The sequence below is a fragment of the Polaromonas sp. 39-63-25 genome, from assembly GCF_002278925.1.
Lineage (GTDB): Bacteria > Pseudomonadota > Gammaproteobacteria > Burkholderiales > Burkholderiaceae_C > Polaromonas.
This window is the reverse complement of sequence record NZ_NCJH01000006.1, coordinates 453,103-510,773: the sequence shown is the minus strand read 5'-3', so window position 1 is coordinate 510,773 and position 57,671 is coordinate 453,103. Positions and strand designations below refer to the sequence as shown.

The 57,671-nt window shown below is 58.5% G+C and carries 55 protein-coding genes (2 of these 55 only partly in view); 48 read left to right on the top strand and 7 right to left on the bottom strand.

Translation table 11 applies throughout. The features are described from left to right. Nucleotides 1–178, bottom strand: partial view of a molybdopterin oxidoreductase family protein gene (locus B7X65_RS08910; protein WP_293593932.1) — the start only. It extends 1,862 nt beyond the left edge of the window; only the first 178 of its 2,040 coding nucleotides appear in the window; it begins with the start codon at nt 176–178; its stop codon lies beyond the left edge, outside the window. Between the two features lie 63 nt (nt 179–241). Between B7X65_RS08910 and B7X65_RS08905 the strand changes: the two genes are divergently transcribed. Then, nucleotides 242–1,372, top strand: a complete 1,131-nt coding sequence (locus B7X65_RS08905) for an ABC transporter substrate-binding protein (protein ID WP_293593931.1) — start codon at nt 242–244, stop codon at nt 1,370–1,372. A gap of 165 nt (nt 1,373–1,537) precedes the next feature. Further along, entirely contained in the window at nt 1,538–2,671 is a 1,134-nt protein-coding gene (locus tag B7X65_RS08900) for an ABC transporter substrate-binding protein (protein ID WP_293593930.1), read from the top strand. Between the two features lie 74 nt (nt 2,672–2,745). Here the strand turns inward: B7X65_RS08900 and argE are convergent, their stop codons facing one another. Further along, nucleotides 2,746–3,933 (bottom strand): acetylornithine deacetylase, encoded by a 1,188-nt coding sequence (argE, locus tag B7X65_RS08895; RefSeq protein ID WP_293593929.1) that lies wholly within the window; start codon nt 3,931–3,933, stop codon nt 2,746–2,748. Nucleotides 3,934–4,048: 115 nt separating this feature from the next. On the opposite strand from argE, the gene B7X65_RS08890 reads away from it, so the two are divergent. From B7X65_RS08890 to B7X65_RS08865, 6 genes are read left to right on the top strand one after another with little or no spacing between them, the layout of a single operon-like run. Then, nucleotides 4,049–4,903 carry a decaprenyl-phosphate phosphoribosyltransferase gene (locus B7X65_RS08890; RefSeq protein ID WP_293593928.1) on the top strand — a complete coding sequence of 285 codons (855 nt, stop codon included), beginning with the start codon at nt 4,049–4,051 and terminating at the stop codon, nt 4,901–4,903. Next, nucleotides 4,900–5,826, top strand: a complete 927-nt coding sequence (locus tag B7X65_RS08885; protein WP_293593927.1) for a lysylphosphatidylglycerol synthase transmembrane domain-containing protein — start codon at nt 4,900–4,902, stop codon at nt 5,824–5,826. Before B7X65_RS08890 ends, B7X65_RS08885 begins: the two co-directional genes overlap by 4 nt. A 12-nt stretch (nt 5,827–5,838) precedes the next feature. Then, nucleotides 5,839–7,395, top strand: coding sequence for a glycosyltransferase family 39 protein (locus B7X65_RS08880; RefSeq protein WP_293593926.1), 1,557 nt, complete (start codon nt 5,839–5,841; stop codon nt 7,393–7,395). After that, the gene (locus tag B7X65_RS08875; protein ID WP_293593925.1) at nt 7,374–8,045 is read left to right on the top strand and encodes an HAD family hydrolase; all 672 of its coding nucleotides are present in this window, start codon (nt 7,374–7,376) and stop codon (nt 8,043–8,045) included. Before B7X65_RS08880 ends, B7X65_RS08875 begins: the two co-directional genes overlap by 22 nt. Nucleotides 8,046–8,079: 34 nt before the next feature. Beyond that, complete coding sequence (locus B7X65_RS08870) at nt 8,080–9,276, top strand: M20 aminoacylase family protein (protein ID WP_293593924.1); 1,197 nt, start codon at nt 8,080–8,082, stop codon at nt 9,274–9,276. After that, nucleotides 9,273–10,370 carry a M14 family metallopeptidase gene (locus B7X65_RS08865; RefSeq protein ID WP_293593923.1) on the top strand — a complete coding sequence of 366 codons (1,098 nt, stop codon included), beginning with the start codon at nt 9,273–9,275 and terminating at the stop codon, nt 10,368–10,370. Before B7X65_RS08870 ends, B7X65_RS08865 begins: the two co-directional genes overlap by 4 nt. A 77-nt stretch (nt 10,371–10,447) precedes the next feature. On the opposite strand, the gene B7X65_RS08860 is transcribed toward B7X65_RS08865, so the two are convergent. The 4 genes from B7X65_RS08860 to B7X65_RS08845 form a co-directional block, all read right to left on the bottom strand. Then, a complete protein-coding gene (locus B7X65_RS08860) occupies nt 10,448–11,221 on the bottom strand; it encodes a hypothetical protein (protein ID WP_293593922.1) in 774 nt (257 codons plus the stop codon). Between the two features lie 46 nt (nt 11,222–11,267). Continuing rightward, nucleotides 11,268–11,927 (bottom strand): TetR/AcrR family transcriptional regulator, encoded by a 660-nt coding sequence (locus tag B7X65_RS08855; protein WP_293593921.1) that lies wholly within the window; start codon nt 11,925–11,927, stop codon nt 11,268–11,270. A gap of 37 nt (nt 11,928–11,964) precedes the next feature. Beyond that, nucleotides 11,965–13,269, bottom strand: coding sequence for a patatin-like phospholipase family protein (locus B7X65_RS08850; RefSeq protein WP_293593920.1), 1,305 nt, complete (start codon nt 13,267–13,269; stop codon nt 11,965–11,967). A 126-nt stretch (nt 13,270–13,395) separates the two neighbouring features. Further along, nucleotides 13,396–13,917: a phasin family protein gene (locus B7X65_RS08845; RefSeq protein WP_293593919.1), complete on the bottom strand. Its 522-nt coding sequence runs from the start codon at nt 13,915–13,917 to the stop codon at nt 13,396–13,398. A 232-nt stretch (nt 13,918–14,149) separates the two neighbouring features. Between B7X65_RS08845 and B7X65_RS08840 the strand changes: the two genes are divergently transcribed. Next, complete coding sequence (locus tag B7X65_RS08840) at nt 14,150–16,147, top strand: SDR family oxidoreductase (protein ID WP_293593918.1); 1,998 nt, start codon at nt 14,150–14,152, stop codon at nt 16,145–16,147. A gap of 38 nt (nt 16,148–16,185) precedes the next feature. Here the strand turns inward: B7X65_RS08840 and B7X65_RS08835 are convergent, their stop codons facing one another. Continuing rightward, nucleotides 16,186–16,533: an H-NS histone family protein gene (locus B7X65_RS08835; protein ID WP_293593917.1), complete on the bottom strand. Its 348-nt coding sequence runs from the start codon at nt 16,531–16,533 to the stop codon at nt 16,186–16,188. A 217-nt stretch (nt 16,534–16,750) separates the two neighbouring features. On the opposite strand from B7X65_RS08835, the gene rfbB reads away from it, so the two are divergent. From rfbB to B7X65_RS08640, 39 genes are all read left to right on the top strand, one after another. Beyond that, nucleotides 16,751–17,821, top strand: a complete 1,071-nt coding sequence (gene rfbB, locus B7X65_RS08830; RefSeq protein ID WP_293593916.1) for a dTDP-glucose 4,6-dehydratase — start codon at nt 16,751–16,753, stop codon at nt 17,819–17,821. Continuing rightward, nucleotides 17,818–18,714, top strand: coding sequence for a dTDP-4-dehydrorhamnose reductase (rfbD, locus tag B7X65_RS08825; protein ID WP_293593915.1), 897 nt, complete (start codon nt 17,818–17,820; stop codon nt 18,712–18,714). The genes rfbB and rfbD overlap by 4 nt, the downstream gene beginning before the upstream one ends. 10 nt (nt 18,715–18,724) lie before the next feature. Next, nucleotides 18,725–19,612 carry a glucose-1-phosphate thymidylyltransferase RfbA gene (rfbA, locus tag B7X65_RS08820; RefSeq protein WP_293593914.1) on the top strand — a complete coding sequence of 296 codons (888 nt, stop codon included), beginning with the start codon at nt 18,725–18,727 and terminating at the stop codon, nt 19,610–19,612. Next, nucleotides 19,609–20,142, top strand: a complete 534-nt coding sequence (rfbC, locus tag B7X65_RS08815; protein ID WP_293593913.1) for a dTDP-4-dehydrorhamnose 3,5-epimerase — start codon at nt 19,609–19,611, stop codon at nt 20,140–20,142. Before rfbA ends, rfbC begins: the two co-directional genes overlap by 4 nt. A gap of 230 nt (nt 20,143–20,372) precedes the next feature. Further along, complete coding sequence (locus tag B7X65_RS08810; protein WP_293593912.1) at nt 20,373–20,747, top strand: MarR family EPS-associated transcriptional regulator; 375 nt, start codon at nt 20,373–20,375, stop codon at nt 20,745–20,747. Then, a complete protein-coding gene (locus tag B7X65_RS08805) occupies nt 20,744–22,165 on the top strand; it encodes a mannose-1-phosphate guanylyltransferase/mannose-6-phosphate isomerase (RefSeq protein WP_293593911.1) in 1,422 nt (473 codons plus the stop codon). The genes B7X65_RS08810 and B7X65_RS08805 overlap by 4 nt, the downstream gene beginning before the upstream one ends. A gap of 3 nt (nt 22,166–22,168) precedes the next feature. Next, entirely contained in the window at nt 22,169–23,254 is a 1,086-nt protein-coding gene (gmd, locus tag B7X65_RS08800; protein WP_293593910.1) for a GDP-mannose 4,6-dehydratase, read from the top strand. A 5-nt stretch (nt 23,255–23,259) separates the two neighbouring features. After that, complete coding sequence (locus B7X65_RS08795) at nt 23,260–24,192, top strand: GDP-L-fucose synthase (protein ID WP_293593909.1); 933 nt, start codon at nt 23,260–23,262, stop codon at nt 24,190–24,192. Continuing rightward, nucleotides 24,189–25,355 carry a DegT/DnrJ/EryC1/StrS aminotransferase family protein gene (locus B7X65_RS08790; RefSeq protein WP_293593908.1) on the top strand — a complete coding sequence of 389 codons (1,167 nt, stop codon included), beginning with the start codon at nt 24,189–24,191 and terminating at the stop codon, nt 25,353–25,355. Before B7X65_RS08795 ends, B7X65_RS08790 begins: the two co-directional genes overlap by 4 nt. Before the next feature lie 3 nt (nt 25,356–25,358). Continuing rightward, nucleotides 25,359–26,132 (top strand): glucose-1-phosphate cytidylyltransferase, encoded by a 774-nt coding sequence (gene rfbF / locus B7X65_RS08785; protein ID WP_293593907.1) that lies wholly within the window; start codon nt 25,359–25,361, stop codon nt 26,130–26,132. Continuing rightward, entirely contained in the window at nt 26,129–27,217 is a 1,089-nt protein-coding gene (gene rfbG, locus B7X65_RS08780; RefSeq protein WP_293594106.1) for a CDP-glucose 4,6-dehydratase, read from the top strand. The genes rfbF and rfbG overlap by 4 nt, the downstream gene beginning before the upstream one ends. A 20-nt stretch (nt 27,218–27,237) precedes the next feature. Continuing rightward, complete coding sequence (rfbH, locus tag B7X65_RS08775; RefSeq protein ID WP_293593906.1) at nt 27,238–28,560, top strand: lipopolysaccharide biosynthesis protein RfbH; 1,323 nt, start codon at nt 27,238–27,240, stop codon at nt 28,558–28,560. Between the two features lie 6 nt (nt 28,561–28,566). After that, a complete protein-coding gene (locus B7X65_RS08770) occupies nt 28,567–29,625 on the top strand; it encodes an NAD(P)-dependent oxidoreductase (RefSeq protein WP_293593905.1) in 1,059 nt (352 codons plus the stop codon). Continuing rightward, nucleotides 29,622–30,428 carry a transketolase gene (locus B7X65_RS08765; RefSeq protein WP_293593904.1) on the top strand — a complete coding sequence of 269 codons (807 nt, stop codon included), beginning with the start codon at nt 29,622–29,624 and terminating at the stop codon, nt 30,426–30,428. Before B7X65_RS08770 ends, B7X65_RS08765 begins: the two co-directional genes overlap by 4 nt. After that, on the top strand, nt 30,425–31,378 hold the full coding sequence (locus B7X65_RS08760; RefSeq protein WP_293593903.1) for a transketolase C-terminal domain-containing protein: 954 nt from the start codon (nt 30,425–30,427) through the stop codon (nt 31,376–31,378). The genes B7X65_RS08765 and B7X65_RS08760 overlap by 4 nt, the downstream gene beginning before the upstream one ends. Continuing rightward, the gene (locus B7X65_RS08755) at nt 31,368–33,236 is read left to right on the top strand and encodes an ABC transporter ATP-binding protein (RefSeq protein WP_293593902.1); all 1,869 of its coding nucleotides are present in this window, start codon (nt 31,368–31,370) and stop codon (nt 33,234–33,236) included. Before B7X65_RS08760 ends, B7X65_RS08755 begins: the two co-directional genes overlap by 11 nt. Nucleotides 33,237–33,238: 2 nt before the next feature. Beyond that, entirely contained in the window at nt 33,239–34,171 is a 933-nt protein-coding gene (locus B7X65_RS08750) for a class I SAM-dependent methyltransferase (protein WP_293593901.1), read from the top strand. Nucleotides 34,172–34,202: 31 nt separating this feature from the next. Beyond that, the gene (locus B7X65_RS08745) at nt 34,203–34,778 is read left to right on the top strand and encodes an HAD-IIIA family hydrolase (RefSeq protein ID WP_293593900.1); all 576 of its coding nucleotides are present in this window, start codon (nt 34,203–34,205) and stop codon (nt 34,776–34,778) included. Next, nucleotides 34,775–35,491: a sugar phosphate nucleotidyltransferase gene (locus tag B7X65_RS08740; RefSeq protein WP_293593899.1), complete on the top strand. Its 717-nt coding sequence runs from the start codon at nt 34,775–34,777 to the stop codon at nt 35,489–35,491. The genes B7X65_RS08745 and B7X65_RS08740 overlap by 4 nt, the downstream gene beginning before the upstream one ends. After that, on the top strand, nt 35,488–36,876 hold the full coding sequence (locus B7X65_RS08735) for a CBS domain-containing protein (protein ID WP_293593898.1): 1,389 nt from the start codon (nt 35,488–35,490) through the stop codon (nt 36,874–36,876). Before B7X65_RS08740 ends, B7X65_RS08735 begins: the two co-directional genes overlap by 4 nt. Continuing rightward, entirely contained in the window at nt 36,873–38,765 is a 1,893-nt protein-coding gene (locus tag B7X65_RS08730) for an N-acetylneuraminate synthase family protein (protein WP_293593897.1), read from the top strand. Before B7X65_RS08735 ends, B7X65_RS08730 begins: the two co-directional genes overlap by 4 nt. A gap of 8 nt (nt 38,766–38,773) precedes the next feature. Then, nucleotides 38,774–39,379, top strand: a complete 606-nt coding sequence (locus B7X65_RS08725) for an SIS domain-containing protein (protein WP_293593896.1) — start codon at nt 38,774–38,776, stop codon at nt 39,377–39,379. Nucleotides 39,380–39,381: 2 nt separating this feature from the next. Beyond that, on the top strand, nt 39,382–40,107 hold the full coding sequence (locus B7X65_RS08720) for an acylneuraminate cytidylyltransferase family protein (protein ID WP_293593895.1): 726 nt from the start codon (nt 39,382–39,384) through the stop codon (nt 40,105–40,107). A 9-nt stretch (nt 40,108–40,116) separates the two neighbouring features. Next, a complete protein-coding gene (locus tag B7X65_RS08715) occupies nt 40,117–41,493 on the top strand; it encodes an aminotransferase class III-fold pyridoxal phosphate-dependent enzyme (protein ID WP_293601943.1) in 1,377 nt (458 codons plus the stop codon). Then, nucleotides 41,490–41,927, top strand: a complete 438-nt coding sequence (locus B7X65_RS08710) for a VOC family protein (RefSeq protein WP_293593894.1) — start codon at nt 41,490–41,492, stop codon at nt 41,925–41,927. The genes B7X65_RS08715 and B7X65_RS08710 overlap by 4 nt, the downstream gene beginning before the upstream one ends. Next, nucleotides 41,924–42,625: a class I SAM-dependent methyltransferase gene (locus B7X65_RS08705; protein ID WP_293593893.1), complete on the top strand. Its 702-nt coding sequence runs from the start codon at nt 41,924–41,926 to the stop codon at nt 42,623–42,625. Before B7X65_RS08710 ends, B7X65_RS08705 begins: the two co-directional genes overlap by 4 nt. 1 nt (nt 42,626) lies before the next feature. Then, on the top strand, nt 42,627–43,472 hold the full coding sequence (locus tag B7X65_RS08700) for a sugar phosphate isomerase/epimerase (protein ID WP_293593892.1): 846 nt from the start codon (nt 42,627–42,629) through the stop codon (nt 43,470–43,472). Next, the gene (locus B7X65_RS08695) at nt 43,462–44,214 is read left to right on the top strand and encodes an SDR family NAD(P)-dependent oxidoreductase (protein WP_293593891.1); all 753 of its coding nucleotides are present in this window, start codon (nt 43,462–43,464) and stop codon (nt 44,212–44,214) included. Before B7X65_RS08700 ends, B7X65_RS08695 begins: the two co-directional genes overlap by 11 nt. Nucleotides 44,215–44,235: 21 nt before the next feature. Further along, nucleotides 44,236–45,075, top strand: a complete 840-nt coding sequence (locus tag B7X65_RS08690) for an SDR family oxidoreductase (protein WP_293593890.1) — start codon at nt 44,236–44,238, stop codon at nt 45,073–45,075. Nucleotides 45,076–45,150: 75 nt separating this feature from the next. Beyond that, on the top strand, nt 45,151–46,233 hold the full coding sequence (locus B7X65_RS08685; protein ID WP_293593889.1) for a hypothetical protein: 1,083 nt from the start codon (nt 45,151–45,153) through the stop codon (nt 46,231–46,233). 117 nt (nt 46,234–46,350) lie between these two features. Beyond that, on the top strand, nt 46,351–48,300 hold the full coding sequence (locus tag B7X65_RS08680; RefSeq protein ID WP_293593888.1) for a radical SAM protein: 1,950 nt from the start codon (nt 46,351–46,353) through the stop codon (nt 48,298–48,300). Nucleotides 48,301–48,323: 23 nt separating this feature from the next. Continuing rightward, a complete protein-coding gene (locus B7X65_RS08675) occupies nt 48,324–48,665 on the top strand; it encodes an H-NS histone family protein (protein ID WP_293593887.1) in 342 nt (113 codons plus the stop codon). Between the two features lie 127 nt (nt 48,666–48,792). Further along, on the top strand, nt 48,793–49,947 hold the full coding sequence (locus B7X65_RS08670; protein WP_293593886.1) for a polysialyltransferase family glycosyltransferase: 1,155 nt from the start codon (nt 48,793–48,795) through the stop codon (nt 49,945–49,947). Nucleotides 49,948–50,030: 83 nt separating this feature from the next. Next, on the top strand, nt 50,031–51,461 hold the full coding sequence (locus B7X65_RS08665; protein ID WP_293593885.1) for an oligosaccharide flippase family protein: 1,431 nt from the start codon (nt 50,031–50,033) through the stop codon (nt 51,459–51,461). Next, nucleotides 51,458–52,456: a glycosyltransferase gene (locus tag B7X65_RS08660; protein WP_293593884.1), complete on the top strand. Its 999-nt coding sequence runs from the start codon at nt 51,458–51,460 to the stop codon at nt 52,454–52,456. Before B7X65_RS08665 ends, B7X65_RS08660 begins: the two co-directional genes overlap by 4 nt. Further along, a complete protein-coding gene (locus tag B7X65_RS08655; RefSeq protein WP_293593883.1) occupies nt 52,449–53,477 on the top strand; it encodes a glycosyltransferase in 1,029 nt (342 codons plus the stop codon). Before B7X65_RS08660 ends, B7X65_RS08655 begins: the two co-directional genes overlap by 8 nt. Beyond that, a complete protein-coding gene (locus B7X65_RS08650; RefSeq protein ID WP_293593882.1) occupies nt 53,474–54,514 on the top strand; it encodes a glycosyltransferase family 10 in 1,041 nt (346 codons plus the stop codon). Before B7X65_RS08655 ends, B7X65_RS08650 begins: the two co-directional genes overlap by 4 nt. A 2-nt stretch (nt 54,515–54,516) precedes the next feature. Then, nucleotides 54,517–56,007: a hypothetical protein gene (locus B7X65_RS08645; protein WP_293593881.1), complete on the top strand. Its 1,491-nt coding sequence runs from the start codon at nt 54,517–54,519 to the stop codon at nt 56,005–56,007. Then, on the top strand, nt 56,004–57,671 hold the 5' portion of the coding sequence (locus tag B7X65_RS08640; RefSeq protein WP_293593880.1) for a hypothetical protein. 120 nt of this gene lie beyond the right edge of the window; only the first 1,668 of its 1,788 coding nucleotides appear in the window; the start codon lies at nt 56,004–56,006; the stop codon falls past the right edge of the window. The genes B7X65_RS08645 and B7X65_RS08640 overlap by 4 nt, the downstream gene beginning before the upstream one ends.

Genomic DNA, 57,671 nt, shown 5'->3' with positions numbered 1-57,671 from the left:
AGAGCACGCCGCCGGTCTGGGGGTGGTCGGGGTTGCCCTGGACTTTGATCGCCACGCCATCCTCCACCGTGGTGAGCAGGGCGCAGGTGTCCGGGCAGTCATGCGGGCAGGCGCCCCGCACCTTGACGGTGTTTTTCGCGGGAGCGGCACTAGGGGAGATGCTGATGGAGGCAGACATAAATGGAACTACATTTTCTTGCTAGGAGCCGACCCTGCTTGCGTTTCAGCCAGGGCAATCAATATGAAAAAATTACACACTCTGGGACAGACCCTTATCGTAGCTGTCCTGGCGCTCGCCGGTGCAGTGGCGCACAGCCAGGACGGCGTGAGCAAGACCGGCATTGTGCTGGGCCAGTCGCTGGCGCTGACCGGCCCAGGCTCCTCGCTGGCCCAGCCTTTTCACCAGGGCGCGAAGTTGTATTTCGACAGCGTGAACGCGGCCGGCGGCATCAACGGCCGCAAGATCGAGCTCGTCACGCTGGACGACCTCGGCAACCCCGCCAACACGGCGGCCAACACGAAAAAGCTGCTGGACCAGGGTGTGCTTTCGCTGTTCGGTTTTTACGGCTCGCCGCAGGTGACCGCGGCCTACCCCCTGATCAAGGACGGCGACGTGTTGCTGTTTGCGCCCATGGCGGCGGCCGACGAGTTTCGCGGGGCGCTGTATGGCAATGTCTACTCCCTGCGTCCCGGTTATTCGGAAGAGGCCGCGGCCATTACCAAACATGCGGCCACCCTGGGCGCGCGCAAGCTGGCCATCCTGCATGCGGGTGATGGCGAATCCATGGCCGCCCTCGACTCGGCCCAGCGCACCATGACGAGCCTGGGCGCCAACCTGGTGGCCACGGCCCCCTTTGCCAGCGGCAGCCTGGCCGGCAGCGTGGACAAGGCGCTGGCCGCGCGCCCGGAGTCGGTGCTGGTGATCAGCGACGCGGCGGGTGCCGCCAACGCCGTGCGTGACCTGCGCACCAAGGGCTTTCGCGGGCCGATTTACGGTTTCTCCAACACCGGCGAAAGCCTGCTGGCCGAGCAGCTGGGCAAGACGGGGGCTGGTGTGGTGGTGGCGCGGGTGGTTCCCAAGAGCGACAGCAGCAAGGTCGCCCTGGTGCGTGACATGCAGGCCGATGCGCTTGCCGCCAAGCTGGGCAAGCCCAATGTGTACATGCTCGAAGGCTACATCGCCGCCCGCGTGTACACCGAAGCGCTGCGGCGGGCCGGCAAGGACCTGACGCGGGCCAAACTCCACAAGGCGATCGATGCCATGGACGATGTCAGCGTTGGCGGTTTTCGGGTCCACTTCGTGGACGACCGCGTGGGTTCCCGGCTGGTCGAGCTCGGGTTGATCGATTCGCAGGGGCGGGTGCGCGAATAGTGGGGCTGCCGCGACAGAAGGCTGACGAATTTCTGACGAAAAATAGCGGGTTTACCTTTTGTAGGGTTAGTTCTTAAAACTAAAGTAATAAATATTCAAAAAGAAGGCCTGTGGCGTGATGGGGGCTGCTGTGTCCCAAGCCCTGTCTTTGGCGAGAATGAAAGCATGCTTATTTCTCGCAGAAAACTCTCCCTCACCGCTGGCGCCGCCATGCTGGCCGGCTTCAACATCGCCCGGGCCCAGTCGGACAGCAAGATCATCCTCGGTCAGTCGGCTGCCTTTACCGGTCCTGCCGCACAACTGGGCATCCAGTTTTACCAGGGCGCCAAGGTCTATTTTGACCAGGTCAACGCCCAGGGCGGCGTGGGCAAGCGCCAGATTGAAATCCGCAACCTGGACGACGGTTACGAGCCGGACCGCTGCGCCGAGAACACCCGCAAGCTGATTGCCGACGACGTGTTTGCGCTGTTTGGCTACATCGGTACCCCGACCAGCCTGGCGGCCCTGCCGCTGGCGACCAAGGACAAGGTGCCTTTTATTGCCCCCTTCACCGGCGCCATGGGCCTGCGCGAGCCGTTCAACAAGTACGCCTTTCACGTCCGCGCGTCGTACAACGACGAGACCGGCCTGATCGTCAAGCAACTGACCAGCCTGGGTCTGAAGAAAATCGCGGTGTTCTACCAGAATGACGCCTACGGCAAGGCCGGTCTGGACGGCGTGACGCTGGCCCTGAACGGCCTGGGGCTCAAAACGGTGGCGCAGGCCACGGTGGAGCGTAATTCCGTCGATGTGGCCAAGGCCGTCCAGACCTTGGTCGCCGCGGCCCCCGATGCCGTGGTGCAGATCAGCGCCTACAAATCCTGTGCCGCCTTCATTCGCGCTGCGCGCAAGGCCGGTTACGGCGGCACCTTCTACAACGTGTCGTTTGTCGGCACGCAGGCGCTGGCCGACGAGCTGGGCAAGGACGGTGCGGGCGTGGTGGTGTCCCAGGTCATGCCTTCACCCTACAACGCGGCGCGCCCGATTGCGCGCGAGTTTGCCGATGCCGTCAAGGCCGCCGGTAAGGATGCCCAAGCCAATTTCTCCAGCATGGAAGGGTATGTGGCCGCCAAACTGTTTGTCGAGGGCCTCAAGCGCGCCAGCGGCAAGCTCAGTCGCGAGTCGCTGATTGCCGGCCTGGAGAGCCTGGGCAGCCAGTCGCTGGGCGGCTTTTCCGTGTCCTTCTCGCCAACCGACCATGTGGCCTCGGCCTTTGTGGAGTTGTCCATGCTGACCGGCGACGGCAGGGTGCGCACCTGAGCTGCGCCTGCCGCAGCCCCCGAAAAAAACGCCTGCTCTGCGCAGGCGTTTTTTTTTGGCTGAGCCTTTGTGGATCAGGCGATGCTGGTCGTCGCGGCCAGCCCGCGCAGAAAGGCCTCGCAGCGTGCGAGCTGTTCCAGGCTGACGAACTCGTCGGGCTGGTGCGCCTGCGTGATGCTGCCCGGCCCGCAAACCACGGTGGAAATGCCGGACTTCTTGAAGATGCCGGCCTCGGTGCCAAACGCCACCTGCGTGGTGCGTGACTCGCCGCTCAGGCGCTGCGCCAGCCGCGTCACCGCGTCGTTGGCGGAACCCAGAAAACTCGGCACTTCGCAAATCGTCTCGAAGCTGAAACCGGCCTCCGGTGCTATCTTTTTCATAGCTGGTTCCGCTTGCCGGGCATAGGCCAGCACCTCTTTTTGCATGGCAGCCGCGTCGGCCGTGGGCAGGTCCCGGAATTCGTAGCGGAACTCGGCATCACGCGGCACCACATTGTCGGCAATGCCGCCATGGAACTGGCCGACGCTGGCCGTGCTGAAAGGCACATCGAACCCCTCGTAGCGCGGCTCGTTGCGCTCGAAACCCTCGGCCATGTCGCGCAGCTTGCCCACCACCCGCGCGGCCATCTCGATGGCGTTGACCGATTGCGGCGTCAGCGACGAGTGGGCTTCCTTGCCGCGCACGCAGCACCGGTAGCGGTAGACACCTTTGTGGGCGATGGCCGGCACCATGCTGGTGGGCTCGCCCACAATGCAGGCCAGCGGCGCGATGCCGGCGTCTTTCATGTCGGCCACCAGCTCGCGCACGCCGAAACAGCCGACCTCCTCGTCGTAGCTGAGTGCCAGGTGAATTGCAAAAGGCGCCGGGCTGTTCAAAAAGGCATCCGCCTGGGCCAGCGCCAGCGCGATGAAACTTTTCATGTCGGCGCTGCCGCGCCCATAAAGCTTGCCGTCGCGAACCAGGGCCGACAGCGGGTCGACCGACCAGTCCTGACCGTCCCAGGGCACGGTGTCGGTGTGTCCCGACAGGATCACGCCGGCAGGTTTGCCTTCCCCCAGCGTGGCAAACAGGTTGGCCTTGGTTTTGTCGGCGTTCCAGGTGATGCGGCTGTCCACGCCGGATTTTTTCAGCGTGTCGCGCACGAAATGGATCAGCTCCAGGTTGGAGTTGCGGCTGACGGTGTTCATGCGCACCAGCGTCTGCGCAAGCGCCAAGGCCGGGGCGGACAGACGGGAAGGGGACAGGGTGTTGGGGAAAGTCATGCCTGATTCTGGCTTAATTGCGCCTGCGGCGGGGGCGGTTATGCTTGAACCCGACCGCGCGCACGTGGTCTATGCTTGCCCCGCCCGACTGCCCCAACCGACTTTTCTTCCGTCCATGCGTTTATTGCTTCGCCTCGTCACCTTGATGCGCCCCCACCAATGGCTGAAAAACGCCTTTGTGTTCGCCGGGCTGGTGTTCAGCGAGACCTGGGGCAACGGCCCGCTGGCGCTGGCCGTGCTCAAGGCCTTCGCCGCGTTCTGCTGTTTTTCGAGCATGGTCTACATTCTCAATGACTGGCTGGACCGCGCCAGCGATGCACGCCATCCGGTCAAGCGTTTGCGGCCGCTGGCCAGCGGTGCCGTGTCGCCCGCGCTGGCGCTGGCGCTGGCAGCGCTGCTGCTGGCCGCGGGCCTGGTCTTTGCCGCCGGCAACGCAATCTTGCTGGTGCTGCTGGGCATCTACGTTGTGCTGAACCTGGCCTATTCCTGGCGCCTCAAACATGTGCCCGTGGTCGATGTGTCCATCATTGCCTCGGGTTTCATGCTCAGGCTGCTGGCCGGCACCCTGGCGGTGGGGATTCCGCCTTCGCGCTGGATGCTGCTGGCCGGCCTGTTTGTGGCCCTGTTCCTGGGGTTTTCAAAACGCAAGGCCGAAACCTTTCACGACGAGGCCGCCAAGCGCGCCGTGCTCGATCACTACCCGCCGGCCCTGCTGGACATGTTCATGGCCGTGACCATGACGGCCAGCCTCATGACCTACGGCCTGTTTGCCACCAGCGCCGAAGCGCAGCTGCAGCACGGCAACCGGCTGGTCTACAGCGTGCCCATTGTCGTGTTTGCCATGTTGCGTTACGCCTACCAGGTGCACAGGGGGCGCGGCGAGGACGTGTCGCGCGACCTGGTGCGCGACCCCTGGATCGTGGCTGCGCTGGCAGCCTGGCTGCTGGTGTTTCTGGGGCGCCGCTTTTGAAGCCGCCGGCCCGGCCGGCGCCACGCCTGCCGCTCAAGCCGCTGCTGCTGGTTCTGGGCATGGCCGCCACGGCGTATGCGGTGGCCCTGGTCGTATTCGGCGAAGGCAGCGCCCTGGCGACCCTGCAGCGGCTGGGGTCGCTCGCGGGCCTGCAAGCGGCCGCCCTGTGCCTGTTGAACTACCTGCTGCGCGGCCTGCGCTGGCGGATGTGGATGGCCCACTACGGACGTGCGCTCGGTGTCGCGCAAGGTCTGCGCCTGTACCTGGCGGGTTACACCTTCACGCCGACGCCCGGCAACATCGGCGAGGCGGCGCGTGGCCTGATGCTGGCGCGCCGTCCGCTGGGCATGGCGCAAAGCCTGGCGATTTTTGGTGCGGAACGTCTGGCAGACCTGCTGTGCCTGCTGCTGATGTGCCTGCCGGTGGTCTGGTGGCTGGCGGCGCTGGGCGGTCCTGCGGCTAACCGCCTGGCGCTGGGCAGCGGCGTTGCCGCACTCGTTCTGCTGGTGCTTCTTTTTGTGTTCCGGCGGCGCCTGTTGCTGCGGCTGTCCTGGCTGCAGGATGCCTGGCAGTGCCTGGCGACCCGTCCCGCTGTCTGGCTGGCGCTGACCGGCGTGGCCTGGGCCGCGCAGGGCCTGGCCGTCTGGCTGCTGTGCCGTGAGGCGGGGCTGTCCATCGGCGTGCTGCAGGCCGCCGGTTTTTACGCCGTCGCCATGGTCGGCGGCGCGCTTTCCCTGTTGCCTGCAGGCCTGGGCGGCATGGAGGCGCTGTTGACCGGCCTGCTGGTGCTCCATGGCGCCGGCGCGGCACAGGCGCTGGGCATCACCGTGCTGGTGCGGGTGCTGACCCTGTGGCTGGCCGTGGCCATCGGTGCGCTGGCGCTGGTCTATAGTGCCGCCATTCGCGACATCAGTTTCAGATAATTCTTCCAGCCCATGCTTGAACGTACCGCCGCCCCGGCCGCACCCCTTCTTCCCCCTTCCCTGGTGCGCTGGCTGATCGCGGCAGGTGCGCTGTCGCTGGCTTTGCGGCTGTGGATCTCCGCCACCTTCCCGATCACCGGCGACGAGGCCTTTTTCTACTGGTGGGGCGTCTACCCCGACTGGGGGTATTACGACCATCCACCCATGGTCGGCTGGCTGATTGCCTTGGCGCGCGCGACGCTGGGCGACACGACCTGGGCGATACGCCTGCCGGTCGTGCTGCTGCCGCTGGCACTCGGCGGCCTGGTCGGGTGGGCGCTGGCGCCGCTCGACCGCGTGCGCGCAGCCTGGGCCGTGCTGTTTTTCTGGCTGGCCCCGATCAACTGGCTCAACGTGCTGATCACCACCGACACGCCGCTGATGGCCTGGTCGGTGCTGTCGGTGGCGCTGTTGCTGCGCGCTGAGCGGCGCGAGCGCATGGACGGCACGGCCTGGGGGCTGTACGCGCTGTCGGGGCTGGCGCTGGGCTGCGCCTTTCTGTCCAAGTACTTCTCGGTGGTGCTGGGCCTGACTTACTTCGTGTATTTCGCGGTCTACCGGCGCGAACGCTGGGCTGCGTTTGCGCTGCTGGTGCTGTGCGCCTTGCCCGGCCCGGCCATCAACATCGCCTACAACATGTCGCACGGCTGGTCGAACATCATGTTCAACCTCTACAACCGAAACGAAGGCGAGAGCTTCGCCTGGAACAAGCCGCTGCTCTACCTTGCCATGCTGGTCTACCTGGTCACGCCGGTGGCGGTCTGGCTGGCCTGGAAGCAGCGCGGGGCGCTGGCCGCCGCGGCGCGGCAGCAGCGGCTGCTGGCCTGCGTGGTGGTCGTGCCGCTGCTGTTTTTTGCGCTGCTGTCGCTGAAAAAAGTGGTGGGGCTGCACTGGGTGTTGTCGTTTTACCCCTTCGGTTTTGCGCTGCTGGCCTTTGCCCTGCCGCGCGACAAGCTCAAGACCTGTGCGCTGGGCATGGCTGCATTTGCGGCGCTGCATGTGCTGGTGGTGGCAGGTCTGTACGCCAGTTCGCTGGACAACTGGAAAAACACCAAGCTCTATACGCAAATCATCCGCAGCTACAAGACCGCCGAGATGCTGCAGCAGGTGGCGGCACCCGGCGTGGAGCTGATGGCCAGTGCCTACACGCCCGCGTCCATCTATGGCTACACGCTGCGCAAGTACGTGCCGGTGTTCGGCCCGGGAAATTTCCATGCACGGCAGGATGACATGCTGGTCGATTTTTCGCTGTACCAGGGGAAAACCGTGCGCATCCTGCGCATGGACGCCCCGCGCATCGAGGAGTATCAGCCTTACTTCGACAGCGTGCAGGTGCTGAGTTTTTCGCAGGACGGCGTGCCCTTTTATGCGGTCGAGGGCCGCAACTTCAACTACGCCGCCTACAAGAACGGGGTGCTCGCCACCATTTACAGCCGTTACTACAACATCCCGGCCTGGTTGCCCATGACCGGCTGCCCGTTTTGCGAGCGCCTTTGCGGCCAGGTGCGATGCACGAAACAGAAGCAATAGAAGCCGCAGGCAAGCCTGCGGTCGTCGAAGTTGCGGCTTTCGACTTCGACGGCACCCTGACCCGGCGCGATACGCTGCTTCCCTACCTGCGCCGCAGCCTGGGTTGGCCGCGGTTTCTGCTCGCTTTGCTGCGCAGCAGCCCCTGGCTGGCCGCCTACGCCTGCCGCCTCACCAGCAACCACCGGGCGAAGGCGCGTTTGCTGCAGGCCAGCCTGGGCGGGTGCAGCGCAGCGCAGATCGAGCGCTGGTCGGCCGATTTTGTGGCACAGTACCTGCCCCGGCAATGGCAGGAAGAGACGCTGGCACGGCTGCGCTGGCATCAGCAGCAGGGCCATGGCTGCGTGATCGTGAGCGCCTCGCCCGGCATTTATTTGCACGGGGTGGGTGACGTACTGCGCATGGATGCGGTGCTCTGCACCGAGCTCGAAGTCCGGGACGGCACGCTCACCGGTCGCATGGCGACGCGCAACTGCCACGGCGAGGAAAAAGTGCTACGCCTGCAGGCCTGGCTGGCGGGCCGCGGCGTCCCTGCCGCGGCGGTTATTTTGCATGCGTATGGCGATTCGCGCGGCGACGTGCCGCTGCTAAATCTGGCAGACTATGCGCACTACCAAGGTCAACCCTGGGTCCGCCCCCCAGCTGAAAAATAGCGGGTAAGGCGGGCCTGATCACCCAAAGGTTTTCATGAAAGTCATTGATTCCATCGTCACCCAGGCCGCCGGCATTGCCGCCGTGCGTCGCGATATCCACGCCCACCCGGAGCTGTGTTTTGAAGAAGTGCGCACCGCCGATGTGGTGGCGCAAAAATTGACCGAATGGGGCATTCCCATCCACCGCGGCATGGGCACCACCGGTGTGGTCGGCATCGTCAAGAACGGCACCTCCAGCCGCGCCATTGGCCTGCGCGCCGACATGGACGCGCTGCCCATGCAGGAGTTCAACACCTTTGAACATGCCAGCAAGACCCAGGGCAAGATGCACGCCTGCGGCCATGACGGCCACACCGCCATGCTGCTGGCCGCGGCGCAGCACTTTGCGAAAAACCGCAATTTCGACGGCACGGTCTACCTGATTTTCCAGCCGGCCGAGGAGGGCGGCGGCGGCGCGCGCGAGATGATCAAGGACGGCCTGTTCGACAAGTTCCCCATGGACGCGGTGTTCGGCATGCACAACTGGCCCGGCACGCAGGTCGGCAAGTTTGCCGCCAGCACCGGACCGGTGATGGCCTCGAGCAACGAGTTCAAGATCACGATTCGCGGCAAGGGCGGCCATGCTGCCTTGCCGCACAACGGCGTCGATCCGGTGCCGGTGGCCTGCGAGATGGTGCAGGCCTTCCAGACCATCATCAGCCGCAACAAGAAGCCGGTCGATGCCGGTGTGATCTCGGTCACCATGATCCATGCCGGCGAGGCCACCAACGTGATCCCCGACAGCTGCGAGCTGCAGGGCACGGTGCGCACCTTCACGCTGGAAGTGCTGGACCTGATAGAAAAACGCATGCAGCAGATCGCCGAGCACCTCTGCGCGGCGCATGACGCCCAGTGCGAATTTTCGTTTGTGCGCAACTACCCGCCCACCATCAACCATGCCAAGGAAACCGAGTTTGCGCGCAAGGTGATGGCCGAGATCGTCGGCGAGGCCAACGTGATTGCCCAGGAGCCGACCATGGGCGCGGAAGACTTTTCCTACATGCTGCAGGCCAAACCGGGCTGCTACGTCTTTATTGCCAACGGCGACGGCGCACACCGCGAGATGGGCCACGGCGGGGGGCCGTGCATGCTGCACAACCCGAGTTATGACTTCAACGACGACCTGATCCCGCTGGGGGCCACCTTCTGGGTGCGCCTGAGCGAAAGCTGGCTGGCCAAGGACGCAGCATGAGCGGAGTGACCGAAGCTTTTTCCGGCACCTATGCCGAAGCGCGCGGCAAATTCCTCGAAGCCGCCGCTGCGGCCGGCCTGCAGGCGGATTCGCACATTCACCCTGAAGCCGGGCGCGAGGGCGAAGAGCTGGCCATGGACGTGGTGCTGGACGGCCCGGCCGACGCCCGTTCGCTGCTGATCCTCACCAGCGCCTGCCATGGGGTCGAAGGTTATTGCGGCTCCGGCGTGCAGGTGTTTGCCCTGCGGGACGCCGAGTGGCGCGCCAAGGCCAGGGCGCAGGGCGTTGCGGTGCTGTACGTGCATGCGCTCAACCCCTATGGCTTTTCGCACATCCGGCGCACCACCCATGAAAACGTGGATCTGAACCGCAACTTCCATGACTTCTCGCAGACCTTGCCTGTCAACGAGGCTTACCGCGAGCTGCAGCCGCTGTTGCTGCCCGAGCAGTGGCCGCCCAACGACGACAACAAGGTGGCCACCGACCATTACATCGCCAGCCGCGGCATGGATGCCTACCAGGCAGCCATCACCCGGGGCCAGCATGAATTCCCCGAGGGCCTGTTTTTCGGCGGCACCGCGCCGACCTGGAGCAACCAGACCCTGCGCAAGGTGCTGCAGACCCATGCGCGCCAGGCCAGGCGGGTGGCATGGATTGACGTTCACACCGGACTGGGTCCCAGCGGTGTCGGCGAACGCATCTGCGCCTGTCGCGATGACAAGGAAGCGCTGGCCCGGGCACGCGCCTGGTGGGGCGGCGGTGGTGCGACACCGGTGACCTCGATTTACGACGGCTCGTCGAGTTCGGCTTTCCTGACGGGCCTGATGTGGACCTCGATCTACGACGAGTGCCCCGAGGCGGAATACACCGGCATCGCGATGGAGTACGGCACTTTGCCGCCCTTCGAGATGATGCAGGCGCTGCGTGCCGAACACTGGCTCAATGTCCACCGCGATGCGCCACCGGCACTGGCCGCGCAGATCAAGCAGCAGATGATGGATGCGTTTTACGTGGACACCGACGCCTGGAAAGAACAGATCATCAGCCAGGCACGGGAGTCGCTGTTCCAGGCGGTGGATGGGCTGAATTCATAGTCTTTTTGGGCGCGAACCCTTGATGGACGGGCGCATTCAGCTATAAAAAATATAGCGGATGCGCTTTTTTTTGTAGCTCAGTCTTCCAGTTCGGCCTTGGCCATTTCCACATCGAGCCGCTCCATCGCGTCCATCGGTGTGCTGGCAGCGGCCTGTTCGTAGAGCTTGGTGGCCTCTTTCATCCGCTTGTCGCCTTCGAGCATCACCATGCCGTTGGCGTATTCGATCATGGCGATGGCCGAGCCTGGGTTGAGCTTGAGGGACTCCTTGAACAGGGACAGGCCCACGTCCTTCTTGGCGCCGTAGGTCATGCCGCCGATCAGGGAGCCGACCTTGTCAATCACCTCGGCGTGAAAGGCGGCCAGCGCAATGTGCGCGTCGGCATGCTTGGGGCAGAGCCTGATGGCCTGCTCCAGCGCGTTCTTGACCTTGCTGCCCAGGCCCTGGGCGAGCGCCTTGGCCACGCTGATGCCCTGGCTGTAGCGCCCGAGGGCGTACGCCTGCCAGTACCAGGCGTTGGCGTTCTGGGGCTCGGCGGCCTGCTGGGCCTCGGCGCGCTGGGCGACTTCCATGAACAGCTCGAGCTTGGTCTTTTCCCTGTTCTCGAGGTAGTTGGCGTAAATGGACGTGGCCTTGTTGGCCACGGTGATGCCGGCGCCGCCTGCCTTCAGGCCCGCTTCGGCGGCCTTCTGGAAGTCGCCGTTGTGGAACAGCACCCAGGCCTGCAGCGCGGCGGCGTCCTTGGGCAGGGGCTCGCAGTCCCCCTGGTGCAGGCGGGCCCAGTTTTTCTTCAGGCTGGCGGCATCGAATGCGTAGTCGCCGGCGTGGGGGAAGGCAGTCCATTTGGCCATTGGTCGTCTCCTGAAATTTATAGTTGGCTGGCTGGAAAATCGGCGATCAGGCGGGGTTGGTGTAGGCACCCACCAGGGCCTGCAGGTGCATGCGCTGGCCCTGCTCGAGGTAGGGAATCAGCAAGTTCAGGACATGGTGCGCGCCGCGCAGCAGGGCCGCCTGGGCGTTTTCCGGCTCCAGCGCATGGCGCGGGTCGCGCACGTATTCGAAACTCAGCCAGTAGGTCAGCACCACCACCATGCTGGTGGCCGTGGCCTCGACCTCGCGCGAGTCGATGCTGACGGTGTTGGCCCGGCTCATGCTGTCGAGCATGGTTTTGACCGAGCGGGTCTTGTTTTTCAGTACCCACTGGAAGTGGGTCTCGAGCCGCCGGTTCTTGCTGAGCAGGTCGTTGAGGTCGCGGTACAGGAAGCGGTATTGCCAGATCAGCTCGAACAGCGTGTGCATGAAAAACCAGGCGTCCTCTACATCGCGCACGCTGTCGCTGGCGTTGAGCAGCTCGCTCAGGGCTCGCTCATAACGGTCGAACAGCGAGTTGATCAGCTCGTCCTTGGCGGGGTAGTGGTAATAGAGGTTGCCGGGGCTGATGCCCAGTTCGGCCGAGATCAGCGTGGTCGAGACATTGGGCTCGCCAAAACGGTTGAACAGATCAAGCGTCACTTCCAGGATGCGTTCAGCAGTTCGGCGCGGCGCTTTTTTCGCCATGGTGTCTACCTCGTATTTTGGTTCGACTCTAACCCACTCATCCGGGGGTTGGAAGTAGGGAAGTCGAGCGCCGGGCGGCGCGGGCCGCCGGTGCCTGCAGGGCGTGACTCAGGTCCTCCATGATTTCTTCCAGTGAATGGATCGCGCGGCCCAGCCGGGTGGTGGCCGGGCGTTCGCTGACCAGGTGGCGCCGTGAGTCCTCTAGCACTTCGAGGTTGAGCGAGATGCCGTGCCGTGCGAGCTTGGCCGACAGCGTGGTTTGGCGCGAGCGCAGCATGTCGCGGGTCTTCTGGTAGGCGTGCTCGGCCAGCTGGCGGCGCTGGGCATAACTGAAGGTGTTGGCCAGGAACAGCTCGGCGTCGCGGTGGTCCGGCTCGATGAGGACAATGTCGGTGTCGGGGTAGGCATGTTCGTAGTGTTTCATGCCCAGCTCCAGCCGGGAATGGATCATGGAGCGGAAGGTCTGGCTCAGCACCGCCGGCAGCCCGCCATCGACGATGCGCGGGATGGCCTGCCTTTCCCTGGGCAGGCCGCGCCGCATCACGCGTTGTGCCATCGACAGGTCGGGGGCCCGGGTGGCGTCAAACGGCACCAGCGGATTGAGGCACAACATCAGGTCAATGCCGCCGTCCATGGCCACGCCGGCGTGCAGGGTTTTCTTCAACGCGCCGTCCACGTAATAGTGGTTGTCGATCTCCACCGGCGGAAACAGCCCCGGCAGGGCCGAACTGGCCTGCACCGCTTTGGAGATCGGCACATGGTCCCAGCCGGGCTGGCCAAAAGGCGCGGCGTCGCCGCTGTCCAGGTTGGTGGCCACCAGCGTGAGCCGCGTCTTGAGCTCGCGAAAGTCGTTGGTCCGCCCTGCCTTGGAGAACAGAAGGCCCAGGCGCCTGTCCACCTCCTCGTTGGAGAACACGCCCGTCGGCAGGGCGGGGCCAAGTTTGTCGAGCGCGTTCAGCAGGGGCTTGCGCCCCACCGTGGCGCGCCACAAGGCCGTCGCCGCCAGGCCAGGCAGCATGACGCTGCGCCGCAAGAATTCGCCATAGGCCGGCACCATCAGCCAGGCCGGGTCGAACACCTCGGAAGCCTGGTGGTCGTTTTCAATGAAAGCGGCACACAGCTCGCGTGGTGTCATGCCGTTGGCCAGGCCTGCCGCGATAAAACTGCCGGCCGACACACCCACGTAGTGATCCAGCCGGGTCAGCGCAAGGCCTTCCAACGACTCACCCAAGGGTCCGCCGCCTGCCAGCGCCAGAGCGATACGCGGCTTGGCGACCGGACGTGCCGCCCTTTTTACCTTGGTGGCTGGCTGCTGCTGTCTGGGATTCCTGGCTGAAGTCATGAATTGGAAGTGTAGACCGCGGGTTCCCGAGAATTTGCTGCTATGCAGCAATCCCTCAGAGGGGCGAGGACGAAAAAAAAGGACGCATCAACGTCCTTTTTTTGAGGTGGCTCAAGGCAACAGGTGTCAGGCGGACTTGCGAGCCGGCGCGCGCTTGGCTGCTGGCTTGCGTGCCGCGGTCTTGCTGGCGGCGGGTTTTGCCGCAGCACGTGGCGCTGCCTTGGTGGCAGCCGGTTTGGCGCCCATCTTCTGCACGTTTTTGTTGAGCTCATCGATCCGTGCGATGAGGGCTTCCACGTCCTTGGCAGAGGGCACGCCCAGCTTATTCAGGGCCTTGGCGACGCGCTCTTCAAAAATGTTCTCGAGCTTGTCCCACTGGGTGCCGGCTTTCGAGGTGATGTCTGTCGCCATGGTGGCCATCTTGTTGGTGGCGGTGGAAATTTTCTCTTCGGCAACAGCCTGCGTCTTGCGCTGGATGGACAGACCTTCCTTGACCAAGGTCTCAAAGACTTTGCCGCCTTCTTCCTGAGCCTTGGAGAAAGCCCCGAGGCCGGCCAGCCAGATCTGCTGGGCCGATTCCTTCACGGCACCCGAGAGCTGGGGGCCGGACTTTTTGTCAGCGCTCATTTTTTGCAGTTTTTTGACCATGGTGGACTCCTGTCGATAGGGGATGACTGGTTGGCGCCGCCATCGGGCGACTCGCAAGACAAAATATAAGCGCTGCAGGCGTGCAGATTTAGGTGTTTGCTCCTAAAACGCCAGTGATCCGCCTCGATGGAAAAACGGTGCCAAACGGGCTGATCGCGGGTTTCTGCTGACCGGCGGGCAGCAGGGCTTGGGCAAGAATCCCTAGGTTCAGAGTTATCTTGCGGAGAACACAATGCAGTATTTCGTCACGGGAGCCACCGGTTTCATCGGTAAACGGCTGGTCAAAAAGCTTCTGGCGCGCAAGGGTGCGACGGTGTATTTCCTCATCCGCAAGGAAAGTGCCGGCAAGGTTGATGCCTTGCGTGAGTACTGGGGTGTCAGCGCCGCCAGGGCCGTCCCTGTCCATGGTGACCTCACGGCGAAGAAACTCGGCGTCTCGAGCGAAGACGTCAAAAAACTCAAAGGCCAGATTGACCATTTCTACCACCTCGCGGCTGTTTACGATCTGAGCGCCGACGAGGAAAGCCAGATTGCCGTCAATGTGGACGGTACCCGCCACACGGTCGAGTTCACCAAGGCCATCGAGGCCGGACATTTCCACCATGTGAGTTCCATCGCTGCCGCCGGCCTGTACGAAGGCGTGTTCCGTGAGGACATGTTCGAGGAGGCCGAGAACTACGAACACCCGTATTTCATGACCAAGCATGAGAGCGAAAAAATCGTGCGCAAGGAGTGCAAGGTGCCCTGGACGGTTTACCGGCCTGCCATGGTGGTCGGTGACAGCAGCACCGGCGAGATGGACAAGATCGATGGCCCCTATTATTTCTTCAAGCTGATCCAGCGCATGCGCCAGTTGCTGCCGCCCTGGATGCCCGCCGTGGGCCTGGAAGGAGGCCGCATCAACATCGTGCCGGTAGATTTTGTGGTTGATGCGCTGGACGTCATCAGCCACAAGGCCGGCATTGCAAAAAAATGCTTCCACCTGGTCGATCCAGTGGGTTACCGCGTCGGCGACGTGCTCGACATCTTCAGCCGGGCCGCGCATGCGCCCAAGATGAACCTGTTCGTCAATGCGGCCCTGCTTGGTTTCATTCCGCGCAGCGTCAAGAAAAGCCTGATGGCCCTGGCGCCGGTGCGCCGCGTGCGCAATGCCATCATGGCCGACCTGGGCCTGCCCGAGGACATGCTGACCTTCGTCAACTACCCGACGCGTTTTGACTGCCGAGAAACGCTTGCCGCGCTCAAGGGCTCGGGCGTTGAATGTCCCAACCTGAAAGACTATGCTTGGCGCGTGTGGGACTATTGGGAGCGTCACCTCGACCCCGACCTGCACATCGACCGCTCGCTCAAGGGTACCGTCAGCGGCAAAGTGGTGCTGATCACTGGGGGGTCCTCGGGCATCGGCCTGGCGGCGGCCCACAAGTTTGCCGAAGCCGGCGCCGTCACCCTCATCTGCGGCCGCGACCAGGACAAGCTCGACGAGGCCTGCAAGGAGGCCCGGGCCAAGGGCTACCACTTCATTGCCTACCCGGCCGATATTGCAGACATGGCCGACTGCGACCGCTTTGTGCAGACGCTGATCGAAAAACACGGCGGCGTTGATTTCCTCATCAACAATGCGGGTCGGTCGATTCGCCGCGCCATTGAGGCCAGTTATGACCGGTTTCATGATTTCGAGCGCACCATGCAGCTCAACTACTTCGGCTGCCTGCGGGTCACCATGGGTTTTTTGCCCGGCATGGTCGCCAGACACAAGGGCCACGTGGTCAATATCAGCTCAATCGGCGTGTTGACCAATGCACCGCGCTTTTCGGCCTACGTTGCCTCCAAATCGGCACTGGACGCCTGGACACGTTGCGCCTCCAGCGAATTCGCCGATCAGGGCATCACCTTCACCACCATCAACATGCCGCTGGTGCGCACACCGATGATCGCTCCGACCAACCTGTACAACAACGTACCGACCTTGAGCCCGGAAGAAGCTGCCGACCTGGTGGCCCAGGCCTGCATCTTCAAGCCGGTGCGCATCGCCACCCGCCTGGGCATTGCCGGTCAGGTGCTGCATGCCCTGTTGCCGCGCGTGGCGCAAATCGCCATGAACACCAGCTTTCGCATGTTTCCCGACTCGTCGGCTGCCAAGGGCGCGAATCCGGGTGACAAGCCGGTCAAGCAGACGCTGTCACCGGAAGCCGTGGCGCTGCAGCAGATGATGCGTGGCATTCATTTTTAATTGATAGCCTGTCAAGGCGATTTTATTCGGCGATTTGACTATTTAATCAGGTAGTCCTGTTTGCTGTGTCCGGCCGCCAGTTGGGCTGTGAGCCAGGCTGGTGTTTTGCCGCGCCCTGTCCAGGTTTTGCCGCTGGCCGGGTCCTGATATTTCGGCGCGACGCTCATACGCTTGTCGCCCATTGCCCGTTCCTTGCGGACGGGCAATTTTTTTCCGGAAAAACCCAAGTCGGTGGCCGTCAACTGGAATGTTTTAATCAGTTCTTTGGCCGATGTAATGGCTTGCGCACGCTCAGTATTTTTTTGTTCTGCCAGTTTTTCACGCAATTCGTTGACCTTTGCTTCAGCTTGATTGATTTGCTGTTGCAGTTCGGATGATATGGACATAGTGAATTGATCTTTCTGTGTAAAATTATTATTCGAATAAACGCTAGAAAATCATTATATTTGAATGAAGTTTGGAGTGGGTTTCGATAAACAGCTATTCCAAATTGTCCGTGACCGGATTATTTCAGGACACTTGGCGAAAAAATGCAGCCGCCTCCGCCAGCATAAAATATAAGCCGTTGCCTGGCGATGGCATTCAAACTGCTGAGGAAAATTCATGATTATGGTTACAGGTGGTGCCGGCTTTATCGGCGCCAATTTTGTCCTTGACTGGTTGGCCGGGCGCGGCGAGCCGGTTATCAATCTGGACAAGCTCACCTACGCCGGCAACATGGAAACCTTGGCTGGATTGCAGGACGATCCGCGGCATGTTTTCATCAAGGGCGACATTGGCGACAGCGCGCTTGTGGGTGAGTTGCTGGCCCGGCACCAGCCGCGCGCCATCATCAATTTTGCAGCCGAATCCCATGTCGACCGGTCCATTTCAAGCCCGGAAGATTTCATCCAGACCAACATCGTCGGCACTTTCCGGTTGCTGGAGGCGGTCCGGGCCTACTGGGGTGGTTTGGGTGCTGAAGCCAAGGCCGGCTTTCGCTTCCTGCATGTTTCGACCGACGAGGTGTACGGCTCACTCGCGTCCACGGAGGCCGCTTTTACGGAAACGCACCGGTATGAGCCCAACAGCCCCTATTCAGCCAGCAAGGCCGCCAGCGACCATCTCGTGCGTGCCTACCACCACACCTATGGTTTGCCGGTGCTCACCACCAACTGCAGCAACAACTACGGTCCCTACCATTTCCCCGAAAAGCTGATTCCCCTGATGATTGTCAACGCGCTGGCCGGCAAACCCCTGCCGGTCTATGGCGACGGCATGCAGGTGCGCGACTGGCTTTATGTGAAAGACCATTGCAGCGCGATCCGCCGCGTGCTCGAAGCCGGCAAGCCGGGCGAGGTCTACAACGTGGGCGGCTGGAACGAAAAGCCTAACATCGCTATTGTGAACATCGTCTGCGACCTGCTCGACGAACTTCGGCCGCGCTCCGATGGGAAACATTACCGCGAGCAGATCAGCTATATCAAGGACCGCCCGGGTCATGACCGCCGCTACGCCATCGACGCCGGGAAAATCCAGCGCGAGTTGGGCTGGAAGCCTGCGGAAACCTTTGAAACCGGCATACGCAAGACAGTGCAGTGGTACCTGGCCCATGCGGAGTGGGTGGCGCATGTTCAAAGCGGGGCTTACAGGGACTGGGTGGACACTCATTACGCCGGCGTAACCACTGCATGAAAATCCTGCTTCTTGGAAAAAGCGGCCAGGTGGGCTGGGAGTTGCAGCGCAGCCTGGCGCCTTTGGGCGAACTTCTCGCGCTGGACCGGCACAGCACGGACCTGTGTGGCGATCTCGCCAATCTGGCCGGAATCAGTGCCTCAGTGCGCCAGATGCGGCCGGATGTCATCGTCAATGCAGCGGCCTATACCGCTGTTGACAAAGCCGAAAGCGATGCTGCGACCGCACATACAGTGAACGCAGAAGCACCTGGCGTGCTCGCCGAAGCCGCCAGCGCCGTTGGCGCGTGGTTGGTTCATTATTCGACCGATTATGTTTTCGATGGCAGCGGCAGCCAACCCTGGAGAGAAGGCGACCCGACCGGCCCGCTCAATGTGTATGGTCAATCCAAGCTCGAGGGCGAGCAGCGTATTGCAGCCCAATGCGCGCAGCACCTCATTTTGCGCACCAGCTGGGTCTATGCTGCGCGGGGTGGCAACTTCGCAAAAACCATGCTGCGCCTGGCAAAAGAGCGTGATCGCCTGACGGTGATCGACGACCAGTTCGGTGCACCGACCGGTGCAGAGTTGTTGGCTGACGTCACGGCTCACATGGTGCGTAGCGCACTGCCCGGTGCCGCAGGGCGTTTTGCCGGCATTTACCATGTGGCCGCTGCCGGTGAAACCTCCTGGCATGGCTATGCGCGCTTCGTGCTCGAGTGTGCATCCAGGGCCGGCCTGGCCCTCAAGGCATCCTCTTCTACCGTGGACCCGGTCCCGACGGCAGCCTTCCCCACGCCGGCCGTGCGTCCCCATAACTCCCGCCTGAACGCCGCTAAACTGCAGGACAGCTTTGGCCTGTACCTTCCCGCATGGCAGCAAGGTGTTGCCCGGATGCTCACCGAAATTACCTGACACCCCATTCATGACACAACGCAAAGGCATTGTCCTCGCCGGCGGCTCCGGCACCCGCCTGCACCCGGCCACCCTTGCCATCAGCAAGCAGTTGCTGCCGGTCTACGACAAGCCCATGGTGTATTACCCGCTGAGCACGCTGATGATCGCGGGCATCCGCGAGGTGCTCATCATCAGCACGCCGCAGGATACACCGCGCTTCGAACAACTTCTGGGTGATGGTTCGCAATGGGGCATGAAGCTTCACTACGCTATGCAACCGAGTCCCGACGGGCTGGCCCAGGCCTTCATCATCGGCGAGGAATTTCTGGCGGGCGCACCCAGCGCGCTGGTGCTCGGCGACAATATTTTCTACGGGCACGACCTGTACAAATTGCTATTAGATGCTGAGACCCAGCAAGCGGGCGCGACGGTGTTTGCCTACCATGTGCAGGATCCCGAGCGTTATGGGGTCGTGGCCTTCGACGCGGCCGGCAAGGCCAGCAGCATTGAAGAAAAGCCGGTTGTTCCCAAGAGCAACTATGCCGTGACCGGCCTCTATTTCTACGATGCCCAGGTCGTCGAGATCGCCAAATCGATCAAGCCGAGCGTCCGCGGTGAACTCGAAATCACGGCCGTCAACCTGGCCTACCTGGAGCGCGGTCAATTGACGGTGCAAATCATGCAACGTGGCTACGCCTGGCTGGACACCGGAACCCATGACAGTCTGCTCGACGCCGGTCAGTTCATCGCGACACTGGAGCATCGTCAGGGTCTGAAAATCGCTTGCCCTGAGGAAATTGCCTGGCGCAATGGTTTTATCGGTGATGCCCAGCTCGAGAAGCTGGCGCAGCCACTCGCCAAGAACGGCTACGGGCAATACCTGCTGCGCCTGCTGAAGGAGCGCGGCCAGTCATGAAGGTGACTTCTACCGTTATTCCTGATGTCCTGATCATCGAACCCCGGGTATTCGGCGACCCGCGCGGTTTCTTTTTTGAAAGCTTCAACCAGCGCGAATTCAATGCCGCGACTGGCACCGATTTCAGCTTCGTGCAGGACAACCACAGCCGGTCGGCGAAAGGCGTGCTGCGCGGCCTGCATTACCAAGTGACCCAGCCGCAGGGCAAGCTGGTGCGCGTGGTGCGCGGCGCCGTCTTCGACGTGGCCGTCGACATCCGCCCCGCATCGCCGACGTTTGGACAATGGGCCGGGTTGGAATTGAATGAAGACGATCACAGGCAGTTGTGGATGCCACCTGGCTTTGCTCACGGTTTTCTGGTGCTTGGTGAGAGTGCTGACGTCCTGTACAAGACGACAGAGTACTACTCGCCAACTGATGAAGCCTGTCTTGCATGGGATGATCCCGGCATTGGCATTCAGTGGCCTCTACGATCGCCCCCCATTCTTTCTGCCAAAGATCGCCAAGGCCGAAAGCTCAAACCAGTCTGATTTCCTGCGACTGGCGATAGCAATTCGTCTGCATGGGTGTGCGCAGGAACTCCTCGACGCGTTTGATCTGTATCCGGCGGTTGCACCGATTCATTCGGACTTTAAGTCTCTCAACTGCACCATGTTGGCCACGCCGGTTCCAGCATGGTAACATCCGTGTTCATCGACTGAACAGCAAGAAATTTTGCCATCGGACTGTCGAATACGGTCGTTGAAAGAGCTTCAGAATCATGTCCGAGTCAAAGCGATTGCTGCCTTCCCCGCTCCAGGAAGAAAATCATCTCAAGGTTTTGCGTCTGCTTGAGGGCAATCCGCACATGAATCAGCGCGACCTGGCTGACGCACTCGGGGTGAGTCTTGGGAAAACTAATTACTGCTTGAAGGCTTTGTTGGACAAGGGCTTCATCAAGATGCAGCGCTTTCGTAAAAGCCAGCGAAAGTTGGCTTATGCCTACCTGTTGACGCCTGTGGGAATTGCTGAGAAAGCAGGTCTGACGGCCCGGTTTTTGGAGAGAAAGGTCGCTGAATACGAAGGTCTCAAAGTCGAAATTGAAGCTCTTAAGTTTGAAGTTAACGAAGCACAAGAAAAATCAGGCCTGACATGACCAACCTAACAATCACCCCCGTCATTCTTTGTGGCGGCTCGGGTACGAGGCTGTGGCCACTCTCGCGCAAGAGTTTTCCCAAGCAGTTCGTTCCTCTGATTGACAACAAAAGCCTGCTTCAGCTGACGCTGGAGCGTGTAGCGCAAGCCGGTAGCGACGGCACAGCAGCCCCCGAGGTGATCTGCGTTGCCGCCGAAGAGCACCGGTTTCTGGTCAGCGAGGCCATGCAGGCGGCAAAAGTCAAAGGGCAAGTCATTCTGGAGCCGGTTGCGCGCAATACGGCTGCCGCGATGGCGCTGGCGGCGCTGACGGCCGCGCCGCAGGACCTGCTGCTGTTTTGCCCCTCGGATCACCACATTCCTGATTCCCAGGCTTTCATGGCCATGGTTCAGCAAGGCGTCGTGGCGGCCCGTCAGGGCGCCGTCGTGACCTTTGGCGTCGTGCCGAGCTTTCCCAGCACGGCTTATGGCTATATTGAACAGGGCGCTGCCAGCGGCGATGGCAGCTTTGGCGTGGCCCGTTTTATTGAAAAACCTGCCGCCGATCGGGCGCAAGCTTTGATTTTGCAAGGTAATGTGCTCTGGAATGCGGGGATTTTTCTGGCTCAGGCCGGCACCTTGATCGAAGCACTGCAGCAGCATGCAGGCGATATATTGCAAAGTTGCCGGCTGGCCATGGCACAAGCCAGGCCGGACCAGCAATTTGTTCGGCCTGAGCCTGAGGTTTTCGCCGCTTGCCGCTCCGACAGCATCGACTACGCCGTTCTGGAACATCATAAAAACGTGGCGGTGGTGCCGTTTTCCGGGGCCTGGAGCGACGTGGGCAGCTGGAATGCCGTGGCGGATTTAACGCCAGCTGACGACCAGGGCAACCGCATTGACGGCTTGGGCTTGGCTGTCCAGAGCCAGCGAACATATATTCACGCGCCACACCGCACCGTCGTCGCGCTAGGCACGCGGGACCTGCTGATCATAGACACGCCCGATGCGCTGCTGGTGGCAGCCAGCAGCCATGCCGAGCAGGTCAAGCACGTGGTGGCACGGCTGGAGACGCAAAAAAGCCCGGAAGCCAGCATGCATCGCAAGGTGGCGCGCCCTTGGGGTTGGTATGACAGCATTGACCGCGGCCAGCGCTTTCAGGTCAAACGCATTGCTGTCAAGCCTGGCGCATCGCTGAGCCTGCAAAAGCACCACCACCGCGCAGAGCACTGGATTGTGGTTTCCGGCACCGCGCTGGTGACCAAAGGCAGTGAGACTTTCCTCCTCACGGAGAATCAGTCAACTTACATTCCAATTGGTGAAACCCACCGCCTGGAAAACCCCGGCAAGACCGACCTCGAGATGATCGAAGTCCAGTCCGGCAGCTATCTTGGCGAAGACGACATCGTTCGATTCACAGACAACTACGGCAGGGCCTAAAGAATGAAAAAAGCACTTATCACCGGCGTCACCGGACAAGACGGATCCTATCTCGCTGAATTTTTGCTCAGCAAAGGCTACATCGTGCACGGCATCAAGCGCCGCACGTCGCTGTTCAACACCGACCGCATCGACCATCTGTTCCAGGACCCGCATGAACCCAACCAGCGCTTCGTTCTGCATCACGGAGACATGACGGATTCGTCCAGCCTGACACGCATCATCCAGCAGACGCAGCCCGACGAAATTTACAACTTGGCGGCGCAGAGCCATGTGGCTGTGAGCTTTGAGGAGCCCGAGTACACCGCCAACAGCGACGGCCTGGGTGCACTGCGCATCCTGGAGGCCATGCGTATTCTGGGCCTGGAAAAAACAACTCGCTTCTACCAGGCTTCGACCTCGGAGCTGTACGGTCTCGTTCAGGAAATTCCGCAGAAGGAAACGACGCCCTTCTATCCGCGCAGCCCCTATGCCGTTGCCAAGCTCTATGCCTACTGGATCACAGTCAACTACCGCGAAGCCTATGGCATGTATGCTTGCAACGGGATTTTGTTCAACCACGAAAGCCCGGTTCGCGGTGAAACCTTTGTCACCCGCAAAATCACCCGGGCGCTGGCCCGTATCAAACTTGGCATCCAGGACTGCTTGTACCTGGGCAACCTGGACTCCAAGCGCGACTGGGGTCATGCCAAGGATTACGTCGAGATGCAATGGCTGATGCTGCAGCAGGACAAACCCGAAGACTTCGTGATTGCCACCGGTGTGCAGTACACCGTGCGTGAGTTTGTCGATGCCGCAGCCAAAGAGCTGGGCCTGCAGATTCGCTGGGAAGGCAGCAATGAGGCGGAAAAAGGCTTTGACGCCAGCAGCGGCAAATGCATCGTGGCTGTCGATCCGCGCTACTTTCGTCCCACCGAAGTTGAGACCCTGTTGGGCGATGCCACCAAGGCGCGCGAGAAGCTGGGCTGGGTGCCCAAAATCAGTTTTGCGGAACTGGTTGCCGAGATGGCCCAGTCCGACATGACGGAGGCAGAGTTTGACCTGAAGGTCAAGCATAGCGGTCACAAAGCCCTGCGCAACCAGGGCTGAGCACGGTGGCAAAACCTCGCATTTTGCTCACAGGCGGCCGCGGCATGGTGGGCCAGAACATTCTGGAGCACCCCGACGCCGGTAAATGGGAATTCGTTGCACCGACGAGCCAGCAGCTGGACCTGACGGATTTCAGGGCCACCCGGCAGTTCGTGGCCGACCTGCGCCCCGATGCGGTCATACACTCAGCGGGCAGGGTCGGTGGCATCCAGGCCAACATCGCTCACCCGGTGGACTTTCTGGTGACCAACGTGGACCTGGGGCGCAACGTCATCCTTGCTGCGCGCGAAGCGGGCGTCAGCAAGCTGCTCAATCTGGCAAGCTCGTGCATGTACCCGCGCAACGCACCCAACCCCCTAGGCGAGGACTTGGTTCTCAAGGGGGAGCTGGAGCCCACCAACGAGGGTTACGCACTCGCCAAGATCTTTGCCACGCGTCTTTGCGAATACATCCATCGCGAAACGCCGAGCCTGCATTACAAAACGCTGATTCCCTGCAACCTGTATGGGCGGCACGACAAGTTTTCACCACAGCATTCGCACCTGATCCCCGCCATCATCCACAAGGTGCATCAAGCCAAGGTCCAGAATCTGGCAGAGGTGGAGATCTGGGGTGACGGCTCGGCGCGCCGCGAGTTCATGTATGCGGGCGACTTGGCCGACGCCGTGCTTCGCGCCATGGAAGACTTCGACCAGTTGCCGGATCTGATCAACATCGGCCTGGGCCACGACTACAGCATCAATGAATACTACGTTGCTGCGGCGCAAGTCATTGGCTGGCAGGGGAAATTTGTGCACGACACCACCAAACCCGTCGGCATGAAGCAGAAACTGGTCGACATTGGCAGGCAACGCGCCTGGGGATGGATGCCGGCCACCGCCCTGAATGAGGGCATAGAAAAAGCGTATCACTACTACCTGCAGGACAAGCACGCATGAGCTTCAAATATCCCCTAGCCACCGCCACGTGGGACCAGGCTGAATACGATGCGCTCCAGCGCGTCATCACATCGGGCATGTTCACGATGGGCCCGAAGGTATTCGAATTCGAAAAGCAGTTTGCGAGCTACCTGGGCGCCAAACACTGCGTGATGGTGAATTCGGGCTCGTCGGCCAATCTGCTGATGGTGGCCGCGTTGTTCTATTCGAAAAACCCCGACTTGGCGCTCAAGCCGGGCGACGAAGTCATCGTGCCTGCCGTTTCATGGAGCACGACCTATTACCCGCTCCATCAGTACGGTTTGAAGATCAAGTTCGTCGACATCGACCTCGAAACGCTGAACTTCGATCTGGACGCGCTCGAAAAAGCCGTGACCAACAAGACCCGCCTGATCATGGCAGTGAACTTGCTGGGCAACCCCAACGACTTCGACCGCATCAAGTCCATCATTGGCGACAAGAAAATCACGCTGATTGAAGACAACTGCGAGTCCCTGGGCGCGCAGTTCAAGGGCAAGCAGGCCGGCACTTTTGGCGTGATGGGCAGCTATAGCTCGTTCTTCTCGCATCACATTTCCACCATGGAAGGTGGACTCATCAGTACCGATGACGAAGAGCTGCACCACATCCTGCTGTCGCTGCGCGCCCACGGCTGGACCCGCAACCTGCCCAAGTTCAACCATGTCTGCGGTGAAAAGAGCGATGACCCCTTCAAGGAGTCTTTCCGCTTCGTGCTGCCCGGCTACAACGTCAGGCCGCTCGAAATGTCGGGCGCCCTCGGCATCGAGCAGATCAAGAAACTGCCTTCGCTGGTGGCAGAGCGCCGAAAAAATGCGGCCATGCTGCAGACAGTCATGCAAGACCACCCGGCGGTTTTGATCCAGAAAGAAATTGGCGCAAGCAGCTGGTTCGGCTTCAGCCTAGTGATACGTCCCGGCGTGAGCCTGACTCGCGATGCGCTGTTGAGCAAGCTCAACGCGCTTGGCTTTGAAGTACGTCCGATTGTGGCGGGCAACTTTGCCAAGAATGAAGTGGTGAAGTACTTCAATTCGGAAATTTCCGGCGTACTCACGAATGCCGAGCATATCGACAGCAACGGGCTCTTCGTCGGTAACCACCACTATTCCATTGAGGATGCGGTCAGGCAACTGAAAGGCATTTGAACCATGAAGGCAGTCATTCTTGCAGGAGGTTTGGGTACTCGCATATCTGAAGAAACCTATGCCAAGCCCAAGCCCATGATCGAGGTAGGTGGCAAGCCCATTCTGTGGCACATCATGAAGATCTATTCAGCCCATGGCGTCAACGATTTCGTGATCTGCTGCGGCTACAAGGGCTACCTGATCAAGGAATATTTCGCGAACTACTTTCTGCACATGTCCGACGTCACCTTCGATATGAGCAAAAACAGCATGGAAGTGCATCAGCGAAGCGCTGAGCCCTGGCGTGTCACGCTCATTGACACGGGCGAGGAAACCATGACGGGCGGACGGCTCAAGCGTGTGGCATCCTATGTCCAGGACGAAGAGGCCTTCTGCTTTACCTATGGTGATGGCGTGAGCGACGTGAACATCACCGAACTTGTTGCTTTTCACCAATCCCAGAAGGTCAAGGCAACGCTGACCGCCACGCTGCCGCCCGGGCGCTTCGGCGCGCTCGACTTCGATGGTCACAAGGTGCGCAGTTTCAAGGAAAAGCCCAAGGGCGACGGCGCCATGATCAACGGCGGCTTTTTTGTCTTGTCGCCAGAGGTGCTCAAGTACATTGACGATGACAGCAGCGTCTGGGAGCGCACGCCGCTGGAAACACTGGCCGATGAAGGCCAGCTGGCCGCCTACCAGCATGGAGGTTTCTGGCAACCCATGGACACGCTGCGCGACAAGACTCACCTGGAAGAACTCTGGGCCTCGGGCAAGGCACCGTGGAAGGTCTGGAAATGACACCCGCATTCTGGCAGGGCAAACGCGTCTTCATGACTGGCCACACCGGCTTCAAGGGCAGCTGGCTGTCGCTCTGGTTGCAACAGTTGGGCGCCTCTGTCACCGGCTATGCCCTGAGTCCGCCGACATCACCCAGCTTGTTTGTGCAAGCCCGGGTAGCCGAAGGCATGCAATCTGTGCACGGGGACATTCGCAATCTGCCGGACCTGATCAAAGCCATGCGTGCTGCGCAGCCTGAAATTGTCATCCACATGGCCGCGCAGTCGCTGGTGCGGGAATCCTACGCCGAACCGGTCGCGACCTATGCCACCAATGTCATGGGCACAGTACACCTGTTGGAAGCCGTACGCCAGACAGCAGGCGTAAAAGCAGTGGTCAACGTGACCACAGACAAATGCTACGAGAACAAGGAATGGGTCTGGGGTTACCGTGAAAATGAGCCCATGGGCGGCTACGACCCCTACAGCAACAGCAAAGGCTGCGCCGAGCTGGTGAGCGCGGCCTACCGGTCTTCTTTTTTTAGTTCCCACACCCATGCGCAGCACGGCGTTGCGCTGGCAACGGCTCGCGCGGGCAACGTGATCGGCGGCGGCGACTGGGCCAAGGACCGACTGATTCCCGACATTCTGGCGGCGTTTGAAAAAGCCCAGCCTGTGGTGATACGTAACCCGCATGCAACCCGACCATGGCAACATGTGCTGGAGCCGTTGCGCGGGTATTTGACGCTGGCCGAAAAGCTCTACACGGCAGGCCCGGCGTTTGCCGAGGGCTGGAATTTCGGACCGCACAGCGACGACGCACGACCGGTGGAGTGGATTGTCAGGAGACTCGCGGATCAGTGGCCTGATGGCGCTAGCTGGCAAATCGATGCTGGCGAGCACCCACACGAGGCCAACTATCTCAAACTCGATATCTCCAAAGCCGCCCACCGGCTCAACTGGCATCCAGTCATGCGACTTGAGCAGGCACTGGGCCTGATCGTTGACTGGGCCCAGGCGAGACAGGCCGGCGCTGATCTGCGCGCGCTCACGCAAGGACAGATCCAGGCCTACCAGGCACAAGCATTGATTTCCAACCCCACTTGACCCCCGCGGATTTTCAAATTATGCAGAACGCACAAACCCAAGCCCTTCGCGACCAGATTTCCGCGCTGGTGGAACAGTACGCCGCTCTTGCGCTGGCGCCCGAGCCTTTTTTCCCCGGCGTTACTGCGGTCCCGCCTTCGGGCAAGCTGCTGGATGGCGCAGAGCTCAAAAATATGGTCGAGGCCTCGCTCGACGGCTGGCTCACCACCGGCCGCTTCAACACCGAGTTCGAGAAGAAGCTCGCCGCTTTCATCGGCGTCAAGCACCTGATCACCGTCAATTCGGGCTCGTCGGCCAACCTTGTGGCGTTCAGCACACTGACGTCGCCCAAGCTCGGTGACAGGGCGATCAAGCCCGGCGATGAAGTCATTGGTGTGGCCGCCGGTTTTCCAACCACCGTCAATCCCATCTTGCAGTTTGGCGCCGTGCCGGTGTTTGTTGATGTGGACCGCCTCACCCACAACATCGACGCCAGCAAGATCGAAGCAGCCATTGGCCCCAAGACCAAGGCCATCATGCTGGCGCACTCGCTGGGCAACCCTTTCAACCTCGATGTCGTCGCGGCCCTGTGCAAGAAGCACAAGCTGTGGCTGGTGGAAGACTGCTGCGACGCGCTGGGCACAACCTACCGCGGTCAGATGGTCGGCACTTTTGGCGATATCGCCACCCTGAGTTTTTACCCGGCCCACCACATCACGATGGGTGAAGGGGGCGCGGTCTTTACCAACCACGACGAACTCAAAACCATTGCTGAAAGCTTCCGCGACTGGGGGCGCGACTGCTACTGCCCACCCGGCAAGGACAACACCTGTGGCAAGCGCTTTGGCTGGAAGCTAGGCGACCTGCCCGAAGGTTACGATCACAAGTACACCTACAGCCACCTGGGCTACAACCTCAAAATCACCGACATGCAGGCCGCCTGCGGGCTGGCCCAACTGGACAAGGCAGCGCAATTCATCCAGGCCCGCAAGGACAACTTTGCATTCCTGAAAAAGCGCCTGAAAGACTGCGAAGAATTTGTCAACCTGCCCGAGGCGACCGAACATTCCGATCCCTCATGGTTCGGCTTTCCGATCACCTTGAAAGAAAACTGTCCGGTCACGCGGCTTGATCTGCTGACTTATCTGGACCAGAACAAGGTAGGAACGCGGTTGCTGTTTGCCGGCAATCTGACCCGCCAGCCCTACATGGCAGGAGCAAAGTACCGCATCAGCGGTGATCTCGCCAATACCGACAATGTGATGAACAACACCTTCTGGATTGGTGTCCAACCTTCGCTGACACCGGCTATGATGGAATTCGCAGCGCGCAAGATCGAGACCTATCTCGGCGTGAACTTCTGATTTGTCATGCGTGCTGTCTTGCCCCACGACGATCTTGACCTGGTGTTATCGCTGACACCGGAGTTCTGGTCGCGCTTTGGCGGAGCGAGGCTGTTCATGACCGGCGGTACCGGCTTCATCGGCACCTGGCTGCTGCAGGCCATGCAGCGCGCCAACGACAGGCTCGGCAGCAAAATTGAACTTGTCGTACTGACTCGTGAGCCAGAGCGTGCCCGGCAGCAGGCTCCCCAGGTCTTCAGCAGGGCAGACACCTCTCTGCTGGCTGGCGACGTCAGCACCTTTGCCGACCCTGTAGGGAAGCTGGACCTCTGCATCCACGCCGCCACTGACGTGGGCGACCTGCTCAAGGCTGGCAACCCCATCAAGGTGTTTGACTCGATTGTGCTGGGAACGCGGCGCGTGCTCGATCTGGCTCATGCAAGTGGCGTCTCGCGCTTCCTGCTGACTTCAAGCGGCGCCGTGTATGGGCCGCAGCCAGCCAGCCTGGAGCGCGTGCCCGAAACTTATAACGGGGCGCCTGACCCACTGCAGTCAAACGCCGCCTATGGCAACGGAAAACGTGCGGCCGAGTGGCTGGCAGCGGCTCATGCGGCCCAGGCTTCACAAGCCGGATTCGAGTCGTGCATAGCACGCATCTTCGCGCTCATCGGGCCCGGCTTGCCGCTCAACGGACCTTTTGCGGCCGGCAACTTCATGCGTGACGCGCTAGCCGGGCAATCCATCAATGTGCAGGGAGACGGACGCCCGCTACGCTCTTACCTTTACATGGCCGATCTCTGCATCTGGCTCTTGCGCCTCCTTGGTTCTGGCGCATCGGGTCAGGCTTACAACGTCGGCTCGGAAAATGCAGTATCGATTGCAGCACTGGCCCGGCAAGTCGCTGATGCGGCGGGTACGGATGCCGCCATCAAGGTGCAGACGACAGCCGCGCAAGATGCGCCGACACCGCGTTATGTACCCGACACCTTCAAGGCAAGGCATGAGCTGGGCCTGGCCGAGTACACAGCGCTCCATACCGCCCTGCTTAAAACCATCCACTGGAGTCGTTCGGCGACGGCACTATGAACAAGTACAACGCAAATCAAATCCGCAAAGCCATTCTCGATATGGCTTACTCCGGCGCCACCGTTCATATCGGCTGTGCGTTTTCCATCGTGGAGCTGCTGGCCGTGTTGTATCGCAAGCACCTGCAGCTCGATCCCGCCAACCCGGCTATGGCGACCCGCGACTACATGGTGCTCAGCAAGGGCCACGGTGTCATGGCCCAGTACGCCTGCCTGCATGAGCTGGGCTGGCTCACGGACGACGACATTGGCAACTATTTCAAGGACGGAACCCGCCTGAAAGGCCTGGCCGACGCCCATGTGCCCGGTGTGGAAGCGACCACTGGCTCGCTGGGGCACGGCTTGTCGGTCGCCGCAGGTCTGGCGCTGGCGGCCAAACTGAATAAGACGGAGCAGACCTGCTATGCGCTGGTCGGCGACGGCGAACTCAATGAAGGGGCCATCTGGGAAGCAGCCCTGTTTGCCGCGCACTTCAAGCTGGACAACCTCGTGGTGATTGTCGACAAGAATGGTTTTCAGGCCATGGGCACGACCGACGACGTCATCGCGCTGGGAAACATCGAGGAAAAATTCAGGGCTTTCGGCTTTGATGCGGTCACTATCGACGGGCATGACGAAGCAGCCATCGACGCGGCCTATAGCAACATGAAGGCCGCCCGCAACGGCAAGCCCAAGGCAATTGTGGCTACTAGCGTCAAAGGCAAAGGTGTCTCGTTCATGGAACACAACAACATCTGGCACTACACACGCCTTACACCCGAAACCTACGCAGCCGCCATCACCGAGCTGGGGTACACAGCATGAGAAACGCATTTTCCGACGCACTGGTAGCCGCTGCGCTGTCCGACCCCAAAGTGTTGCTGCTCACGGGCGACCACGGTTATGCACTGTTTGACGCCTTCCGCAAAGCCCGGCCTGAACAGTACATCAACTGCGGCATCGCCGAGCAAAACATGGTGGGCGTGGCTGCCGGCCTGGCCAAGGCCGGCTTCAAACCCATTGTTTACGGGCTGGCGGCCTTTGTCCCTGTGCGCGTGCTCGAGCAGATAAAAATTGACGTGTGTTACGAGAACCTGCCCGTCATTTTGATCGGCGACGGTGCCGGCCTGGTTTACGGTCAACTGGGCACCAGCCACCAGTCCACCGAAGACATCGCCTGCACGCGGGCCATCCCTTCGCTGACTGTGCTTTCACCGGCCGACCGTTTTGAAATGACGGCGACCATGGAGCTCGCCCTGAAACTCGCCTCACCGGTTTACCTGCGTGTGGGAAAAAGTGACCGCGGCGATGTGCATACGGCGCCGCTGACGCTGCGCGGCGCCGGCGAGATGCTGCGCGTCGGCGAGAGCCAGGGCCGCGTCGCGTTGCTGGCGACCGGCTCGATGGTCAGGTTCGCGATGGATCTGATCGCCCAGGGCCTGGCCGCCGAGATATGGAGCGTGCCGTCGATCAAACCGATAGACCGCGAGCAACTGCGCCAGCTCACAGGCCGCGTCGACGCGGTCGTGACGCTCGAGGAGCACTCGGTTATGGGCGGCCTCGGCGCCTGCATCGCCGAAGAGCTCGCGGCATCGCCGCGGCCGCTACCACTCTGCCGCATCGGCGTCGAAGACCGCTTCTCGGCGTTCTGCGGCAGCTGGGACTACCTGCTTCAAGAGCACAAAATCGATCCGGCATCGGTCGCGGGGCGTGTCGGGGATTTTCTCGCGGCTCTTGGCATGTCGACAACCTCACCCCAAGACCGTGGCTCCTGAACAGCATCGCATGGCACCAAACCCGGGAATCCTGAAGCTGCTTGCCTTGCTGTGGCGGCATATGAGCAAACGCAGAAAAGGACATTTTGTCGTTCTGCTTTTTGTCATGCTCATCAGCACTTTCGCGGAGGTGATCAGTCTCGGCGCCGTGTTGCCGTTTCTTGCCGTTCTGATCAATCCGGCACAGGTGGCGCAATATCGCGTCCTCGCCTGGATTGTGCCCACGGGGGTCGCGGACACCCCCACGGGGCTTGTGCTGCCCCTGACCGCGCTGTTCGTTGCGGCCGCGCTGGCCGCGGGCGCGCTGCGAATTTTCCTGCTCTGGATCAGCACGCGGATCGCCTATGCGAGCGCATCCGACTTGAGCATCGACTTATACAGAAGAACCCTTTATCAGCCGTACCACACCCATATATCCAGAAACACCAGCGAAGTCATCAGCGGCGTCACGCACAAAGTCAACGATGTGGCGTTCGGGATACTTCAGGCCATACCCACGCTGCTAAGTTCGGTCGTGCTTCTGGCCGCGATACTAACCACGCTACTCCTGATAGACCCGGTGGTCGCGTCGTTGGCCGCACTTGGGTTCAGCCTGAGTTATGGCCTCGTGATCTACGCATCGCGTCGCCGCCTGCGCCGGGACAGCCAGCGTATTGCGCTCGAGCAGACACAAATCATCAAAGCGTTGCAGGAAGGTTTGGGCAGCATCCGTGAGGTTCTGCTAGACGGCACACAGGCCTTCTTTTGCGACATCTATGCGAAAGCAGAAAAGCCGCTGCGAAAAGCTCAGGGCAACAATCTTTTTTTCAGCGCGAGCCCGCGCTATGCGGTAGAGGCCTTGGGCGTGACGCTGATAGCCGCCCTCGCCTACAAACTCAGCCAGAATGACGGGGGTCTTGCGGCGGCGCTCCCCACGCTGGGCGCGCTGGCGCTTGGAGCCCAGCGCATGCTGCCGGCGCTGCAGCAGATTTATAGCTCCTGGGCAAACATCTACGGCAGCCAGGCGTCTCTCGTCGCCATATTAAAGTTGCTCGATCAAGAGACGCCCGGCTACGCAGCGGGGAACAGATTCTCAGCATCGGACTTCAACCATTCGATTCAGCTCAACAACGTCGGCTTCCGCTACTCGAGCGGTGAGGCCGACGTCCTGCACAATGTTTCGCTGACCATCCGGCGCGGCCAGCGCATCGGCGTTGTCGGCTCCACCGGCAGCGGGAAAAGTACCCTGCTTGACATCCTGATGGGACTGATCCAACCGGGTGAAGGCGCCATGACCATCGACGGCGCACCGCTCAATGAAGAAGGCTATCAGCGCTGGCAGAGAAACATCGCGCACATACCGCAGAACATCTACCTGACCGATTCAACCTTTGCCGAAAACATTGCGTTCGGAATGTCGCTTTCGGAAATAGACATGGAGCGCGTGCGCGATGCCGCCGAACAGGCCCAAATCCGCGACTTCATCGAAAGCCGGCCGGCAAGCTACCTACAACCCATCGGCGAACGGGGAGCGTTCATGTCCGGCGGGCAAAGGCAGCGGATCGGAATTGCGCGGGCGCTCTACAAACGTGCCTCCGTCCTCGTGATGGACGAGGCCACAAGCGCTCTCGACTCGGACACCGAGAATCAGATTATGCAGGCGATCCTGTCCCTCGACAAGAATCTGACGGTGGTCGTGGTCACGCATCGGCTCTCGACGGTCCGCCATTGCGACCATATTTTCGAGTTCGAGAACGGCCGGCTGATCGCGCAGGGCACGTACGACCAGTTGCTGGCCGAGAGCCCGAGTTTTCGAAGAAAATTGCAGCACCACTTCAGCGAGACGGTCGATAAAGAGGCTTCGAGGAAAGAGCATTGAACATGAGACAAGCCCCTGGAAAAATACCTCCTCTTCCCACACGCTATCCCGACGAATCGATCTATCAGGCGTTGAGTCGCTTGGGGCTGACCAGCGACGCCACCCGGCGACTTATCGCGACCGATACACGCGATGTCAAAAACATCAACGTCTACAAGGATGTGGTCAGCGGTGTGGTGTTCATCGACGGCCACTATGTGGGAAGCGACACCTACGAAAGCGGCGAGTACCGGAAAAATTCCGTTGCAGACCCGGCGGCAACTCTTCAGGCGGGATTTGAAGACCATGTCGACACGACCCGCAGGCTGGAAAGCTACAAGCAGTTTGTCACCGGAAAAGTCATCTGCGATTTCGGGTGTGGCGCCGGATCCTTCCTGAATGCTTCGAGGCCACTGGCGAGCCGGGTCTGCGGCATAGAGCTGCAGCTCGACTACCTGAGCGCCCTCAAGTCCAGCGGCATCCCCTGCGTCAATACCCTGGACCAGATGGAAGGCGATTGCGATACGGCATTCCTGTTTCACTCTTTCGAACATCTTCCCAACCCGTCGTCGGTGTTGCGCGATCTTCACGCCGTACTTAAAAAAAATGGGGCTGGCCGGATCGTCATTGAAGTGCCCCATGCGAGGGATTTTCTGGTCGAGGGGCTGTCCTGTCCCGAGTTCCTCGAATTCACCTTGTGGTCTCAGCATCTCATCCTGCACACCAGGGAATCGTTGAAGTCGTTTCTCGAAGATGCCGGCTTCAAGTCGGTTGTTATCGAGGGCGTGCAGCGTTTTGGCATTGCCAATCATCTCCACTGGCTGAGACATCAGCGCCCGGGCGGCCACAAGTCGAATCTTTCCGTTCTGGAAACGCCGTCGTTGAAGCAGGCATATGCCGACGCGCTTTCGCGACTCGACGCCAACGACTCGCTTGTCGCCATTGCCAGCACCTGAACAAGTGTCAAGCGCGCCTGGCCGATTGCCCATGTCAACTCCTCGTCAGGCGTCAAAACTGATCGTGTTTGATCGCGATGGAACACTGATTCGCCATGTTCCCTATCTCTGCGACCCAACCCAGGTCGAACTCCTCCCAGGAGTCCGCGAGGGTTTGTCGCAACTCAAACTGGCGGGTCATAAATTGTTCCTGCATACCAACCAGTCCGGTGTGGGACGTGGCTACTTCCCGATTGAGGCCGTCATACGATGCAACGAGGAGCTCATTCGCAAGCTCGATTTCGACACGAATGTTTTCGAGGAAATCTGCATCTCTCCTGAATCGCCGCAGCAGGTGATGGCCTATCGCAAGCCCTCGCCGCGATTTGGTTGCGAATTGCTGGTCCGCTATCGACTTGCGCCGGCCGACATGTGTTACGTCGGAGACAACCTGACGGACTTGCTGACCGCCTCCAACATCGGCTGTCAAGGTGTAGGCGTGAACACAGGCGTCCACGACCTGGATCACGAACTCACCCAGGCGGGACTGACGGACAAATTTGCCGTCTGCCAGGACTTCGCACAGGTCACTGCCTGGCTGCTCCAGACGATGAGGGATAGCGCATGAAGCCGGATCACCTTCTGGTCCTGGCAGGCGGATTTGGCACGCGCCTGCGCGCTGCGGTGCCGGAACTACCGAAACCCCTCGCGCCGGTGGCCGGCCAGCCCTACCTCGCCTATCTGATCGATCATTGGGCAGCACAGGGAATCGTCCGGATGACGTTCCTGTTACATCATCAGGCGCCACTGATTGAGCAATTCCTCATGGAAAAAAGGACGTCCGACAGCCTCCGCCACTGTGAGCTTGATACCTTGACCGAAGCTGTGCCACTCGGTACTGGCGGCGCGATTGCCTACGCGGTGCGGGAACTCGGCCTGGAGGAGGCGTTCCTCGTCGCCAACGCGGACACATGGCTGGGCGAGAGCTTGAACCGGCTGGGCGATGCCCAGGCGCCAGCCATGAGCGTCGTGCATGTCGACAATACCGAAAGATATGGTCGCGTGGAAATAGCAGGCCATAAAATAAGTACGTTTACCGAAAAAAAGAACAGCGTTGGTCCGGGCTGGATCAATGCCGGCATGTACCGGCTTGACGCCAACCTGTTCCGGGACTGGGACGGTCGGCCTTTCTCGATTGAGGACGAAGTCTTCCCGAGTCTGGCCAGCACGGGTGAACTCACGGCGGTGCCATTACACACCGAATTTGTCGACATCGGTATTCCAGCTGACTATTTCCGGTTTTGCCGGTGGATTGAGTCTCAGAAAGCAGGTACTTTGTGAGTCTTAATGTATTTCTGATTTCCGAATCGGCATCCCTGCGCGAAGCGCTTGTACAGATCGAGGCGAACCACCACGGGATCGTCCTGACGATGAACGCCAAAGGCCGGACCACGGGGCTTGCGACGGATGGCGATATCCGGCGCAAGCTGCTCGACGGCGCATCGCTGGACGATCTAATTTCTTCTTGCGCCAACCCCAGCTTCGTGTGGGCCGACAGCTCCACGCCGCGTGAGCTTTTGCTGAAGCAGCTGGATAACCGGATTCAGGTTATCCCTTTGCTCGATCAGACCGGCAAGCTGGCGGGTATCGTCAGCAGGGATTACCTTCCCGCGCAAAGAGAAGGGCCCATCTATGCAAGAGCCCGCTCACCGGTGCGCATCAGTTTTGGCGGCGGCGGTTCTGATCTCACGCACTTCTTTGCGGGCGAAGGGGGCGCGGTCATCAACACGACCATTTCCCTGTACAGTCACGCCACGCTTCGCAAGCGCAGCGACGCACGGATCCGGATTCATTCGCGGGATCTGGGCACATCGCTTGAAGCCGAAGATCTTCAAGGCGTGCTGGGTCTAAAAGGTGACTTCGGGCTTATTCAGGCCCTGCTCAAGACCGTTCATCCTGATTTCGGATTCGAGTTGTATCTGCACTCCGATTTTCCGATGAATTCAGGCCTTGGTGGTTCCGCCGTTGTTTCCGCGACCGTGCTCGGCTGCTTCAATCAGTTCCGCCAGGACCGCTGGGATTCGCATGAAGTCGCCGAACTCGCGTTCCAGGCCGAGCGCCTCTATCTTGGCGTCGCTGGCGGCTGGCAAGACCAGTACGCGACCGTTTTCGGCGGTTTCAATTTTATGGAATTTCGCATGGACCAGAATATCGTCCATCCGCTACGGATTCCGACCGATGTCCAGCTTGAACTTGAAGAAAGTCTTGTTCTTTGCGACACCGGCACGCCGCATGATTCGGGCGACATCCATGAGGACCAGCGCAACCATATGCAACAGGAAGGAATCCGGCAAAAGGTTCAGTCCAATGTCGAGCTGACCTACCGCATGCGCAATCACCTGCTAAGGGGGCGATTGCTGCAGTTCGGACAGTCGTTGCATGAGGCCTGGCAGTTCAAACGCCAGTTCAGCAGCAAGATATCCAGTAGCCGGCTCGACCAGATCTATGAGGAAGCCTGCGCCAACGGGGCCGTCGGCGGCAAGCTGCTCGGCGCAGGCGGCGGTGGCTTTTTTCTTTTTTACGTCACGCCATTCCGCAAACACCAACTGATCGCCAAACTCGAAAGCCTGGGACTCAAGGTGCGTCCGTTCCGCTTCGAACAGGAAGGCTTGCGCGCCTGGTCGTCGCGCGAAGGCAAAAATCAACCCCACCCGGAAAATTCATGACTATCAGCATCGCCAACTTTGAGATCGGAGCGGACCGGGCTTTTGTGATTGCCGAGATCGGCAACAACCACAACGGCAGCTACGAGCGCGCCTTGCAGATGGTCGACCTCGCGGTGGAGATGGGCGCGGATTGCGCCAAATTCCAGATGCGCAACCTCGACGAGGTCTATCGCCAACGCACCCTGCGCAAAGACGGAGAAGATCTAGGCACTGAATACGTGCTCGACCTGCTGCGGCGCTTCGAACTCTCGATAGACCAGCACCGGGAATTGGCCGCGTATTGCGCGGCCAAGGGTATCCTCTACCTCTGCACGCCTTGGGACAACAAAAGCGTCGATGTGCTCGAAGGCATGGGTGTGCCTGCCTACAAGGTGGCGTCGGCCGACCTGACCAATCTGCCCCTGCTGGAAAAACTGTGCGCCACCGGCAAGCCGCTGATTCTTTCAACCGGTATGAGCTCGCGCGAAGAAGTGCAGATCACCGCTGATTTCCTGAACAAACGAAAAGCCGGGTTTGTATTGCTTCACTGCAACAGCACCTACCCGGCACCGCTGCATGACATCCACCTCAGATGGATGGAAAAGCTGCGCGGGATTCATCCGCTGGTCGGCTACTCCGGCCACGAACGCGGCATAGCCGTGACTCTGGCCGCAGTGGGCTTGGGCGCCTGCGTCGTGGAGCGCCACTTTACGCTGGATCGCAGCATGGAAGGCCCGGACCATGCCGCCAGCCTGGAGCATGCAGAGTTCAAGCGCCTCATCGAGGGCATCCGCGAGATCGAACAGGCACTGGGTGATGGGCGCGAACGCCGCATTTCCCAGGGCGAAATGATCAACCGTGAAAACCTGGGCAAAAGCCTGGTGGCAGCGATGGCATTGACGAAGGGGACGGTCATCAAGCCCGAACACGTTCAGGTGCGCAGTCCGGGCCAGGGGCTTTCACCCCAGCACTACGAGAAGCTGTTGGGGCGTACCCTTCAGCATGACCTGAACCTTGAAGACTTCTTTTACCCGTCTGATCTCAGGGACGAGCGCATCGAGCCGCGCCCTTACTCATTCCAGCGCCCTTGGGGTGTACCGGTCAGGTACCACGACTTCCAGGAATACAACGCGCGCATCAAGCCCGATCTGTTTGAGTTTCACTTGTCTTATTCCGACATGGAGCTCAAGCCCGATGATTTTCTGAAAGGCACTTACCCCTGTGGTTTTGTCGTCCATGCACCAGAGCTGTTTGCAAACAGCCGGCTGATGGACCTGGCTTCACCTGATGAAGCCTATCGCGCCCAGTCGGTGCAGGAAACGCAGCGTGTCATCAACATCACACGAGATTTGAAACGATTCTTTCCACAAACCACGCGCCCCATGATCGTCGCCAACATTGGCGGTTTCACCATGGACGAGCCATTGCCCTCGTCGGTGATTCAGGCCTACTACGAGCGGTTTGCGAAAAGCCTGACCGAACTGGACATGGACGGTGTGGAACTGATTCCTCAGACCATGGCCCCCTTCCCCTGGCATTTTGGTGGCCAGCGCTTCCAGAACATCTTTGTGCGCATCGAGGAAATCGTCGAATGGTGCAAGCGTTTGCACTTGCGCATGTGCTTCGACATCTCGCACACGCGTCTGACCTGCAACCATTTCGGCATCGATTTTTACGACTTCGCCGAGAAGATCGCACCGCTGTCTGCGCATCTTCACCTAGGCGACGCCGAGGGCCTGAACGGGGAGGGGCTGCAAATCGGTGAGGGCGATATCGACTTTGTGCGCCTCGGAGAAATTCTTCGCAAAGGTTGCCCCCAGGCATCCTTCATCCCCGAAATCTGGCAAGGCCACAAAAACGGCGGCGAAGGCTTCTGGATTGCGCTGGAAAAACTGGAAGGCACGCTGTGAACGTGCCCATGGAACTGCACGCAACAACGCAAGCTCTAGGTGAACTAAAGGTACAAATACGCGCGTCCATTGCCGTCAAGGAAAAACTCCTGGCCGATGAACAGTTGCTGAACCAGATACGTCAGCTGGCACTAAGCTGCATTGCAGCCCTGAGGTCCGGGGGCAAAATTATCTTTGCCGGCAACGGCGGCAGTTTTGCCGACGCCCAGCACCTGTCCGCGGAATTCACCTCACGTTTCCTTTTTGATAGGGCGCCACTGGCTTCCCTGGCTTTGGCCACCAACAACTCGGCCATCAGCGCCATCGGCAACGACTATGGCTACGAACAGATCTTTGCGCGGGAACTTCAGGCCATAGCAAAACCTGAAGATGTTTTCATTCCCATATCCACCAGCGGCAACAGCGCCAATATTCTGGCAGCGGTGTCGGTTGCGAAAGAGCTGGGTGTCACCACCGTTGCATGGACGGGCGCGGGCGGGGGGCGGCTCGGCCAGATGTGCGATTGCATATGTATTCCCTCATCCGAGACCGCACGAATTCAGGAGTGCCACATCCTGATCGGCCATATCGTCTGCGGCTTGGTTGAAGCCGGCTATTTCCTGAAGGAGAGTTGAAGATGACCAAAGTCGTAGCCCTCATTCCGGCCCGTGCCGGCTCCAAGGGCGTGCCCAACAAGAATGTGCGCTTGTTGGGAGGCCATTCGCTGCTGGCCTGGTCCATAGCCGCGTGCCTCAAGTCGTCCAGGATTGACCGTGTCATTGTTTCTACTGATTCGGCAGAGTACGCTGCTCTGGCGACCAAGCTCGGTGCCGAAGCGCCCTTTCTGCGTCCTGAGGCGATCTCTGGCGACCGTTCAACCGACTATGACTTCATCGTTCACGCGCTGGACTGGCTTGCAGCAGAAGCGGGCGAGCCCGACTATCTGGTTCACATACGGCCTACAACCCCCTTGCGCGACCCGCAACTGATTGACAATGCGGTGAAAGCCTTTATGGACACGCCTCACGCGACAGCTTTGCGGTCAGTCCACGAAATGCCCGAGTCAGCTTACAAAACTTTTGAAATGGCGGCAGGCGGCCAGCTCAAGCGCCTCGGGGCCGACAACACCGCGCTGGACAGTGCCAACAATGCCCGCCAGCAATTCCCGAGCACCTACCAGGCCAATGGCTATGTCGATGTGCTGTCTACTGCATTCATCCGCAAAGCGGGGCTGATGCATGGCGACCACGTCATTCCATTTGTGACTCCTTCGGTGGTGGAAGTCGATACAGAAGACGACTTTGCACATCTGGAATTCCAGCTCACACGGATTCCAGACATCCTCCAAAAACTTTTTAATTGAGAAATTTTTATGGCCGCACATTCTTTTTGCCTCCAACCGCAGCCGGTTCCCTTCGTCGCGACAGCAAACCGCACGATCAAAACGGCTATCCCGGCACCGGGAACGCGTGAAGTTCTGGAGCGGCTGGAGGCTTGCGAGTCCCGCTCCATGCATGGCCAGTTGCCGCTGGTCTGGGACCGGGCCGAGGACTTCAGCATCTTCGACGCTGCCGGCAACCGCTGGATTGACTTCACCTCAACAATTTTTGTGGCGAATGTCGGCCACTCCAACCGGCACGTCACCGCTGCCATGAAAGCCGCGCTGGATCGCCCCCTGTATGGCTGCTATGCCTATGCCCATGAAGGCCGTGCGCGCTACCTCGAAAAACTCGTCAAATTTGCCGGTCCCCCCTTCGAAAAGGCATTTCTGCTGTCGGCCGGCACGGAAGCCACTGAGGGCGCATTGAAACTCATGCGCATGCACGGGCAAAAAGAGGGAAAACGGCGCCGCGGCATCATTTGCATTGAAGGCAACTGGCACGGTCGCACCATGGGCGCGCAGATGCTCAGCAGCAACCTGGCCCAGCGCGAATGGATCGGCTACCAGGATGCCGACATCCACCACATCCCTTTCCCCTATCCGTGGGCCCTGGCTGGCCGCACGCCCGAAGCGTTTCTCGCCGAAAGCTTGGCCAAACTCGAGAAGGCCGGCATCGACCTCGCGCAGGACGTCTGCGGCTTCATGCTCGAGACCTTCCAGGGCTGGGGCGCGGTGTTCTATCCAACGGAGTATGTGCAGGCAATCGAACGCGTCTGCCGAAAGCACGCCATCCTGCTGACCTTCGACGAGATGCAGGCCGGTTTCGGCCGGACCGGCAAGGCTTTCGGCTTCCAGCACTACGGCGTGACGCCTGACCTGATTTGCTGCGGCAAGGGCATGGGCGGCGGCGTGCCGCTGTCCGGTGTGATCGGCCGCGCCGCGATCATGGACCTGCCGGACGTCGGCAACATGAGCAGCACGCACTCGGCCAACCCCTTGGTCTGCGCTGCTGGCCTGGCTGTGATCGAGGAGATGGAAAACCGGAACCTTGTCGCCGAAACTGCGCGAAAGGGCGAGCTGCTTTTCGCCGCGCTGCACAAGCTGCAAGCGCGCTTCCCCGACCGTATCTCGCACCTGCTGGGGCGAGGCCTGATCGCAGCTGTGCTGTTCAAACACCCAGAAACCGGTGCGGCCGACGGCCCGTTCACGAGCAAGGTCGCCGAACTCTGCATGCAGAAGGGCCTGCTGGTCGTGCATACCGGGCGTGAATCGATCAAAATTGGTCCGCCGCTGACGATCACCGACGAGGCGCTGCTCGAAGGCGTCGAGGTGCTCGGCGAGGCGATCGCCGAGACAATCGCCAAATGATTACGCAGATCCGTCATACCGGTCTCGTCGTTGCTGACCTCGAAGCGGCACTGCGCTTCTGGCGCGACCTGCTCGGCTTCACGGTGGCGCGGCAAATGGACGAGTCGGGGCCACACATCGACGCCATGATGGGCCTCAAGGACGTGCGGCTCACAACCTCGAAGCTGACCGCGCCCGATGGCGGCATGATCGAGCTGCTGTATTTTCATTCGCATCCCGACCAGCCGACCTGGATCGGAACGCCATACTCGACAGGCTTCACGCATGTCGCGCTGACTGTGTCCAGCATGGACGAAGCCTATGAGAAGCTCACTGCCGCGGGGGTTTGCTTCAAGGCCGCGCCGCAGTACTCTCCCGATGGGGCCGTGAAAGTCATCTACTGCGAGGCCCCCGACGGAGTGCTTCTGGAACTTGTGGAAATGCTCAGACCATGACTAGAACCCAACGCGACTATGTCGACGTCGTCTACAACGAGACCGACCGACCCCTCACCAACTATCCCGCGCGGCTGGCGCACTATCTGTTCGATCGTTACCGGATCAAGGCAGGCCAGAAGCTGCTGGACATCGGTTGCGGCCGCGGCGAGTTTCTCGGCGGCTTCATCGACTGCGGCGTGGTAGGCCACGGCGTAGATCGCTCGCGTTCCGCCGAGAAATACTGCCCCGATGCCGACCTGCGCACCGCCGATCTGGAGAAGGAGCCGCTGCCGTACGAAGACAATTTCTTCGACGTGATCTATTCCAAATCGGTGATCGAACACTTTTATTACCCCGAGCGCCTGATTCAGGAGATCTATCGGGTGCTCAAGCCTGGCGGCATTGTGATTACGCTGTGCCCCGACTGGGAATTCAACTACCGGATCTATTTCGAGGACTACACGCATCGTACGCCGTTCATGCAGTCCTCGTTGCGCGACATCCAGCTGATTCACGGCTTCGAGAACATCGAAGTCGAACGTTTCCGGCAGTTACCGGTTCTTTGGGGCCAAGGCTACTGGCTGCTACCCTTCGCCGAACTCACGCGTCTGTTAGCGCCGAGTTTTTTGAGAAAGCAAAGCAAATGGGTAAGGTTCTCCAAGGAAATCATGCTGCTCTCCAGCGCCACCAAACCTCTTGAAACAGCAGCGGATTGATATGCCTACAAACACACGTCTCGGATTCATGCAGGGGCGGCTTTCGCCGCTCGTGGACGGCCGGACCCAGGCCTTTCCCTGGGGATGCTGGCAGAGCGAGTTCGCATCGGCCCGCCAGCATGGCTTTGACCTCATGGAGTGGACGCTCGATCAGGATCTGCTCTATAGCAACCCGCTGCTCACCGAGGCCGGTCAGGCCGAGGTCACGGCGCTGCGGGCGCAGCACGGGATACGCATCGGCTCGCTGACCGGCGACTGCTTCATGCAGAGTCCGTTCTGGAAGGCCGAGGCGGCGCAAGGCGAACAGTTGCAGGAGGACTTTAGAGCCGTGGCCAGGGCCTGCTCCGCGGTCGGTATCGTCATGATGGTGCTGCCGCTGGTCGACAACGGCAGCCTGACGACACGCGCGCAGGAGGACCTGCTGGTCGACGTGCTGCAGGCCCACGCGCCGCTGTTGACCGAACTCCGCGTGCAGGTGGTTTTCGAGTCGGATTTCGCGCCGGCCGAACTCGCGCGCTTCATTGACCGGCTGGACCCGGCCCTGTTCGGTGTGAACTACGACATCGGCAACAGCGCCAGCCTCGGCATGCGTCCTGCCGACGAAATCGCAGCCTATGGTCACCGCATCGTCAACGTGCACATCAAAGACCGCATGCTTGGCGGCACAACGGTGCCGCTGGGAACCGGCAGCGCCGATTTCGAGACGGTATTCGCGGCGCTCGCGAGGGCCGGCTACCGCGGTAACTACATCCTGCAGACGGCCCGCGCGCAGGACGGCGACCATGCAGGCGCGCTCTGCCGCTATCGCGACATGGCGCTCGACTGGATCGAGCGCCATGGATCTTGAGCTCGCCGGCAAAACAGCTCTCGTCACCGGTTCCTCGCGCGGAATCGGCCGCGCCATTGCCGAAGCGTTGCGGGTCGAAGGCTGCAAGGTCGTCCTGAACGCGCGCCATCCTGATGAGCTGAACGCGACCGCCGTGGCGCTGCAGAGCCCGGCGATAGCCGGCGACGTCACGCGCGCCGACGAGGCACGGCGCGTCGTCGACGAGGCGGTCGGGCTGCTCGGCCAGCTCGACATCCTCGTCTGCAATGTGGGCAGCGGCCGCTCGGTCGCGCCGGGCACCGAAACGCCCGAGGAGTGGCAGCGCGTTTTCGCTATCAATCTCTGGAGCGCGATCCACATGGTGGAAGCGGCGCGCGGCGCCCTTGCGACCTCGCGCGGCGCAGTGGTCTGCATCTCGTCAATCTGCGGCCTCGAGGTTGTGCCGGGAGCCCCGGTCACGTACTCGGTCGCCAAGGCGGCCTTGCATGCCTACGTGCGCGGCATCGCGCGCCCGCTCGGCGCGCAGGGCGTGCGCATCAATGCGATCGCACCGGGCAATATCCTGTTCGACGGATCAGTCTGGCAAAAAAAACTCGCGGCTGACGCGGCCGGCGTGCAGGCCATGCTGGAAACCAATGTGCCACTGCAGCGGCTAGGCACGCCGCGCGAGATCGGCGAACTCGCCGCCTACCTGGCATCGCCGCGCTCGGGCTTCGCGACCGGCTCGATCTGGACGCTGGACGGCGGGCAGGTCCGCGCCTAGACGCAACTCCAAGGAATACCCATGACCACAGCATTCAGGAAGTTCAACCTCACTGGCAAGACCGCCCTGATCACCGGCGCCGCCGGATTGCTCGGCCGCCAGCACGCTGCGGCTCTGCTCGAGAGCAGCGCCAGCGTTGTTCTCACCGATATCAACGAGGGTGCGCTCGCCTCGACCCGCGAATTTCTAGCGGGCTCGGCAGACCTCCACCGCATCCACACGGCGGTCCTTGACGTTTCGAACCCCGTCTCAGTCGCTTCACTGTCGGCGCGGCTCGCAACAGAGAGCCGTCGCATCGACATCCTGGTCAACAACGCGGCAATCGACCCGAAAGTCACGGCCGGCGCCGGCATCGTCGAGAGCTCACGACTCGAGAATTTCCCGATCGAACAGTGGAATCTGCAGATCGCGGTTGGCCTTACGGGCGCATTTCTGTGCAGTCAGGTTTTCGGAGCGGCCATGGCCGCCGACGGTAAAGGCGGTGTGATTCTGAGTATCGCGTCGGATCTCTCGGTGTTCTCGCCCGACCAGCGCCTGTATAGCAAAGACGGACTGCCTCCCGAGCTGCAACCCGTCAAACCCATCACCTATTCGGTCATCAAGGCTGGTTTGGTGGGGATGACCCGTTACCTAGCCACCTATTGGCCGGAACGAGGCGTGCGCGCCAACGCCCTCTCTCCCGGTGGGGTCTACACTGGTCAGGGAGACGAATTTGTCACGCGTCTGACTTCGCTAATCCCTCTTGGCCGTATGGCCGCCAAAGAGGAATACAGGGCAGCCATCCAGTTTCTCTGCTCCGATGCTTCGGCCTATATGAATGGACAGAATATCGTCATGGATGGCGGCCGATCGGCGTGGTAATTACAACATGCTGCGTAACCGCCCGATACTCTGGGAAAACGGCAGTTTTTATAATAGTCAAGGAATATTTGTCGTATGTTGGTAAGTTTTGGATTTGAAGAGGTCAATGAGGCCGTCATTAGAAACGCCCAGATCTGGCGTTATAAAAAAGTGATGGGTGGCAATGAAAAAATAGCGGTGCTGGTCCCCGATATATTTTCCGGCTTGTATTTCCATGCCGACACGGCCATAACGTTCAGTGCAACCAATATACAAAAATACTCGACCATTTCCGAATATCACCCTTCCAGAATGGAGCTCAAGTGGTATTCCGTCTTGGAAAGGCTGCATAAATTTTTTTATAAGTTCGAGCTCACCCGCGCCATGAGCTACCACCTTTTCCGGCGAACACCTCGACAGGATGTTTTTTATATAAAGAGCGGGCTGGAAGGAAAATTACTGCAAAAAATCAGGAAAAAACTGGGAGCTCAGAAATACATCCGAATGTCGGATTATTTCGATCTCTCCACCGGCCAAGCGGTGGAGCCAGACCTGACAAAATGGTTCATTACCAATCTTGAATATATACAGGCGATGATTGCATCTGGCGACTACTGCAAAGCCAGGAATGCCATCCTGCAAGCCAAGGAAAAACCTGTTGTTGTCTTGAGAACAAGGAATTTCCAGAACAAGGCGGTCGTTCACAATTCAAAAAAATCAATTCTCCGGCCACTGATCATTGAACTGTTGAAGTTCGACTGCAAGGTCATCAACATTGGAACGCCGGCGTTGCCATTGGACATTGCCGATGCGAACTATGAAGAACTGACTCATAGCATGAGCATCGCAGATGAATTTGCGTTATGCGCAAATGCATCCTGCACGATCATGACCACGGAGGCCGGAAACTACATGGGCCTGGCGACGGTGGATTTGCGAATGGTGCAATACGACGACGAAGTGTTCGAAAGTCTTTTCAAAAGTCCGCTCAGTCTCATGAAAGCCAGATACCAAGCAGGGCTTGAGGACCTCGATATCCGACATTATGTGAAGGCCGAGCGTTGGTCCGATGCAGCAGCCGCGATTCATGACTTTGCAATCCACCCCGGAATCAACGAAAATTCGGGCAAAGAGACCACCCGGCCACAGCTGGTCGCCCTCGGACTCGTCAACGTGTAGCGACAGACGTGACGATATAAATCTGAATTCAGTCAATCGAATTTGCGATCGAATGGCTCAACAATATTGAATTGAATGTCAAAAAATATGACGAATACGCCCCCCATCATTCAGCTCATGCAGCTCAATAACAATTACGGAAATCAATATTATCTTCCTTACAGTATTGGGGTCCTGGCCGCGTACGTCAAAAAGAATCAGAAGCTTAAAGAGGCCTTCAAGTTCAATCCTTTCCTCTACAAGCGGGCCGCCGTGGAGGAGATTGTGGAGGCGATCGGGTTTGTCGACGTGTTCGGTGTATCTGCATATACTTGGAACTGGGAATTGAGCGTCAGAGTCGCGCAGAGAATTCGGGAAGTCAATCCGGATGCCTTGATCATATTCGGCGGCCCTCACGTGCCGGATTCCAGCCCCGAATTCTTCGACCAATATGGCTTTATAGACATAGCTGTCCACGGTGAGGGCGAAATGATCTTCGATGAAATACTGACCAAGTATCTGAGCAAGGAATGTTTTCGGGAGGTGCCTGGTATTTCCTTCAACGACCGGAAAAATGGCGAAGTTATCACCAACAAAAAGCCGTCGCGCATGAAGGATTATGCGGAGTTGCCGTCGCCCTATCTCGAGGGCGAGTTTGATGCGCTGGTTGCGGACAATCCGGAAGTGGAGTGGATGGCGCCATGGGAAACCAATCGCGGATGCCCTTTTCAATGCACCTTCTGTGATTGGGGTTCGTCGATCGCATCAAAAGTGAATGAATTTCCGGGGGACCGGATTGCCCAGGAAATCGAATGGTTTTCGAAAAACAAGATCGGCTACATTCTTGGCTGCGATGCGAATTTCGGCATTCGCAAACGGGACATCGATATTGCCACCGCGCTGGTCGCGTCCAAGAAGAACACCGGTTATCCGAAGGATTTTGCCGTGTGCTTCACGAAAAACAGCACCGAAGCCATCTTCGGCGTGGGGAAAATCCTGCATGCTGGCGAGATGCTCAAAGCCGTATCGATCAGCATGCAGAGTCTGGATGAAGGCGCGCTCAAGTCGATCAAGCGCGACAACATCAAGCTTGAGGTATTCAAGCAACTTCAGTCCAAATACAACGAGGCCGGAATAACGACATTCACCGAATTGATCTTGGGACTGCCGGGGGAATCTCGCGACTCGTTTGCGAAAGGCATCTGCACCTTGCTGGACAATGGCCAGCACAGCCAGATATACATCTACAACTGCTCGATCATGCCCAATGCGGAAATGGGCGGCAAGGTCTACCAGGACATGTTCCGGATAAAGACGGTGGCGATTCCGATTTTTACCGCGCATTCCAAGAAAGACGATTCCGATGCGATTGTGGAATATGACCGCATCATCGTCGAGACGGATACCATGGACAAGGGCGATTGGCGCGCGATGCACCACTTCGCATGGATTATCCAGTGCTTTCACATGCTTGGCTTGTTCCAGGGCGCAGCCATCTTCCTGCGCAACTACGCCAAGGTGAGTTATCACGACATCTACTCGGGATTGCTGCAATATGCCTATGCCAATCCGGAAAGCCATATCGGGCAGGAGATCGCGATTTTGAATGGCGTTCTTGACGGCGTTCTTGACGGCCGCGAGTACGGCCAATATCTGCCGGAAGACTCCGACGTGTCCTGGCCAGCCGAGGAGGCCTCGTTTTTGCGGCTCTCGAAACGCAAGGATGAGGTATATGCCGAGCTTCACCAGTTCACGCTGGAGCTTCTGGCGCAAAAGGAGACCCCGGTCAATGCCGACATCGTCAAAGCCCTCCTGAATTACCAGAAGATCGTCATTGCGAACCCGCACGATGTCGGCGATGCGGAAATGGTTTTTGAATACGACATCCCCGACTTTATTTCGGCGCACCGTAACGGATTGACCAAGGAGCTGGTCGAGAGAAACGTCAGCTACCTCATCAAGAGGCCGTACAACTTCGCCGGCAATCTGGAGCTGTTCTCGCGGAACATCGTATGGTACGGACGGAAACGAGGGCGCCTCACCTATCAACACCATGCAGTGACAGAGGACGAGGAACTGGTCGCCTAGGCCACGGGTAACGCGAATAGATCATGAATGCGTTGGCCGAGCTGCAACAGGAAATCAATGTCGACGAGTTTCAGCTTGAGACCTTGAGAAAGGTCATGGACGAACAGCTGACGAACGAACGCTCCAACGCTATCGCCTCGATCAAGGATCTCGTCAGAACCTATCAGATCGAGCCGGCCGAGCTGTGGGGCGCGGACAAAACGGCGCGAAAGCAGAAGCCCAAACCGGAGAGCTCGTGCAGGAGTGTGGTAATGCCGAAGTACCGGGATCAGGCCAGCGGCAGTACCTGGTCGAGTCGCGGCAAGCCGCCGCGCTGGCAGGCGGAAGAATTTCAGCGGACGCAAGAAAGAGGATTTCTGATCTGAAAATGCGCTCGATCTTGTCGTCAAGGCTTCGACCTTTGCCGTCTAGCTTTTGTGACACCCCTTCAACACACCTTAATTCCACCCCCTGCTCAATGTTTGGATACGGATCAACGGCATAGATCAACACATGATCTACATATCGGTCGATAACGACTACCATGGACAACTTGCACTTTCGATCATCAGTCAGTGTGGATTCGACCGTTCCGACGTTGTATTCCTATCGCATGTTGCGAGGAGAAATACGCTGGTACCTCAATCAGGTATGCAGATCGAGGAACTCAGCTCTCATCCCCTTTGCAGCGGCGGTGGATATAAAAGCGTGCGCTCATACATCCGGTCATTCCTGCATCAAATATCTCTGGCCAAGCGTTTCACCTTCAAGCCGGCAGACACCTTGATCCTGATCACGGAGTATCAGCTCAACAATGCACTGTTTGCGAAAAAAATGAAGAAGGCCGGAGGGCGCACTCTCCTTTTTGACGAGGGTATCGGCTTTTATTTCAACAACAGTCCCTTTCACAAGAAGCATGAAAGATTTCGCAACTTTTTTCTGATGCAGGTGTTCAATCTTATTTTTCGGACGATGGGAATACCAGCGCATGCATGTGCCGGCCAGGAAGGTATGCATGTCCGAATCAATGACAGATATATAGACCATGTGTTTTCTGGAATGAAATTGCCGATTGACCGAAATATTCCGGTCCTTGGCTATCGAACCCTGCCGGATAGCGTCCGCGACAAAGACATGTCGGAATCGGATGCCATCGTTTTTTTTGCGGTGAATTTCGCGTGTTTCGGACTCGAAAGCGAGGAGCGCAGTCTATCGAGAAAGGCTATCGAGGTACTGGCCACCCGGTTTTCTAAGGTCTATATAAAAATTCATCCATCGGACTGGATCTCGAAAAACAAAAACTTCAATTTTTATATGTCTCTTCAAAGTGACACTATCAGCATAGTGGCCCAGTCGATGTCGGTGCTTGAAACACTGAACGAATATCGGCCTAGACAGGTCGCCGGAACCATGAGCACAGCTTTGTTCGAAGCGCTACTGCAAGGTTGTCAGCCCATATTTCTGTATCACCTTATGCCCTATACCAAGCAGTTTGGCGTTTACGAGTTTTTGCTCAAAAATCTGAACTACAACTTCATCAGAAACTTGGGCGAGATCGGCCCGCATTATTCGTCCAACATTACCTTGCAGGATCTTACCTATGACCAGAGTCTTCCCGCTCAGATAAACCGGTTTCTCAACCAATCGCTAAACAACAGGGGGGCGTGAAGCTTGTTCTATATTATTTTTGGGCGTGCAACCCGGCTTGTACTGTTACTCACCATAATCCAACCGACAGGCAGGGCTACCACTTGCTGACCATCATTTTTGGCCGTGCGGCCCAGTTTATCCTGCTGCTGTTGGTGATGCGGGTGGCCACAACTTATTTGCCGCCAAGTGAGATGGGCCGCCTTTCGCTGATCACGGCGGCGACGGCCTTTTTTGCGCTGTTTCTCGTTAATCCGATCGGTATGTTCATCAATCGCCGCCTCCATGCGTGGGACGAACTCGGGCGGGCCAAATATTACCTCAAGTTGCATTGGGTCTATCTGCTCGGCGTATGTGTCATCGCCGCGCTGACGCTTGCGGCGCTCAACAGCATCCACGCCTTTGGCTTTCAATTCAATACCGCATGGCTGCTGGTACTTGTTTCAGGATCTTTGCTGTTCAACACTGTCAATCAGACCGCAATACCCTCACTTAATTTGCTGGAATTCCGGGGTCGCTTTATTGCGTTGACTCTGGCGACCATAGGCGCCGGCTTGGCCAGTTCGTTCGTTCTGGTTGAAATGTTTCAGCCGACAGCCGAGTACTGGTTGTTGGGTCTGCTCATCGGCCAAACTGTGCTTGCTGTGATTGGGGTCAAACTGTTTTTTGACAAATTGCGCCCTGAAGGCCCTGTTACAAAAATCTCTCGCCCCCAGCTTCGGCTGCTTTTTGACTTTGCCTGGCCGGTCGCCATCTCGGTCGGCTTTAACTGGCTGCAAACCCAGGGCTACCGGTTTTTTGTTGCGGACTCATTGGGTCTTGTAGCACTGGGACTGTTTGTCGCCGGTTACGGCATCAGCGCCGGTTTGATGGCCGCATTCGAGTCTGTACTGACCACTTACTTTCAGCCCCGGTTCTATAAACGTGTGAGCACCAGCAGCCTGGCAGAGCAGTCACTGGCCTGGAATAAATACGCCGGAGCCATTTTGCCCTCGCTCATGCTTGTCACATTCCTGCTTGCGGGTCTGGCGCCCGAGTTGACACGTTTCATGGTGGGCCCTGCGTACCAGTCCGCATCACAATTTGTGGTTTGGGGTGTTCTGGCTGAAGGGGCCAGAGTGCTTGCGGGCGTTTACAGCATGTCTGCTCACGCCAAAATGAAAACCCGTCTGCTTTTGCTGCCCAATTTATTGGGTGCGGTAATCTGTATTGCACTCATCTGGGTCCTTGCGCCCGCAATGGGCGCGCACGGGGTCGGTTTGGCCCGCTCGCTCGCGGGCATTGGCATGGTGGTGGCCATGCATTACATGATGATCGTGATTCTTGAGATGAGGCTTCCTTACCGGCTTCTCCTGAAGGGAGCAGCCATGGGCCTGGTGCTTTTGTTGATTGCCACCGCAGGCCGTTGGATGCTGGGGGGTACTGAAAGCCTGATCACTGCCGGACTTTTGATAGTGGCCACCGGCCTGGCTTTCCTGCCCATGTTTTATTGGCTGCTCTATCCGTTTTTGCCCAGGCATGACAAGGTCTTATGAAAATTCTGCTTGCATGCATGGAGTATGACTATGGCGATCCCTCACGTGGACACTCCTATGAGTACTACAACTTCTACCAAAGCCTGAAGGATCTCGGCCACGATGTGGCCATGTTTGATTACATGGCTGAGCTCAAGCGCCTGGGCAAGAGCGAGATGAACCACCAGTTGCTGGCACTGGTGCAGTCTTCCAAGCCGGATTTGGCCATGTTCTCGCTGTATACCGACCAGCTCGACCCCGCCACGGTGAGCCAACTGCGCCAGCACACCCGCACCTTGTGCTTCTTTCATGACGATACCTGGCGCGTCGAGTTTTCCCAATTCTGGGCCCGGCATTTTGATTTTTTTACCACCCCCGATGTTTATGGCGAAAGGAAATACGCGGCTTTAGGGTTGCCCAACGCCATTCACTTCCCGTTTGGCTGCAACGAAAAGCTTTATCGTGAGACCGGTTCACCTAAACAATACGACGTGTCGTTTGTGGGGGCGTGGCATCCTTACCGGGAATGGCTGATCAAACGCTTGCACAAGGAGGGTTTCGCCGTCAAAGCCGTAGGCTATCGCTGGCCTGGCGGCATCGTTTCCCACGAGCAGATGGTGGCGCTGTTCAATGAAAGCCGTATCAATCTGAACATGTCCAATTCAGCGTCCTGGGATGCGCGTTATCTGCTCGCATCTCCCAGAGGTTTGATCAACCGCATTCGCTCGCCAAAGTCTGTCGAGCAGCTAAAAGCCCGGCATTTCGAGATCAATGGCTCTGGTGGCTTTCAGCTTTCCTATTACGTGGAGGGGCTGGAAAGACACTATGAGATCGGCGCCGAGATTGGTGTGTATCTGGACCCGGACGATCTGCTTCAAAAAGTCAAACTCTATCTGGCGAACGACGCCCTGAGGGAGTCTGTAGCCCGTGCGGGGCATCAGCGAACCTTGGCCGAGCACACATTCCAAAAACGCTTTGCACGGGTGTTTGAACGCATGGGGCTTGCTTATGTCTAACCTCACACCATTAGTCTGCATCTGCATTCCGACCTATAACGCGGAGAAAACGATCGCGGCAACAATCCGTTCGGTGTTAAGTCAGACATACCAAAATATTCTGGTCCATGTCGTCGACAACAACTCCAGCGACGGCACCGCGGCTGTCGTGGAGAGCTTCCCCGATGAACGCATCACCCTGTTCCGCAATGCTGTCAATGCGGGCGCTGAAGGAAATTTCAACCGCTGCATAGCGCTTGCCAAAGGCAAGTACACCGCTATCTACCACGCTGACGACATCTACGAGCCCGAAATGGTGGCTACCCAGGTGGCGTTTTTGGAGCAGCACCCGCAGGCCGGCGCGGTATTTACGGAGGCGTTGCTGATCAACGAGCATGACCTGCTCATCGGAGAGATTCGCCAGCCGAAGAATCTTGCCGCAGGCGGGCCTTTGCATTATTTTCCAGAGGTGCTCAAGGCCATTTTGGAGCATTCGAATTTCCTGATCTGCCCCAGCGTGATGGCGCTGACCAGCGTCTACCAGGAGGACATCAAATCGTGGCGAGGCGAGCTGTTCGGATCAAGCGCTGACCTCGACGTGTGGCTCAGGATGCTGCAGCGCGGTCCGGTCGGTATCCTTCCGCAAGCAACCATGCGCTACCGTATCAGCCGGAGCCAGTGGTCGGCCAATGCGCGTGTCGATACCGGTCGCGCCGCATTTTTCAGTGTCGTTGATCACTATCTGGCCCAACCAGACGTCCGGAGCCTGCTGACTGCGCACGACCTGAAGAATTACCAACGCCTTGAGCGCAGGGACCAGGTGATGCGGGCCGTCAACGCGCTGCTGCAGGACCAGCCTGAACAGGCCGCGGCACTGTGCCCCGACATTTTTTCCATGAGTGCGCTGAAGGCCGCCTGGCAGACGCGGCGCGGCATGGCCGTGCTGGCGCTGGGCCTGTATCTGAAAATGATGTTATCGCTGCGATGCCATCGCCTTGCCAAGGCGTCATTGATCCATATGAAGAGGATGACCAACAAGTGATTCCCGACAACGCCCCCGATATGACATACGTTGATCCACCTTCGCCGGCCTACTACGAAGACAGGCTGTTCGACATATCGAATGCGACGCTCAACCGGGACGATTCCCTCGTTCCCTATGCACGCGTGCGCCAAGCCTTCAGAGCAGCAGGAAAAGATCTGCGGACTGCGGACTATCTCATGAAAGCGCCAAAGGGTGAGGCGGTCAGCAACTATTATTCGCTGGGCGTTCTCGACAACTACAAAGCGCTGCTTGAACGAGCCGACGTGTGCTTGAAGGCCTTCATCATTTTCGAACCACCGGTGGTAGATCCACGCCTCTACAAAGCTTTGCCAGAGCTGACAGCAGCTTTTGAAACTGTGTATGTTCACAACACCATAGGAGATGGCTACAGTCTGAAGGGAGTTGATCTCTCCAAACTTCGGCAGCTGTATTGGCCGCAACCGCGCGATGAAGTGATCCTTCAGTGTTGGGAGCGGTCTGAGCGCCTTGATCGCATCGTCGTGATCAATGGCAATCACATACCGCGAAAAGTCCCGCACGAACTTTACAGCAAACGAATTGAAGCGATGGCTGCTCTAGCGCCGCTCGGTGTCGTCGACCTGTATGGCCGAGGCTGGGCTAAATGGTGGTCGCGCGCCTCGATGTGGCTGCCCTACTGGAGAAACCGCAAGACGCTGATGTCGATCTACAAGGGGGCATGCGATTCGAAATACGAAGTTTTGAGCCAGTACAAGTTCAGCCTGTGTTTCGAGAACATGGCCATGAAAGGCTACGTCACCGAGAAAATATTTGATTGTCTCTATTCGGGGACCATCCCACTCTACCTTGGAGCTCCTGATATCGCGGCCCTTGTACCGTCAAATACTTACGTTGACTGCAGAGCGTTTAAGTCGTGGTCAGAAGCGTACGACGCGATGATGAAAATCACTCCAGCCGAGATCATGAAGATGCGAAACGCCGGTCGGAACTTTATTCGAAGCGAGGATGGCTTGAAATTTTATGACTCTCTCAATCATGTTTTTTTTGCAGATTAGATATGCAAGTTAAGACATCCTCAACGCTCCTGTCTGCTCCTTTTTCACCCAAGCTGGGTGTTTGGATCGCGCTCGCAGTTTTCGCATTTCTGTTTACAGCTGGATTCATCGGCTACATCGGGTCGAAATTCATCTACCTACTTTTTACAGTTTCTTTTTCTACACTTTTGCTCAGCGGGATTTACTATCCGAGCACGTACAGCTACTTGTTTTTAACAATATTTCTCTGGCTAGGTTTTTGGTTTAAATTTACTGCCAATTTTCTTTTGCTTGGTTATTTTCCATTTGAAGAGCCAGTAGGATATTTTTTGGAATCAGCTTCTGGATGGGACCATGCACTCTGGATCGCAATTGCTGGAAGCACCGCAGTAATGTTTGCACGCCTTCTGTACAAATTCACGAAATTTGGTTCTACTGTGGCGATAAGAAAAAAAATAATACCACCAATCTGGTACTCGCGTTTTAGATCGTGGCTATGGATGATTTTGATCGCTAGTATTATCGGACTTGCGCTATTAAACGGTATATACGGGATTCAGCAAAGCGGATTAGTTCCCCGTACTCGTTTGTACTGGCCGCTTAATGCTGTGACCTACTGGTTGCTGAGCACTGGATTTAGTATGGCTGCTGCTACTTTTTTGTGGTGGGATATAGGCCTTAGGAAAAATCTAGTGATTCCAGTCTATGCGATATTGGTAGAGGCTCTTTTTTCAACAGTCTCACTGCTTAGTCGAAGCGTCTATTTGTTTCATGTAATACCTCAGTTGCTTGCGTTAATAGTTAATAGAGGTTCTATTTTTTCGATGCATAAAAAAAATGCTATATTAATAGTCATTGTATTTTTTATTCTTTTTGTTGGATCAGTAATTAGTGTTTCCCTATTAAGGGATGTTTACTACTCGCCCAAAATCGGCTCAATAGCTTCGATTGATAAGCTACCAGCTTCCTATTCTAAAAATGAGCTTGCCGCAACATCTTCAATTCGATTGAAATTGCTACACCAGTTGATTATCAACCGCTGGATAGGCATAGAAGGGGTATTAGCCGTATCTTCATACCCAAAAAAAAGCCCCGCGCTTTTCTTTAATGCACTGATGGTCCAATCATCCATTGATAATGTTGATGTTTATCAAAAAATAAGTAATTCGGCATATCAAGAGGTTGATGGCTCCAAATATCAGTTTGCAAGTTTACCGGGGGCGACTGCCTTTTTATATTATTCTGGCAGTGCTTGGTATGTAATTTTTGGCATGTTTTTTCTAACTTTTGTTGCGATGTGCAGCGAACGGCTGGTCCTCTTGATGACAGGAAACGTTACCTTATGCGCGCTGTATGGGGTCAACGTCGCAAATGCGATTGCGCAACTGGGCGTTACCCCGCGGCAACTAGTTCCGCACTTGGGAATGATTGCTGCCACAGTGGTAATTATTTGGGTAATCCAATCCGCCATGTTTAACCGATTCGTCACTCATGCCTGGCGAGGTAAATCGTGAACCGGCTTTGGAAAATGGCGACTGATTCCCCAAGCGATATGCCTGCTGGCAAAGCAAGAAAACTTGCCATCGCTGCTGGTCTTATTTTCTGGTGTGTCCTGACAGGCCTTGCCGCGACAAAATACCCCTCGTCCGGTCTGGTCTATCTACTTTTTTCCGCGGCCTTCCTGTTGTTATTGATCAGTGGGTTTTTTCAACGAGCCAGCTACAGTTACTTTTTTCTCGTGCTATTTCTCTGGCTCGGGTTCTGGTTCAAGTTCACCGTACATCTTTTATTTGACTACCCTTTTGTAGAGCCCGTCGGAGATTTCTACGGCCCAGGCTACCCTTGGTACCGGGCGACATGGATAGCGCCAGTAAGCTATTCAATGGGCGAAAAATTGGCATGGGACAACGTGCTATGGGTCGGAATTGTCGGTGCCGTCGCAGTCATTGCGGGGCATGCTGTTTGTTGCTGGCGAAGGAAAAATGATGTGGCAGAAATACAGTCTGACAGTACCCATGTGCCGCGCTGGTACCCGTCAGCCAGAGTGTCGCTTTGGGTGGGCCTGTTGTTTGTCATTGTTTCTCTTGCTGTACTGAACGCCGCTCTCGGAATCCAGCAGGCCGGCTTGGTCCCCAGAACCGTTCTGCCCTGGCCACTCAATGCATTGATATCATGGACTGTGAGCATAGGCTCCGCTATGGGCGTCGCAACCCTGTTGCATTGGGATATTGGACTGAGGCGGCGTGCGACCTTGCCGGCCTATGCAATTCTCCTGGAGGCATTTGCCTCTACGGTCTCTCTTTTAAGCCGTGCTGCTTACATCTTTCACGTACTGCCGCAGCTAATGGCTCTTTTGCATAACCGTAGGCATCTGAACGGCATTGGAAGGCTAGGGGCTGTCGCATTTGGCTTGGTCGTCGCCTGTCTTTTTGTTATTTCGATTGGGGCCGTCACAGCCCTAAGATCAGATTTTTATTGGCAAGTATCGCGAAGCGATTCTGCCATTGACGCGCCAGGCAATCGATCGACAACACAAGCGGAAAACGCCCCCTCCCAAAACACGTCGCCTCGCCTTCAGATACTGGAAAGTGCCATCGCTGAAATAACGATGATGATAAAAGCCGGAAAAAACCAAGAGATGCAACTGCAAAAATTGCTGCAAGAAAAAGACAGATTAACTTCGGATATGCCTACCGATAGTACATCCGGCCATTCTTATGACAATACTTCGTCAGGAACTGTTCTTGAGGTCTCTGCAAAAATGGCCAGCTCGATAAAAACAGTGATTTCCAATATTCTTCAACTTGCAGCCGATCGCTGGATCGGCATAGAGGGAGTAATGGCCGTGCAGTCACACGGCGAAAAAAATATTGATTCGCTCTCAAATGCCATTACCGAGAAGCGTGAAGTTGGGAAAATTACTTCATATCAAAAAATAAGCAACTCTCTGTATGCGGAGATGGATAAAACAAAAAATCAGTTTGCCAGTCTCCCGGGAGCCATGGGATTTTTTCTTGTCGGTGGTTCATTGTGGTTTGTCGTCGCAGGCATGTTTGGACTTACTTTGCTTCTTCTACTCAGTGAACGCGCCATCTTCGCCGTCACAGGAAATCCGTTTCTTTGCGCTTTAGTTGGATTGACTATGGCTAATACAGTAGCCCAATTAGGCGCGGCACCA

Bases quoted from the DNA above. Each gene is read 5' to 3' on its own strand.
- B7X65_RS08905 (WP_293593931.1), top strand. From the start codon at position 242: ATGAAAAAATTACACACTCTGGGACAGACCCTTATCGTAGCTGTCCTG.
- B7X65_RS08900 (WP_293593930.1), top strand. From the start codon at position 1,538: ATGCTTATTTCTCGCAGAAAACTCTCCCTCACCGCTGGCGCCGCCATG.
- argE (WP_293593929.1), bottom strand. From the start codon at position 3,933: ATGACTTTCCCCAACACCCTGTCCCCTTCCCGTCTGTCCGCCCCGGCC.
- B7X65_RS08890 (WP_293593928.1), top strand. From the start codon at position 4,049: ATGCGTTTATTGCTTCGCCTCGTCACCTTGATGCGCCCCCACCAATGG.
- B7X65_RS08880 (WP_293593926.1), top strand. From the start codon at position 5,839: ATGCTTGAACGTACCGCCGCCCCGGCCGCACCCCTTCTTCCCCCTTCC.
- B7X65_RS08875 (WP_293593925.1), top strand. From the start codon at position 7,374: ATGCACGAAACAGAAGCAATAGAAGCCGCAGGCAAGCCTGCGGTCGTC.
- B7X65_RS08870 (WP_293593924.1), top strand. From the start codon at position 8,080: ATGAAAGTCATTGATTCCATCGTCACCCAGGCCGCCGGCATTGCCGCC.
- B7X65_RS08865 (WP_293593923.1), top strand. From the start codon at position 9,273: ATGAGCGGAGTGACCGAAGCTTTTTCCGGCACCTATGCCGAAGCGCGC.
- B7X65_RS08860 (WP_293593922.1), bottom strand. From the start codon at position 11,221: ATGGCCAAATGGACTGCCTTCCCCCACGCCGGCGACTACGCATTCGAT.
- B7X65_RS08855 (WP_293593921.1), bottom strand. From the start codon at position 11,927: ATGGCGAAAAAAGCGCCGCGCCGAACTGCTGAACGCATCCTGGAAGTG.
- B7X65_RS08850 (WP_293593920.1), bottom strand. From the start codon at position 13,269: ATGACTTCAGCCAGGAATCCCAGACAGCAGCAGCCAGCCACCAAGGTA.
- B7X65_RS08845 (WP_293593919.1), bottom strand. From the start codon at position 13,917: ATGGTCAAAAAACTGCAAAAAATGAGCGCTGACAAAAAGTCCGGCCCC.
- B7X65_RS08840 (WP_293593918.1), top strand. From the start codon at position 14,150: ATGCAGTATTTCGTCACGGGAGCCACCGGTTTCATCGGTAAACGGCTG.
- B7X65_RS08835 (WP_293593917.1), bottom strand. From the start codon at position 16,533: ATGTCCATATCATCCGAACTGCAACAGCAAATCAATCAAGCTGAAGCA.
- rfbB (WP_293593916.1), top strand. From the start codon at position 16,751: ATGATTATGGTTACAGGTGGTGCCGGCTTTATCGGCGCCAATTTTGTC.
- rfbD (WP_293593915.1), top strand. From the start codon at position 17,818: ATGAAAATCCTGCTTCTTGGAAAAAGCGGCCAGGTGGGCTGGGAGTTG.
- rfbA (WP_293593914.1), top strand. From the start codon at position 18,725: ATGACACAACGCAAAGGCATTGTCCTCGCCGGCGGCTCCGGCACCCGC.
- rfbC (WP_293593913.1), top strand. From the start codon at position 19,609: ATGAAGGTGACTTCTACCGTTATTCCTGATGTCCTGATCATCGAACCC.
- B7X65_RS08810 (WP_293593912.1), top strand. From the start codon at position 20,373: ATGTCCGAGTCAAAGCGATTGCTGCCTTCCCCGCTCCAGGAAGAAAAT.
- B7X65_RS08805 (WP_293593911.1), top strand. From the start codon at position 20,744: ATGACCAACCTAACAATCACCCCCGTCATTCTTTGTGGCGGCTCGGGT.
- gmd (WP_293593910.1), top strand. From the start codon at position 22,169: ATGAAAAAAGCACTTATCACCGGCGTCACCGGACAAGACGGATCCTAT.
- B7X65_RS08790 (WP_293593908.1), top strand. From the start codon at position 24,189: ATGAGCTTCAAATATCCCCTAGCCACCGCCACGTGGGACCAGGCTGAA.
- rfbF (WP_293593907.1), top strand. From the start codon at position 25,359: ATGAAGGCAGTCATTCTTGCAGGAGGTTTGGGTACTCGCATATCTGAA.
- rfbG (WP_293594106.1), top strand. From the start codon at position 26,129: ATGACACCCGCATTCTGGCAGGGCAAACGCGTCTTCATGACTGGCCAC.
- rfbH (WP_293593906.1), top strand. From the start codon at position 27,238: ATGCAGAACGCACAAACCCAAGCCCTTCGCGACCAGATTTCCGCGCTG.
- B7X65_RS08770 (WP_293593905.1), top strand. From the start codon at position 28,567: ATGCGTGCTGTCTTGCCCCACGACGATCTTGACCTGGTGTTATCGCTG.
- B7X65_RS08765 (WP_293593904.1), top strand. From the start codon at position 29,622: ATGAACAAGTACAACGCAAATCAAATCCGCAAAGCCATTCTCGATATG.
- B7X65_RS08760 (WP_293593903.1), top strand. From the start codon at position 30,425: ATGAGAAACGCATTTTCCGACGCACTGGTAGCCGCTGCGCTGTCCGAC.
- B7X65_RS08750 (WP_293593901.1), top strand. From the start codon at position 33,239: ATGAGACAAGCCCCTGGAAAAATACCTCCTCTTCCCACACGCTATCCC.
- B7X65_RS08745 (WP_293593900.1), top strand. From the start codon at position 34,203: ATGTCAACTCCTCGTCAGGCGTCAAAACTGATCGTGTTTGATCGCGAT.
- B7X65_RS08740 (WP_293593899.1), top strand. From the start codon at position 34,775: ATGAAGCCGGATCACCTTCTGGTCCTGGCAGGCGGATTTGGCACGCGC.
- B7X65_RS08730 (WP_293593897.1), top strand. From the start codon at position 36,873: ATGACTATCAGCATCGCCAACTTTGAGATCGGAGCGGACCGGGCTTTT.
- B7X65_RS08725 (WP_293593896.1), top strand. From the start codon at position 38,774: ATGGAACTGCACGCAACAACGCAAGCTCTAGGTGAACTAAAGGTACAA.
- B7X65_RS08720 (WP_293593895.1), top strand. From the start codon at position 39,382: ATGACCAAAGTCGTAGCCCTCATTCCGGCCCGTGCCGGCTCCAAGGGC.
- B7X65_RS08715 (WP_293601943.1), top strand. From the start codon at position 40,117: ATGGCCGCACATTCTTTTTGCCTCCAACCGCAGCCGGTTCCCTTCGTC.
- B7X65_RS08710 (WP_293593894.1), top strand. From the start codon at position 41,490: ATGATTACGCAGATCCGTCATACCGGTCTCGTCGTTGCTGACCTCGAA.
- B7X65_RS08705 (WP_293593893.1), top strand. From the start codon at position 41,924: ATGACTAGAACCCAACGCGACTATGTCGACGTCGTCTACAACGAGACC.
- B7X65_RS08700 (WP_293593892.1), top strand. From the start codon at position 42,627: ATGCCTACAAACACACGTCTCGGATTCATGCAGGGGCGGCTTTCGCCG.
- B7X65_RS08695 (WP_293593891.1), top strand. From the start codon at position 43,462: ATGGATCTTGAGCTCGCCGGCAAAACAGCTCTCGTCACCGGTTCCTCG.
- B7X65_RS08690 (WP_293593890.1), top strand. From the start codon at position 44,236: ATGACCACAGCATTCAGGAAGTTCAACCTCACTGGCAAGACCGCCCTG.
- B7X65_RS08685 (WP_293593889.1), top strand. From the start codon at position 45,151: ATGTTGGTAAGTTTTGGATTTGAAGAGGTCAATGAGGCCGTCATTAGA.
- B7X65_RS08680 (WP_293593888.1), top strand. From the start codon at position 46,351: ATGCAGCTCAATAACAATTACGGAAATCAATATTATCTTCCTTACAGT.
- B7X65_RS08675 (WP_293593887.1), top strand. From the start codon at position 48,324: ATGAATGCGTTGGCCGAGCTGCAACAGGAAATCAATGTCGACGAGTTT.
- B7X65_RS08670 (WP_293593886.1), top strand. From the start codon at position 48,793: ATGATCTACATATCGGTCGATAACGACTACCATGGACAACTTGCACTT.
- B7X65_RS08660 (WP_293593884.1), top strand. From the start codon at position 51,458: ATGAAAATTCTGCTTGCATGCATGGAGTATGACTATGGCGATCCCTCA.
- B7X65_RS08655 (WP_293593883.1), top strand. From the start codon at position 52,449: ATGTCTAACCTCACACCATTAGTCTGCATCTGCATTCCGACCTATAAC.
- B7X65_RS08645 (WP_293593881.1), top strand. From the start codon at position 54,517: ATGCAAGTTAAGACATCCTCAACGCTCCTGTCTGCTCCTTTTTCACCC.